The organism is Luteibacter sp. SVR4-7G, assembly GCF_056755555.1.
The window spans coordinates 1-53,916 of the sequence record NZ_JBPGXO010000031.1 but is presented as its reverse complement, the minus strand read 5'-3'; the positions used below and the strand labels follow the sequence as shown (position 1 = coordinate 53,916).

Annotated in this window: 53 protein-coding genes; 25 read left to right on the top strand and 28 right to left on the bottom strand. The window is 67.1% G+C overall.

Annotated features, from left to right (window positions below):
- Window positions 1-84: 84 nt before the first annotated feature.
- Window positions 85-438: a hypothetical protein gene (locus ACR9ZH_RS12830; protein ID WP_481291141.1), complete on the top strand. Its 354-nt coding sequence runs from the start codon at window positions 85-87 to the stop codon at window positions 436-438.
- On the opposite strand, the gene ACR9ZH_RS12825 is transcribed toward ACR9ZH_RS12830, so the two are convergent.
- From ACR9ZH_RS12825 to ACR9ZH_RS12815, 3 genes are read right to left on the bottom strand one after another with little or no spacing between them, the layout of a single operon-like run.
- Entirely contained in the window at window positions 428-880 is a 453-nt protein-coding gene (locus ACR9ZH_RS12825; RefSeq protein WP_481291140.1) for a lytic transglycosylase domain-containing protein, read from the bottom strand. The two genes, ACR9ZH_RS12830 and ACR9ZH_RS12825, sit on opposite strands and share 11 nt — an antisense overlap.
- Window positions 881-889: 9 nt before the next feature.
- Window positions 890-1,651: an ABC transporter permease gene (locus ACR9ZH_RS12820; protein ID WP_481291139.1), complete on the bottom strand. Its 762-nt coding sequence runs from the start codon at window positions 1,649-1,651 to the stop codon at window positions 890-892.
- A complete protein-coding gene (locus ACR9ZH_RS12815; RefSeq protein ID WP_481291138.1) occupies window positions 1,648-2,604 on the bottom strand; it encodes an ABC transporter ATP-binding protein in 957 nt (318 codons plus the stop codon). Before ACR9ZH_RS12815 ends, ACR9ZH_RS12820 begins: the two co-directional genes overlap by 4 nt.
- 77 nt (window positions 2,605-2,681) lie before the next feature.
- Between ACR9ZH_RS12815 and ACR9ZH_RS12810 the strand changes: the two genes are divergently transcribed.
- The 7 genes from ACR9ZH_RS12810 to ACR9ZH_RS12780 all read left to right on the top strand — a co-directional run bounded on the left by ACR9ZH_RS12810 (window position 2,682) and on the right by ACR9ZH_RS12780 (window position 7,654).
- Entirely contained in the window at window positions 2,682-3,263 is a 582-nt protein-coding gene (locus tag ACR9ZH_RS12810; RefSeq protein ID WP_481291137.1) for a DNA-3-methyladenine glycosylase I, read from the top strand.
- A gap of 99 nt (window positions 3,264-3,362) precedes the next feature.
- On the top strand, window positions 3,363-3,650 hold the full coding sequence (locus ACR9ZH_RS12805) for a DUF2188 domain-containing protein (RefSeq protein ID WP_481291136.1): 288 nt from the start codon (window positions 3,363-3,365) through the stop codon (window positions 3,648-3,650).
- A gap of 66 nt (window positions 3,651-3,716) precedes the next feature.
- Window positions 3,717-5,813: an ATP-dependent DNA helicase DinG gene (dinG, locus tag ACR9ZH_RS12800; protein ID WP_481291135.1), complete on the top strand. Its 2,097-nt coding sequence runs from the start codon at window positions 3,717-3,719 to the stop codon at window positions 5,811-5,813.
- On the top strand, window positions 5,810-6,352 hold the full coding sequence (locus tag ACR9ZH_RS12795; RefSeq protein ID WP_481291134.1) for a HutD/Ves family protein: 543 nt from the start codon (window positions 5,810-5,812) through the stop codon (window positions 6,350-6,352). Before dinG ends, ACR9ZH_RS12795 begins: the two co-directional genes overlap by 4 nt.
- A gap of 67 nt (window positions 6,353-6,419) precedes the next feature.
- Window positions 6,420-6,914, top strand: coding sequence for a lipocalin family protein (locus ACR9ZH_RS12790; RefSeq protein ID WP_481291133.1), 495 nt, complete (start codon window positions 6,420-6,422; stop codon window positions 6,912-6,914).
- A 39-nt stretch (window positions 6,915-6,953) separates the two neighbouring features.
- A complete protein-coding gene (locus ACR9ZH_RS12785) occupies window positions 6,954-7,349 on the top strand; it encodes a YchJ family protein (RefSeq protein ID WP_481291132.1) in 396 nt (131 codons plus the stop codon).
- Window positions 7,346-7,654: a hypothetical protein gene (locus ACR9ZH_RS12780; RefSeq protein ID WP_481291131.1), complete on the top strand. Its 309-nt coding sequence runs from the start codon at window positions 7,346-7,348 to the stop codon at window positions 7,652-7,654. The genes ACR9ZH_RS12785 and ACR9ZH_RS12780 overlap by 4 nt, the downstream gene beginning before the upstream one ends.
- Window positions 7,655-7,878: 224 nt before the next feature.
- Here ACR9ZH_RS12780 and ACR9ZH_RS12775 read toward each other — a convergent pair whose 3' ends face one another.
- The 4 genes from ACR9ZH_RS12775 to gltB form a co-directional block, all read right to left on the bottom strand.
- Entirely contained in the window at window positions 7,879-8,673 is a 795-nt protein-coding gene (locus tag ACR9ZH_RS12775) for an SDR family NAD(P)-dependent oxidoreductase (protein ID WP_481291130.1), read from the bottom strand.
- A gap of 147 nt (window positions 8,674-8,820) precedes the next feature.
- Entirely contained in the window at window positions 8,821-9,579 is a 759-nt protein-coding gene (locus tag ACR9ZH_RS12770) for an NRDE family protein (RefSeq protein WP_481291129.1), read from the bottom strand.
- Between the two features lie 115 nt (window positions 9,580-9,694).
- A complete protein-coding gene (locus ACR9ZH_RS12765) occupies window positions 9,695-11,134 on the bottom strand; it encodes an FAD-dependent oxidoreductase (protein ID WP_481291128.1) in 1,440 nt (479 codons plus the stop codon).
- Window positions 11,131-15,582, bottom strand: coding sequence for a glutamate synthase large subunit (gene gltB / locus ACR9ZH_RS12760; RefSeq protein WP_481291127.1), 4,452 nt, complete (start codon window positions 15,580-15,582; stop codon window positions 11,131-11,133). The genes ACR9ZH_RS12765 and gltB overlap by 4 nt, the downstream gene beginning before the upstream one ends.
- 283 nt (window positions 15,583-15,865) lie before the next feature.
- On the opposite strand from gltB, the gene ACR9ZH_RS12755 reads away from it, so the two are divergent.
- A complete protein-coding gene (locus ACR9ZH_RS12755) occupies window positions 15,866-17,038 on the top strand; it encodes a murein hydrolase activator EnvC family protein (RefSeq protein WP_481291126.1) in 1,173 nt (390 codons plus the stop codon).
- An 11-nt stretch (window positions 17,039-17,049) separates the two neighbouring features.
- Entirely contained in the window at window positions 17,050-18,390 is a 1,341-nt protein-coding gene (locus ACR9ZH_RS12750) for a S41 family peptidase (protein WP_481291125.1), read from the top strand.
- Between the two features lie 105 nt (window positions 18,391-18,495).
- On the opposite strand, the gene ACR9ZH_RS12745 is transcribed toward ACR9ZH_RS12750, so the two are convergent.
- From ACR9ZH_RS12745 to ACR9ZH_RS12725, 5 genes are read right to left on the bottom strand one after another with little or no spacing between them, the layout of a single operon-like run.
- Window positions 18,496-19,125, bottom strand: a complete 630-nt coding sequence (locus ACR9ZH_RS12745; RefSeq protein ID WP_481291124.1) for a hypothetical protein — start codon at window positions 19,123-19,125, stop codon at window positions 18,496-18,498.
- Window positions 19,126-19,129: 4 nt separating this feature from the next.
- Entirely contained in the window at window positions 19,130-19,888 is a 759-nt protein-coding gene (gene tatC / locus ACR9ZH_RS12740) for a twin-arginine translocase subunit TatC (RefSeq protein WP_481291123.1), read from the bottom strand.
- The gene (gene tatB, locus ACR9ZH_RS12735) at window positions 19,875-20,264 is read right to left on the bottom strand and encodes a Sec-independent protein translocase protein TatB (protein WP_481291122.1); all 390 of its coding nucleotides are present in this window, start codon (window positions 20,262-20,264) and stop codon (window positions 19,875-19,877) included. Before tatB ends, tatC begins: the two co-directional genes overlap by 14 nt.
- Window positions 20,265-20,277: 13 nt before the next feature.
- Window positions 20,278-20,523 carry a twin-arginine translocase TatA/TatE family subunit gene (gene tatA, locus ACR9ZH_RS12730; protein WP_481291121.1) on the bottom strand — a complete coding sequence of 82 codons (246 nt, stop codon included), beginning with the start codon at window positions 20,521-20,523 and terminating at the stop codon, window positions 20,278-20,280.
- Between the two features lie 42 nt (window positions 20,524-20,565).
- Complete coding sequence (locus tag ACR9ZH_RS12725; protein WP_481291120.1) at window positions 20,566-21,252, bottom strand: lipid-binding SYLF domain-containing protein; 687 nt, start codon at window positions 21,250-21,252, stop codon at window positions 20,566-20,568.
- Between the two features lie 107 nt (window positions 21,253-21,359).
- Between ACR9ZH_RS12725 and hemH the strand changes: the two genes are divergently transcribed.
- Window positions 21,360-22,424 (top strand): ferrochelatase, encoded by a 1,065-nt coding sequence (gene hemH / locus ACR9ZH_RS12720; RefSeq protein ID WP_481291119.1) that lies wholly within the window; start codon window positions 21,360-21,362, stop codon window positions 22,422-22,424.
- Complete coding sequence (locus tag ACR9ZH_RS12715) at window positions 22,417-23,253, top strand: alpha/beta fold hydrolase (RefSeq protein WP_481291118.1); 837 nt, start codon at window positions 22,417-22,419, stop codon at window positions 23,251-23,253. Before hemH ends, ACR9ZH_RS12715 begins: the two co-directional genes overlap by 8 nt.
- Window positions 23,254-23,363: 110 nt before the next feature.
- Here ACR9ZH_RS12715 and cyoE read toward each other — a convergent pair whose 3' ends face one another.
- The 4 genes from cyoE to ACR9ZH_RS12695 are packed head-to-tail and all read right to left on the bottom strand — an operon-like array spanning window position 23,364 to window position 26,705.
- On the bottom strand, window positions 23,364-24,281 hold the full coding sequence (gene cyoE / locus ACR9ZH_RS12710; protein WP_481291117.1) for a heme o synthase: 918 nt from the start codon (window positions 24,279-24,281) through the stop codon (window positions 23,364-23,366).
- Window positions 24,278-25,429 (bottom strand): COX15/CtaA family protein, encoded by a 1,152-nt coding sequence (locus ACR9ZH_RS12705; protein ID WP_481291116.1) that lies wholly within the window; start codon window positions 25,427-25,429, stop codon window positions 24,278-24,280. Before ACR9ZH_RS12705 ends, cyoE begins: the two co-directional genes overlap by 4 nt.
- Window positions 25,429-25,995: a hypothetical protein gene (locus tag ACR9ZH_RS12700; protein WP_481291115.1), complete on the bottom strand. Its 567-nt coding sequence runs from the start codon at window positions 25,993-25,995 to the stop codon at window positions 25,429-25,431. The genes ACR9ZH_RS12705 and ACR9ZH_RS12700 overlap by 1 nt, the downstream gene beginning before the upstream one ends.
- Window positions 25,995-26,705 carry an SURF1 family protein gene (locus ACR9ZH_RS12695; RefSeq protein WP_481291114.1) on the bottom strand — a complete coding sequence of 237 codons (711 nt, stop codon included), beginning with the start codon at window positions 26,703-26,705 and terminating at the stop codon, window positions 25,995-25,997. The genes ACR9ZH_RS12700 and ACR9ZH_RS12695 overlap by 1 nt, the downstream gene beginning before the upstream one ends.
- Before the next feature lie 41 nt (window positions 26,706-26,746).
- On the opposite strand from ACR9ZH_RS12695, the gene ACR9ZH_RS12690 reads away from it, so the two are divergent.
- Entirely contained in the window at window positions 26,747-26,983 is a 237-nt protein-coding gene (locus ACR9ZH_RS12690; RefSeq protein WP_072322441.1) for a twin transmembrane helix small protein, read from the top strand.
- Window positions 26,984-27,125: 142 nt separating this feature from the next.
- Here ACR9ZH_RS12690 and ACR9ZH_RS12685 read toward each other — a convergent pair whose 3' ends face one another.
- From ACR9ZH_RS12685 to ACR9ZH_RS12655, 7 genes are all read right to left on the bottom strand, one after another.
- Entirely contained in the window at window positions 27,126-27,398 is a 273-nt protein-coding gene (locus ACR9ZH_RS12685) for a DUF2845 domain-containing protein (protein WP_481291113.1), read from the bottom strand.
- Between the two features lie 131 nt (window positions 27,399-27,529).
- Entirely contained in the window at window positions 27,530-30,133 is a 2,604-nt protein-coding gene (locus ACR9ZH_RS12680) for a glycoside hydrolase family 31 protein (protein WP_481291112.1), read from the bottom strand.
- 135 nt (window positions 30,134-30,268) lie between these two features.
- Window positions 30,269-31,159, bottom strand: a complete 891-nt coding sequence (locus tag ACR9ZH_RS12675; RefSeq protein ID WP_481291111.1) for a cytochrome c oxidase subunit 3 — start codon at window positions 31,157-31,159, stop codon at window positions 30,269-30,271.
- A 32-nt stretch (window positions 31,160-31,191) separates the two neighbouring features.
- The gene (locus ACR9ZH_RS12670; protein WP_481291110.1) at window positions 31,192-31,317 is read right to left on the bottom strand and encodes a hypothetical protein; all 126 of its coding nucleotides are present in this window, start codon (window positions 31,315-31,317) and stop codon (window positions 31,192-31,194) included.
- A gap of 3 nt (window positions 31,318-31,320) precedes the next feature.
- A complete protein-coding gene (gene ctaD, locus ACR9ZH_RS12665) occupies window positions 31,321-32,934 on the bottom strand; it encodes a cytochrome c oxidase subunit I (protein WP_427457061.1) in 1,614 nt (537 codons plus the stop codon).
- A 30-nt stretch (window positions 32,935-32,964) separates the two neighbouring features.
- Window positions 32,965-33,864 carry a cytochrome c oxidase subunit II gene (gene coxB / locus ACR9ZH_RS12660; RefSeq protein WP_481291109.1) on the bottom strand — a complete coding sequence of 300 codons (900 nt, stop codon included), beginning with the start codon at window positions 33,862-33,864 and terminating at the stop codon, window positions 32,965-32,967.
- Window positions 33,865-33,884: 20 nt separating this feature from the next.
- The gene (locus ACR9ZH_RS12655) at window positions 33,885-34,367 is read right to left on the bottom strand and encodes a DUF2244 domain-containing protein (RefSeq protein WP_481291108.1); all 483 of its coding nucleotides are present in this window, start codon (window positions 34,365-34,367) and stop codon (window positions 33,885-33,887) included.
- Window positions 34,368-34,553: 186 nt separating this feature from the next.
- Between ACR9ZH_RS12655 and putA the strand changes: the two genes are divergently transcribed.
- The 3 genes from putA to ACR9ZH_RS12640 all read left to right on the top strand — a co-directional run bounded on the left by putA (window position 34,554) and on the right by ACR9ZH_RS12640 (window position 39,218).
- Window positions 34,554-37,706: a bifunctional proline dehydrogenase/L-glutamate gamma-semialdehyde dehydrogenase PutA gene (gene putA / locus ACR9ZH_RS12650; protein ID WP_481291107.1), complete on the top strand. Its 3,153-nt coding sequence runs from the start codon at window positions 34,554-34,556 to the stop codon at window positions 37,704-37,706.
- A gap of 270 nt (window positions 37,707-37,976) precedes the next feature.
- Window positions 37,977-38,555 carry a hypothetical protein gene (locus ACR9ZH_RS12645; protein ID WP_481291106.1) on the top strand — a complete coding sequence of 193 codons (579 nt, stop codon included), beginning with the start codon at window positions 37,977-37,979 and terminating at the stop codon, window positions 38,553-38,555.
- A gap of 144 nt (window positions 38,556-38,699) precedes the next feature.
- A complete protein-coding gene (locus tag ACR9ZH_RS12640) occupies window positions 38,700-39,218 on the top strand; it encodes a hypothetical protein (RefSeq protein WP_481291105.1) in 519 nt (172 codons plus the stop codon).
- 121 nt (window positions 39,219-39,339) lie between these two features.
- Here the strand turns inward: ACR9ZH_RS12640 and dcp are convergent, their stop codons facing one another.
- The 3 genes from dcp to bioD form a co-directional block, all read right to left on the bottom strand.
- Window positions 39,340-41,523, bottom strand: coding sequence for a peptidyl-dipeptidase Dcp (gene dcp, locus ACR9ZH_RS12635; RefSeq protein ID WP_481291104.1), 2,184 nt, complete (start codon window positions 41,521-41,523; stop codon window positions 39,340-39,342).
- 220 nt (window positions 41,524-41,743) lie between these two features.
- Complete coding sequence (locus ACR9ZH_RS12630) at window positions 41,744-42,079, bottom strand: hypothetical protein (RefSeq protein ID WP_481291103.1); 336 nt, start codon at window positions 42,077-42,079, stop codon at window positions 41,744-41,746.
- Window positions 42,080-42,115: 36 nt separating this feature from the next.
- The gene (gene bioD / locus ACR9ZH_RS12625) at window positions 42,116-42,787 is read right to left on the bottom strand and encodes a dethiobiotin synthase (protein WP_481291102.1); all 672 of its coding nucleotides are present in this window, start codon (window positions 42,785-42,787) and stop codon (window positions 42,116-42,118) included.
- Between the two features lie 76 nt (window positions 42,788-42,863).
- Between bioD and ACR9ZH_RS12620 the strand changes: the two genes are divergently transcribed.
- A complete protein-coding gene (locus ACR9ZH_RS12620) occupies window positions 42,864-43,352 on the top strand; it encodes a GAF domain-containing protein (RefSeq protein WP_481291101.1) in 489 nt (162 codons plus the stop codon).
- A gap of 123 nt (window positions 43,353-43,475) precedes the next feature.
- Here ACR9ZH_RS12620 and yihA read toward each other — a convergent pair whose 3' ends face one another.
- Window positions 43,476-44,120: a ribosome biogenesis GTP-binding protein YihA/YsxC gene (gene yihA / locus ACR9ZH_RS12615; RefSeq protein WP_481291100.1), complete on the bottom strand. Its 645-nt coding sequence runs from the start codon at window positions 44,118-44,120 to the stop codon at window positions 43,476-43,478.
- Between the two features lie 221 nt (window positions 44,121-44,341).
- On the opposite strand from yihA, the gene ACR9ZH_RS12610 reads away from it, so the two are divergent.
- From ACR9ZH_RS12610 to ACR9ZH_RS12590, 5 genes are all read left to right on the top strand, one after another.
- Window positions 44,342-45,106 (top strand): c-type cytochrome, encoded by a 765-nt coding sequence (locus ACR9ZH_RS12610; RefSeq protein WP_481291142.1) that lies wholly within the window; start codon window positions 44,342-44,344, stop codon window positions 45,104-45,106.
- Between the two features lie 72 nt (window positions 45,107-45,178).
- Window positions 45,179-46,072, top strand: coding sequence for a thiol:disulfide interchange protein DsbA/DsbL (locus ACR9ZH_RS12605; protein ID WP_481291099.1), 894 nt, complete (start codon window positions 45,179-45,181; stop codon window positions 46,070-46,072).
- A 29-nt stretch (window positions 46,073-46,101) separates the two neighbouring features.
- Window positions 46,102-46,746 (top strand): thiol:disulfide interchange protein DsbA/DsbL, encoded by a 645-nt coding sequence (locus tag ACR9ZH_RS12600; protein ID WP_481291098.1) that lies wholly within the window; start codon window positions 46,102-46,104, stop codon window positions 46,744-46,746.
- Between the two features lie 86 nt (window positions 46,747-46,832).
- Complete coding sequence (locus ACR9ZH_RS12595) at window positions 46,833-47,663, top strand: endonuclease/exonuclease/phosphatase family protein (protein WP_481291097.1); 831 nt, start codon at window positions 46,833-46,835, stop codon at window positions 47,661-47,663.
- Window positions 47,660-48,037: a hypothetical protein gene (locus tag ACR9ZH_RS12590; protein WP_481291096.1), complete on the top strand. Its 378-nt coding sequence runs from the start codon at window positions 47,660-47,662 to the stop codon at window positions 48,035-48,037. The genes ACR9ZH_RS12595 and ACR9ZH_RS12590 overlap by 4 nt, the downstream gene beginning before the upstream one ends.
- Before the next feature lie 109 nt (window positions 48,038-48,146).
- Here ACR9ZH_RS12590 and ACR9ZH_RS12585 read toward each other — a convergent pair whose 3' ends face one another.
- Window positions 48,147-49,787 carry a glycoside hydrolase family 17 protein gene (locus tag ACR9ZH_RS12585; protein WP_481291095.1) on the bottom strand — a complete coding sequence of 547 codons (1,641 nt, stop codon included), beginning with the start codon at window positions 49,785-49,787 and terminating at the stop codon, window positions 48,147-48,149.
- Window positions 49,788-49,934: 147 nt separating this feature from the next.
- Between ACR9ZH_RS12585 and ACR9ZH_RS12580 the strand changes: the two genes are divergently transcribed.
- From ACR9ZH_RS12580 to ACR9ZH_RS12570, 3 genes are all read left to right on the top strand, one after another.
- On the top strand, window positions 49,935-52,010 hold the full coding sequence (locus ACR9ZH_RS12580; RefSeq protein ID WP_481291094.1) for a transglycosylase SLT domain-containing protein: 2,076 nt from the start codon (window positions 49,935-49,937) through the stop codon (window positions 52,008-52,010).
- 40 nt (window positions 52,011-52,050) lie between these two features.
- Complete coding sequence (locus ACR9ZH_RS12575; protein ID WP_481291093.1) at window positions 52,051-52,989, top strand: complex I NDUFA9 subunit family protein; 939 nt, start codon at window positions 52,051-52,053, stop codon at window positions 52,987-52,989.
- Window positions 52,990-52,997: 8 nt separating this feature from the next.
- A partial coding sequence (locus ACR9ZH_RS12570) for a multifunctional CCA addition/repair protein (RefSeq protein WP_481291092.1) occupies window positions 52,998-53,916 on the top strand: 919 nt, incomplete at its 3' end.

The window sequence follows — 53,916 nt, the reverse complement described above, 5'->3', positions numbered from 1 at the left end:
TCTAGTCCCGAACGGTCACATTCTTGACGCAAAAACTTGCGACCCAGCCATCCTCCGGTTTAGGCGGCTGCGTATACTGTGCCCATGACGGAGATCTCCCGCACCCACCGGTTATACGAACAACTGCGCTCGCGGATCGCCGCGGATCGCCCCGGCACGGGCTTGCCGTCCCGCAGCGTGGCGACACCTCCTGGCGGGACGGACGGGTCAGGGCCGCTGGCACCCATGACGATGGTGCGGCGCATGCACGATGCCGGCGTTACAGACGAAAAAATTCTCGTCGGCCGCCTCATCGAAGGCCTGATGCTTGAGGAGTTTGGAAACCCTGCCCAGGGGGCGAACTTCCAGTTTGTCCTGAGCCAGGTGGTGCAGACGCTGGAACAGGATCCGGAAGCCTGGGCGCTCTGCCAGGCTTGCATCGCCGAGGCTACCGGCTGAACACGCCCCACCGGGCCAACACGGCCCGGATCGCATTGGCATAGGCCGCACCCAGTTCCGGGGTCTCGGAGTGGTAAGCCGCCACGGCGCGCCAGGTGTCGCCGTACTTGTCGACCTTCTTGCGAAGGTAATAGGCGCCCACGTACGCATTCGTGCAGCCGTCGCGGAGATGGCCTGGGGCGATGCCGTATCCGGCGAGCTCCGCGAAGTGCAGCGAGTTGATGCCCATCACGCCGACGTCGATGCTTCCATTGGAGTTCCGGTTGAGCGTACCCGGATGCATGCGCGATTCGTGGTAGGCGATCGCCCGCAGCACAAGCGGATCCACATGCTGGTAACGCGCGGCATCGTCGATGCAGTCGGCCTTAGCGACGGCAACACCCCACATCGACCCGACGATGCAGGCCGATGCAATGAGAGCGCGTAGCCAGCCACGGCGCATGAATACCCCTCAGGCCTTCAGCTTCCACCCGGTCCGGAAAATCCACCACACGATGCCAAGGCACAGCAGCAGGAAGCCCACCGTGGCGCCCGCGCTGATCGCCACGTCCACGTCGGCCTTGCCGTAGAAACTCCAGCGGAAGCCGTTCACCAGGTACACCACCGGATTGAACAGCGTGATCTTCTGCCATACCGGCGGGAGCATCGAGATGGAATAGAAGCTTCCGCCCAGGAACGTGAGCGGCGTGATTACCATCAACGGCACCACCTGCAGCTTCTGGAAGTCGTCGGCCCACAGGCCGATGATGAAACCGAAGAGGCTGAAGGTCACCGCCGTGAGCAGGAGGAAGGCGATCATCCAGAACGGATGCAGGATCTCGTAGGACACGAACAGGCGCGCGGTCAGCAGGATCAGCAGGCCCAGGATCACCGACTTCGTCGCCGCCGCGCCCACGTAGCCGAGCACCACTTCCACGTAGGACACAGGTGCCGACAACAGCTCGTAGATCGTGCCGGCCCACTTCGGCATATAGATGCCGAACGAGGCATTGGAGATGCTCTCGTTGAGCAAGGACAGCATGATGAGGCCGGGAATGATGAAGGCCCCGTAGCTCACGCCGCCCACGTCGCCCATGCGTGAGCCGATGGCGGCACCGAACACCACGAAGTACAGCGAGGTCGACAGCACCGGCGAGGCGATGCTTTGCATCAGCGTGCGGAAGGTGCGCGCCATTTCGAAACGGTAGATGGCGCGGATCGCGTAGAAGTTCATGCGCGGCTCCTTACCAGGCTGACGAAGATGTCCTCGAGCGAGCTTTCGCTCGAATGCAGGTCCTTGAAATCGATGCCCAGTGCGCTGAGCTTGCGCAACAGTTCGGCAATGCCGGTGTGCTCGCCCTGCGTATCGAAGGTATAGGTAAGGCAGCCGCCGTCGGCCGAGAGTTCCAGCGGCCATTCGGCGAGGCCTTCCGGCAGGGCCTGCAAGGGGGTCTGGAGTTGCAGCGACAGCTGCTTCTTGCCGAGCTTGCGCATCAGCGTGTGCTTCTCTTCCACGAGCACCAGTTCGCCGCGATTGATCACGCCGATACGGTCGGCCATCTGCTCGGCCTCCTCGATGTAATGCGTGGTGAGGATGATGGTGACGCCCGATTCGCGCAGGCGATGGACCATCTGCCACATGTCGTGGCGAAGCTCCACGTCGACGCCGGCGGTCGGTTCGTCGAGGAAGAGCACGCGCGGCTCGTGCGCCAGGGCCTTCGCGATCAGCACACGCCGCTTCATGCCGCCGGACAGCGTCATGATCTTCGAATCCTTCTTCTCCCATAGCGAGAGTTCGCGCAGGATCTTCTCCAGGTACGCCGGATCGGGCGACTTGCCGAACAGCCCGCGGCTGAACTTCACCGTGGCCCAGACGCTCTCGAAGGCATCTGTGGAGAGTTCCTGCGGTACCAGCCCGATGAGGCCGCGCGCCGCGCGGTAATCGCGTACGATGTCGTGCCCGTCCACGGTCACCGTGCCTTCGCTGCCGTTGACGATGCCGCAGACGATGCTGATCAGCGTGGTCTTGCCCGCGCCGTTCGGGCCGAGCAGGGCGAAGATTTCGCCGCGGCGGATCTCCAGGTCGACACGCTTGAGCGCCTGGAAGCCGGTCTTGTAGGTCTTGGACAGTCCATGCACCGCGACGATCGCGTCGGGTATGGAAGTGGTTGCGTCGAGTGGCGGCATGGGGACCCGCTTGTTCGGTGGGTAAGCGGGCGATGGTAGACCCGAACGCGCATGGGTGCGAGGCTTGGCAGATGAGCATGTCCGAGACACCGGCGCTGGTCCGTTGCCCCTGGGGCGAATCCGATGACCTCATGCGCGACTACCACGACCGCGAGTGGGGCGTACCCGAGCGCGACGGCCGCAGGCTTTGGGAAAAGCTGGTGCTGGACGGGTTCCAGGCAGGGCTTTCCTGGCGGACGATCCTCGCTCGCAGGGAGGGATTCCGGCGGGCCTTCGAAGGGTTCGAACCCGAGGTGGTCGCGACGTACGGGACGAACGATGTCGCCCGCCTGCTGGCCGACCCGGGCATCATCCGTTCGCGCAGCAAGATCGAGGCGACGATCCGCAACGCCCGCGCTTATCTGTCGATGCGCGAGGCGGGGGAAGATTTCGCCGCCTTCGCCTGGGCCTTCGTGGGCGGCGAACCGCTTCTTTGGCAGGGCCCGGTGCCGCCGAACAGCCCCCTGTCCGAGCAGGTGTCCAAGGCCTTGCGCAAGCGGGGCTTCACCTTCGTCGGCCCGACCATCGTGTTCGCCTGGATGGAGGCCACGGGACTCATCAACAGCCATGCGCCGGATTGCTCCCGGCGCACCGAGGTAGGCCGTAAACCGTTGTCTTGAAAGGCTTAACGGCTTTTTTAGCCCGCTGGGCGTAGCGTAGATCCAGAGGCCGCATCAGCGGCCTCGTCCGTCTGGTGCACCTGCCTTCGCGAGGGTTCCATGGCATCCAGTTCCGCCCAACTGTTCATTCCGTACAGCGAATCGACTGAGGGACCGTGGATCGTTCGCCGTGCCGCATCGCTGCTTCTCGGACCGTACCCGTCGCAGGCGTCCGCCCTTGCCGCCGCCGAGGCCATCGCCCCCGGCCTCTCCGCCGAGCTCGGCCGCCCCGTGGAAATCCACGTGCAGCAGGCCGACGGCACCTGGATGGAGCACAACTACGTGGTAGCCGGCCTCGTGGCCGGCGCGGGCACGCCTCCCGCCGGGATGAATCGCCGCCACGCCTGAGGTTCGTGGGATGAGACGTCGATAAGGTAACCTTGCAAGGTTGCCCCGCGCGTTCTCGCCCCACCGATGCTCACCGACGACACCAAAGCCGCGATCCGCGCCGCCTATGCGCGGCTGAAGGACGGCCTTCCGGGGTTCCGTGGGCGTGCCTCGCAGCTGAAGATGATCGCCGAAGTGGCCAAGGCGCTCGCCGAGCCGGCGGGAGCGGCCGTGATCGAGGCGCCGACCGGCACGGGTAAGTCCATGGCTTACCTCATTGCCGGCCTGGAAGTCGCCCGGGCGCAGAAGAAGAAGCTGGTCATCGCCACGGCCACCGTGGCGCTTCAGGAACAGCTGGTCCAACGTGACATCCCGCAGTACCTGACGCTCTGCGGCGTCGAGGCCAAGGTGGCGCTCGCCAAGGGCCGCGCCCGCTACCTCTGCCCGCGCAACCTGCGCATGGCAGGGGCCGAGCCGTCCGCGCAGGGTGGCTTCGAGTTCGACGCCGATCTCGCGCTGTGGTCGCGCCCACCGGCCGAGCGCGACACCAAGGCCATTGAAAAGCTCGGGAAGATGTTCGAGTCGCGCGAGTGGAACGGCGATATCGACATGAGCCCCGAACCCCTGTCCGACCTCGTGCGCGGGATGATCACCACCAGCGCAGGCGGTTGCACCGGGCGCAAATGCGGCGCGTTCGCCGTGTGTCCGTTCTTCGTCGCCCGCCGCGCCATCGGCGAAGCCGACATCGTCGTCGCGAACCAGGACCTGGTGCTCGCCGACCTTACGATGCCGCGCGACGAGGACACCTTCGGCGGGGTGATCCTGCCCAAGCCGGAAGAGACGCTGTACATCTTCGACGAGGCGCACCATGTGCCCGGCAAGGCCATCGACCGCGGTGCCGCCGACGTGCACCTCGCCACGGCCGTGCGGCGCATCGGCCGCTTGCAGAACCAGATCCACGGCGCCTATTCCCTCACGGACAAGGAAAGCATCGGCAACCTCACGCTGGAAGCCGGCGACGAGAAGATGCTCGAGCTTTCCAACGCGCTGGAGGCCATCGAACGCGAGATCCGCCTCTCGTGGACGCCTTCGTCGAGCGAGACGGAACCCGTGTTCCGCGCTTCGCTGGGGCAGCTTCCGGAAAACTGGAAGATGCATGCGGAGCACCTGCACCTCCTCACGAAGGACATCCAGCGCTGGCTGCGCACCGTGCGCCGCACCGTGGTGGAGATGGAGGCCGGCGGCCCGACGCAGGAAGCGTTGTCGCGCGAACTCGGCGTGGCGCTTGAGCGCCTCGATCGCCAGGTGCGCACGTGGTACGCCTGGTCCGCCGACGATCGCGAAAACGGCCCGCCGCTCGCGCGCTGGGTGAGCATGACCCCGGAGCAGCAACTGGTGTGCCATGCGTCGGCGGTCTCCGCCGGCGGGCTGCTGCGCAGCGTGCTCTGGGACAACGCTTCCGCGGTGGTGATGACCTCGGCGACGCTGAGTGCGGGCGGCAATTTTCGTGGTTTCGCCGATTCGGTGGGACTGCCGAACGAAGCTGTGACGATCAGCCTGCCCTCGCCTTTCGACCTGGAAAGGCAAGCCACGCTCACCGTGCCGGCCTTGAACTCGCTGCCTGACGATCGCGAAGGTCATGCGCGCGAAGTGTCCGACTGGCTGGCGAAGCACCTCGACTGGAACGCGGGCAACCTCGTGCTGTTCACCTCGCGCGCGAAGCTCGATCGCGTGCTGCAGATCCTGCCCATTGAATTCGTGCGCAAGGTGCGTGCGCAGGGCTCCCTGTCCAAGGCGCAGTTGATCGCGGAGCATTGCGAAGACATCGAAGCCGGCAAGGGCAGCACGCTGTTCGGACTTGCCTCGTTCGGGGAGGGGCTCGATCTTCCCGGCAAGCTCTGCGAAACCGTGGTGGTCACGCAGCTGCCTTTCGCGGTGCCGACCGATCCTGTCGGTGCGACCTATGCGGAATGGCTCGAATCGCGTGGACGCAATCCCTTCATCGAGGTGAGCGTGCCGGACGCCACGCGGCTGCTCACGCAGTACTGCGGACGCCTCATCCGTACGGAAACCGACACCGGGCGGATCGTCCTGCTCGATCGCCGCGTGGTCACCAAGCGCTACGGCACGGGCATGCTTCGCGCGCTGCCTCCCTTTGCCCGCGATATCGAGCGCGTCGCATGAGCGTCGTCCGTTTCAGCGAACTGAAGCCCGTGCCCTGGAAGAACGGGCTCGGGATCACGCGCGAGATCGCCGTCGAACCGCCGGGTGCCTCCATGGATGAGTTCCTCTGGCGCGTGAGCATCGCCGACGTGGATACCGCTTCGCCGTTCTCGCGCTTTCCGGGGATCGACCGGACGATCGTGCTGCTGCAAGGCGATGGCTTCACGATGACGCTGGATGGCGAGCGCGAGCATGCGCTGACCGTGCCTTTCGAGCCGTTCGCGTTCCCCGGCGAAGCGCATGTCGATGTCGCGCTGTCTGGCGGAGCGACGCGGGACTTCAATCTCATGCTGCGTCGAGGGAAAGTGCGCGGCGGAGTGGACGTCATGCGTGGACCGTGCCGCGTCGACGTGAGCGACGTGGCTCTGCTTCATCTTGCCGGTGGCGAAGGCAGTGTCGACGGACAGCCGTGCATCGCCGGCGATACGGCGCTAGGGCCAAGCGCCATCCAGCTCAGCGCGGGCGCGACCGCACTGCTCGTCCGCGTCTCGGCGGCCTGACTTCGGGGTTCAAACGAGGTTCACTCCGGATGCGCATCGTAGGGGGTCGTCCCCACGGAATACGGCCATGCCTCCCATTGCCACCGCGCCCGTTACCGCCGTCGCCCACCTCGATCTGGAGCGCTACGCCGGCACCTGGCACGAGATCGCCCGGCTGCCGATGTATTTCCAGAGGAAGTGCACGGGGCCGGTCACGGCCACGTACGCCCCCCGCGCAGACGGTACCGTGGCGGTACACAACGAATGCGTCACCGCCGATGGCGGAACCATCGGCAGCGACGGCGTGGCCCGCCGGCCCGAGCCGTTTTCGCAAGGCAAACTGCAAGTGCGCTTTGCGCCGAGGTGGCTGTCGTGGTTGCCCTTGGTATGGGCGGATTACTGGGTCATCGCGCTTGACGATGATTATCGGTGGGCAATGGTTGGGCAGCCGGGGCGGAAGTATCTTTGGATTCTGTCGCGTACGCCACGCATGGATGCGTCCACATTCTTCTCGCTCAAGGAGCGAGCTGTCGCCATGGGCTACGATCTGTCTTCACTGATCGTCTCTGGTGAAGTGGATTGAGCATCTGGACGATACAACTCCATACCCCACAGGATGGCCATGACTCCATTGCCCGCCCAGCCTTGCCCTTGTGACGGCGAGACGCCATACACCGCCTGTTGCGGCCAATGGCATGGTGGTTTGCCTGCGCCGACTGCCGAAGCGCTGATGCGCTCGCGCTACAGCGCCTACGTGCTCGGTCTCGAGGATTACCTGCTCGAAACATGGCATCGCGACACCAGGCCGCCTGCACTTGGCTTGTCGACGCAATCGCCGAAGCCGACCTGGCTCGGCCTTTCGGTGAAGCGGCACGAGAGTCCGACACCGGACACGGCAATCGTCGAATTCGTTGCGCGGCTGCGCATGGGCGGCGGAAGCGCCGAGCGCATGCATGAAGTCAGCCGTTTCGTGCGCGAGGACGGCCGCTGGTATTACGTCGACGGCGAGCTGTCGTGAGCCGCTTCGAAGGAACCATCTGCGAGGCGATCCGCTCGATGCGGTTGCTCGTCGTCGAGTACGACGGCGCGCAGCGGCTGGTGCAGCCCTATGTGTTTGGCGACGACCATGCGGGGCATCGTCTGTTGAGTGCCTACCAGGTGGCCGGCGGAAGCGCTTCGGGTGCGCCGGCGGGGTGGAAGTTCTTCCGGATGGAGAATGTGACGTCGGTCAGCCTGAGCGATCGCGGCTTTCATTCGCCGCGGCCGGAGTTCCAGCGGAACGACGGGGCGTTCGCGAAGATCGTCTGCCAGGTGGGTGATTGATCTGGTACAGGTGTTGTCGACGATTGACCTGTTAGGGGCATTGTAGGAGCGCGCCTTGCGCGCGACATGTTTTGAGGCCGTGACTCCGGAGTTGGCGCGCCAGGCCGAAAACCGAGTCGAGAGGCTGTCGCGCGCAGGGCGCGCTCCTACAGTTGCCATTCGCCATTCGCCGTTCGGCGTTCGGCGTTTGGCGTTTGGCGTTGGCGTTGGCGTTGGCGTTGGCGTCAGAGGATCAGGCGGGCGACGCCGCCGTCCACGCGGAACGCGGAGCCGGTGGTGCCGGAGGCTTCTTCCGAGGCGAGGAAGACCGAGACGTTCGCCACTTCGTCCACGCTGAGCAGGCGCTTGATGAGGGACGTGGGGCGGTGCGTCTGGATGAATTCGGCTTCGACTTGTTCCTGCGTCTTGCCATCGTTCTTCGCGATCTTGCCGAAGAACTCGCTGACACCTTCGGACAAGGTCGGGCCCGGAAGCACCGCGTTCACCGTGACGCCGGTACCCGCCAGCACTTCGGCCAGGCCGCGCGATACGGCGAGCTGGGCCGTCTTGGTCACGCCGTAGTGCACCATCTCCGGCGGCGTCTGGATGCTCGATTCGCTGGAGATGAACTGCACGCGGCCCCAGCCACGCTCGGCCATGCCCTTGGCGTAGTGGCGCGAGAGCCGCACGCCCGAGATCACGTTCACGTCGAAGAAGCGGCTCCATTCGGCATCGTCGATCTCGAAGAAGTCGCGCGGTTCGAAGATGCCGAGGTTGTTCACCAGGATGTCGGTCTGGGGCACGGCCTTGATCAGCGCCGCGCCGCCTTCGGCGGTGCCGAGATCCGCAGCGACGCCCGTGACCTTCGCGTCCGGCACGGCCTTCTTCACGGCGGCGATGGCTTCGTCGACGCGAGCCTGGGTGCGGCCGGTGATGACGACGGAAGCGCCTGCCCTGGCAAGGCCGGTGGCGATGGCCAGGCCGATGCCGGCGGTGGAACCGGTGACGATGGCGCTACGCTTGCTGAGATCGATCTGCATGGAAACTCCGGGAGTAAGGGAAAGATGCTTTCCTGTTCTTCGGGGCATGAAGAGGCGGATTCAATTGCAGCTGGAGCAAAACGGTTTGACCGGGGGCGCGGTAATCGACGTCCCCGCAGGCCAGCAGGTTCACTAGCAGCGACAGTCCTACAGGTCCAGGCGGGTCTGGCCGTCCGGGACGCCGTTGGGGCCGAAGCGGCGCTCCACGATCGTGGTGCGGTCCTCATGATCGATCAGGATGATCGTACTGGCCCGGGTGCCGTAGTTTTCGCCCACGATGAACGCACTCGAGAGGAAGCGCTCCCGCTCGATGCCGATGCCCGTGTCCGGCAGCACGTCGTCGGGCCAGCGGCCCTGGTCGGACAGCATGGCGAACAGGGCATCCGTATCGTCGTCGCCGCCTGCGGCGAGCCAGTCTTGCAGCCTGCGCACGAGCGCGCGCGTCTTTGGCCAGGGCGCGTTGAAGTCCGCATTGCTCAGGCCATGGACACCCGGTTCCACGGGCTGGGCCCGGGCGTGCGGATGATTGCCGAGGTAATACGCGTCCTCGCGATCGAAGGTGAGCAGGTTGAAGGGACGGTATTGTCCGGCGCTGGCCATCAGTTCGATGGCGTGCGTGCGCGCCGACAGGGTCGAACCGAGGTAATCGGCTACCAGCAGGCCGCGTGACAGGCCGCTATGGTCCGCGGTGAGGTCGCGCACGTTGGTGATGACGCTGGCACGGCCGCGCGCGCCCACGCCGGCCCATGTACCGCCTGCTTCGAGGTCGCGGCCTGCGGCGATCTGCGGCGCTTCATCCCAGGGCGCCAGCGGCGCGGTGGGGCGGGCATGGAATTCGTCGCGATTGCCGACGAGGGCGAGGCGCCAGCGGGGGTGCGCTTGCCAGGCAAAGGCGATCAGGCACATGGGGTGGTGGCCCGGGGGAGCATGGGGCCATTGTGGGTGCGGTCGGGGTGGAAGCCAAGTCGCTGGGCCCCTGCCTGCGCAGGGGCGACGATAGGTTGGGAGGCACCGGCGGGGGTCAGGCGGCTACCGTGGCTCTCGCTTCCTTCGTCGCAAGCAACCTTGCGATCGATGCGGCGGCTTCGCGGCCGTCGTACACGGCTCGCACTACGAGGTCGGCGCCGCGAACGTTGTCGCCGCCGGCGAAGATGCGCGGATGGCTGGTCTGCAGGGGCAGGCGTCCTTCACCGCCGGCCAGGATGCGGCCGTAGCGGTCGCGCTCGATGCCGAAGGCATCGCACCAGTCGGGTGGGCTCGGCTGGAAGCCGAAAGCCTGGATCACCACGTCGGCGCGAAGGTCGGTTTCGCTGCCCGTCACGTTCTGCGGATACGGGCGGCCATCGCCACCGTCGACGAGTTGCGTATCGACCACGCGCACGGCGTTCACGCGACCATGTTCGTCACCGATGAGGGCGACCGGCTGACGCTGGAAGAGGAAGCGGACGCCCTCCTCCCGGCTGTAGCCGACTTCGCGGCGCGAACCCGGCATGCTCGGTTCGTCGCGGCGGTAGACGCAGGTCACGGACGCCGCGCCGAGCCGGATCGCCGTGCGGTTGCAGTCCATGCCCGTATCGCCACCGCCGAGCACCACGACGTGCTTGCCGGCGAGGTCGTATTCGGGTGACGGCGGTTCTTCGCGCAACAACCTCTCGGTGTTGGCGATCAGGAAGGGCAGCGCATCGTGCACGCCCTGCAGATCGCGGCCTACGAGGCGGCCGTCCACATAGGTGTAGGCACCGGTACCGACGAAGACGGCGTCGTAGTCGGCGAGCAGGTCGTCGAAACCGATATCGCGGCCGATCTCCACGCCGAGATGGAAACGCACGCCCATGCCTTCGAGCACCATGCGGCGCGTGCGTACCACGTTCTTGTCGAGCTTGAAGGGCGGAATGCCAAAGGTGAGCAGCCCACCGATCTCGTGCTGGCGATCGAACACGTCGGCTGCGATACCCGCGCGGCGCAGGCGGTCCGCGCAGGCAAGCCCGGCCGGTCCGGCACCGACGATGGCGACGCGGGCGCCGGTCTCGCGCACGCGGGAAAGATCCGGTCGCCAGCCCTGGCGGATGGCCTCGTCGGTGACCCAGCGCTCCACGCTGCCGATCGTCACCGCGCCGAAGTCGCCCTGCTCCAGCGTGCACGCGCCTTCGCAGAGACGGTCCTGAGGACAGACGCGCCCGCAGATCTCCGGCAGGGGATTGGTTTCGTGCATCAGCGTGGCGGCTTCGAACAGGCGGCCTTCCTGCACCAGCTTCAGCCAGTTGGGAATGTAGTTGTGCACCGGGCAGGCATGTTCGCAGTACGGATTGCCGCAATCGATGCAGCGTCCGGACTGGGACGACGCCTCGCTCGACGCGAAGTCGCCGGAGATCTCGCCATAGCCCAGCACGCGCACGGCCACCGGCACGGTGCGCGGCGTCTGGCGGGGAATCTCGAGGAACTGGAAGTCCTTCGCGCTCATGCGGCGCTCCGCAGCTCTTCGGCCAGCGCGTCGAGGCTGGCGGCCTTGGGCTTCACCAGCCAGAAGCGCTGCAACAGGCCGCGGAAGTCGCCGAGGACGCGCGCACCCCATGCGCTGCCCGTGAGTTCGGCATGGCGGGCGATGAGGCGGCGGAGATGCTGCATGTAATGTTCCATACCTTCGTGCGAGATACGCACGATGTCGACGAGTTCGTGGTTGTAGCAGTCGACGAAGCTGCGCTCGACGTCGAGCACGTAGGCAAACCCGCCCGTCATGCCCGCGCCGAAATTGAGCCCCGTGCGACCGAGCACGGCGACGACGCCGCCGGTCATGTATTCGCAGCAATGGTCGCCGGCGCCTTCCACGACCGCGAGCGCGCCGGAATTGCGCACGGCGAAGCGTTCGCCGGCCTGTCCTGCCGCGAACAGCTCGCCGCCGGTGGCACCGTACAGGCAGGTGTTGCCGATGATGGACGCGTCCTGGCTCGCGAAGCGCGAGTCGGCCGGTGGTCGGATGACCAGGCGGCCGCCGGCCATGCCCTTGCCCACGCCATCGTTGGCTTCGCCGGTGAGGTCGATGTGCACGCCCGCAGCGTTCCACGCGCCAAGGCTCTGGCCGGCCGCGCCGGTGAGGTGCAGGTCGATCGGCGACCCGTCCATGCCCGCGTCGCCCCAGCGACGTGCCACCTCGCCGGAGAGGCGCGCGCCGATGGCGCGATCGGTATTGACGATGGGATAGCGGAAGGTGCCTCCCGTCCCTTCTGCCACGGCGGCGCGCGTATCGGCAGCGATGCGGTTCGCGAGCGATGCGGGATCCCGCATCGGATTGCGTCCGAGCGTGCAGGCGAAATCGACCTCGGCGCCGAGGCCGTCCGTGCCGATCAGCGGCGAAAGATCCAGGCGCTCCTGCACCGGCGTCACGCCATCGCGCTGCTCGAGCCTGTCGCTCTGCCCGATCAGTTCCGCGAGCGAGCGCACGCCGAGCCGCGCGAGATGCTGGCGCACGTCTTCCGCGATGAAGCGGAAGTAGTTCATCACCATCTCGGGAAGGCCGAGGAAGTGCTTCTGGCGCAGGACCGGGTGCTGCGTGGCGACGCCGGTGGCGCAGTTGTTGAGATGACAGATGCGCAGGTACTTGCAGCCCAGCGCGACCATCGGTCCGGTACCGAAGCCAAAGCTTTCCGCACCGAGCATCGCCGCCTTGACGACGTCCAGACCGGTCTTCAATCCGCCGTCGGTCTGCAGGCGTACCCTTCCGCGCAGGTCGTTGAGACGCAGCGTCTGCTGTGTCTCGGCAAGACCCAGTTCCCACGGCGTGCCCGCATACTTGATGGACGTAAGCGGACTCGCTCCGGTGCCGCCGTCGTGGCCCGATACCGTGATGAGGTCGGCGCCTGCCTTCACCACGCCCGCGGCGACGGTGCCGACGCCCGCGTGGGACACGAGTTTCACCGAGATCAGCGCCTCCGGATTCACTTCCTTGAGGTCGTGGATGAGCTGGGCGAGGTCTTCGATGGAGTAGATGTCGTGGTGAGGCGGCGGCGAGATGAGGCCGATGCCCGGCTTCGCGTAGCGCAGGCGTGCGATCGTGGCGTCCACCTTGTGCCCGGGCAGCTGGCCGCCCTCGCCCGGCTTGGCGCCCTGGGCGATCTTGATCTGCAGAACTTCCGCATTGACCAGGTAGGCCGGCGTGACGCCGAAACGGCCCGAGGCGACCTGCTTGATCTTCGAGGCACGGTCGGTGCCGTAGCGAGAAGGATCCTCGCCACCCTCACCCGAATTGCTGCGCGCGCCGAGCCGGTTCATTGCGATGGCGAGTGCCTCGTGCGCTTCCGGCGAGAGCGCGCCCAGCGACATGCCCGCGGAATCGAAACGCTTGAGGATGTCCTCGACGGGCTCGACTTCCTCCAGGGGGATCGGTGTCGCCGCGCGCGGAACCAGCAGGTCGCGCAGCGCCGACGGCGGACGCGTGTCCACGTAGCGCGCGTACTTTTCGTAGTCCCGCCACTCGCCCGTGCGCACCGCCACCTGCAGGCTGGCGATGACGTCCGGGTTGTACATGTGGAACTCGCCACCGTGCACGTACTTGTACAGGCCGCCGGCACGCAATGCCTGCGCCTCGTCCCAGGCTTCCGCGGCGAGCAGGCGCTGCTCCTGTTCCAGGTCGGCGAAGCCGGAGCCGCCGATGCGCGACGGAGTTCCTGGGAAACACAGCGACACCACGTCGGGCGCGAGGCCCACGATCTCGAAGAGCTGCGCGCCGCGATACCCGGCGACGGTGGAGATGCCCATCTTCGACAGGATCTTCAGCAGGCCCTTGCGGATGCCGCGGCGATAGTTGCGGCCGATCTCGCGCGGTGCGCCCTCGCCCTTGCGGATATGGCCGCTGCGGCCCATGTCGAACAGGCTCTGGTAGGCGAGCCAGGGATAGATCGCCGTGGCACCGAAACCGAGCAGGCATGCGAAGTGGTGCGGATCGCGCGGCGTCGCCGTCTCCACCATGATGTTGCACTGGCAGCGCAGGCCGGTATCGACCAGGCGCGCATGCACGGCACCCGTGGCGAGCAGCGAATGGATCGGCAGCAGGTCGCGGCGCGGATAGCGGTCGCTGAGGAAGACGATCTGCACGCCGCGGCGCACGGCCGCTTCCACCTCGTCGCAAATGCGCCGCAGTGCCTGCTCCAGCGACTCGTCGGCGCCATACATCAGGTCGAAGCGGGGTGTGTCGGCATAGGCCGGATTCGCGAGGATCTGCCGCAGCTTCCGCTGCGACAGGATCGGCGAGTTCAGCAGGATCTGCTTCGCGTTCTCGGGGCCCAGGTCGAAGATGTTCCGTTCCTGCCCGATCTGCGTGACCAGCGACATCACCAGCCGCTCGCGCAGCGGATCGATCGGCGGATTCGTCACCTGGGCGAAGCCCTGACGGAAGCGGTCGAACAGCGGACGGATCTGCCGCGACAGCACGGCCATCGGTGTGTCGTCGCCCATCGACCCGGTGGCTTCGGCCTCCGTCTCGGCAAGCACTTTCAGCACGGATTCGCATTCTTCGCGCGAGAGGCCGTAGAGCTTCTGGTAGCGGTGCAGTTCGTCCGCGGGCAGCGGTTCGGCCGCGAGCGTGGGATCGATCAGGTCGGATTCGAGGTAGGTGACGCCGTTGCGCAGCCAGTCGCGGAACGGCGCGCGGGTACGGTTGATCGCATCGATGTCGGCATCGCGCAGGAAGCGGTGTTCGCGGAAGTCGACCGCGATCATCTCGCCCGGTGCGAGCCGCCCCTTCGCGACGATGCGCGACGAAGGCACGTCCCACAGGCCGGTCTCGGAAGCGACGATGAGGTGGTTGTCGTCGGACAGCGACCAGCGGGCCGGGCGCAGTCCGTTCCTGTCCAGCGTGCAGGCCGCGTACCGGCCATCGCACATCACCAGGCCGGCGGGACCGTCCCAGGGCTCGCTGTGCAGCGCGTAGTACTCGTAGAACGCCGCGAGGTCTTCGTCGATGTCCTCGCGCGCCGCATAGGCGGGCGGCACCAGCACGCGCATGGCCGTGAGCAGGTCCATGCCTCCCATGAGCAGCACCTCGAGCGCGTTGTCGAGGCTCTCGGAATCCGAGCCGCTCTGCCGCACCAGCGGGCCGATGTCGGAGAGGTCGACACGATCCGAACGCAGCACCGAGGTGCGCGCCTGCATCCAGCGACGATTCGCGCGGATGGTGTTGATCTCGCCGTTGTGGGCGAGGAAACGGAAGGGCTGGGCCAGGCGCCACTGCGGCGAGGTATTCGTGGAGAAGCGCTGGTGGAAGACGACCGCATCGGCGACGAGGGCCGGATGGTTCAGGTCAGGATACACGTCACGCAGGCGGCCGGGCGCGGCCATCGCCTTGTAGCCGATCACTTCGCCGGAGAGCGACACGACGTAGAAATGCGGGTCGTTGGCGAGGGCGAGTTCGGCGCGGCGGCGTGCATGGAACAGCGCTGCCTCGAACGCGGCCGCCGGGAGGTCGCCCGGCGAATCGACGAACACCTGGCGCACGCGCGGCATGGAGGACGAGGCGAGCGGACCGCAAGCGGAAGCGTCGACCTGCACGTCGCGCCATCCGGCCACCGGGAGGTTCTCGCGCAGGAGCTCAGCCTCCAGCACGCGTGCCGCGGCATCGTCGCCGTCGGGATCGAGGAAGACGAGGCCGCTGGCGAAGTGCGTGGCGAGGGCGATGCCTGCCTCGCCCGCCAACGCGCGCAACCATTCCACCGGGCGGCGCACGAGCACGCCGCAGCCGTCGCCGCTGATGCCGTCGGCGTTCACGCCGCCGCGGTGCGAAAGTTTCGCCAACGCGGCGAACGCCGTGTCGACCAGAGCCGCACTGGCGTGGCCGTCTATCTGCGCGACGAGACCGAAACCGCAGCTGTCGTGTTCAAACGCCTCGTCGTAGAGGCGCGGAATGCCTTGCTTCACCATCCGCCTCCTCGGAATAGCCTGCAGCCCCACTTTAGGCACAATGTCGCGCTGCGTCAAAACATATGGACGTCTAAACGAAATGCGAACGGAATTCTTAGGAGGCCTAGGAAAAGACCAGTGACGCGAAAGGGGGCTGGACCGGGCTTTTGAACCATACCAACCCGTTTTGCCATACCGCGGCAAGCTTGCCCGCTGCCGCGGATCGCCAGCATAGCCGGCTCCCACACAAGACTGGCCGGCCCAAAGCGGCTTCCGCCATCGCCGGATGGGTAATAATCCGGGTATGCGCCCAGTCCCCCGTCTTTCCCTCGCCCTTGCCCTCGCCATCCTGAGCTTCGCCACCCTCCCGCCGGCCCTGGCCGCGCAGGACGAAAAGGCCCAGGCGGAACAGAAGGAGGCCCGGCAGAAGCTGGAAGGGGTGCGCAAGGACATCGAGGCCCTCACCCGCGAGCAGCGCGAGACGGCAAATGCCCGCGACAGCGCCAACGCAGCCCTGGCGAAGCAGGCGGAACAGGTCTCCGCCGCGGCGAAGGCCGTGCGCGAGACCGAGGTCGAGCTGGAACAGCGCCGCCATGACCTGGAGCAGCTCAACGCCCAGCGTGCGGAGATGCAGGCCGGCCTGGACAAGCAGAAGGGCGCCCTCGGCGACCTCCTCCGCGCCACCTACACCCTCGGCCGGGGCTCGGATCTCCAGTTGCTGCTGGGCGACGAAGACGTCAACCGGATTTCCCGCGCCCTCGCCTACTCCCGCTACTTCCAGGAGAACCGGGTGGAGCGGATCCGCGGCTTGCTTGCGGATCTTTCCCGGCTGCAGGAGGTCGAAGCCGCCATCACCGCCGAACAGCAGAAGCTCGAGGCGACCCGCACCGAGCGCGAGAAGCGCGCCGCCGAACTCGAAAGGCAGCGCGGGGCACAGCAGAAGCTGGCCGCCGAGACCGACGCCAAATATAAGGACCAGGCCCAGCGCATGGCGGCCCTGAAACAGAACGAGCAGGACATGAACGCCCTGGTCGCCCGCCTGCAGAAGGTGATCGACGAGGCGGCCAAGGCGGCGGAGCCGGCACCCCCCTCAAAGGGATCGCCGTCCGCGGCGCCGCTGTCGAACCTGCGCGGCAACCTCCCGTGGCCCGCCAACGGCCCGGTGCATGCCTACGGCAACGGCGTCATCATCGTGGCGCCGCGCGGCAGCGAGGTGCGGGCGGTGGCGCGCGGACGCGTGGTGTTCGCAAGCTTCCTGCGCGGCTACGGCATGATGATCATCGTGAACCACGGCAACGGCTTCATGAGCATGTACGGCAACAACGAAACGCTCTTGCACGGCGTGGGCGACATGGTGGAAGCCGGCGAAGCCGTCGGCACCGCCGCGGCCCCTGCCGGCGACAACGGCGCCTATTTCGAGCTGCGCCAGGGCGGCAAGCCCATCGACGCGCGTGGCTGGCTCGCCAAACGGCACTAAGGACTCAAGGTATGCCCCAGCACCCCCTTCGCCTCGCCCTCCTGCTCTCCCTCGGTGCCTTGGCAATTCCCCAGGCCCAGGCCCAGCAGAAGCCGTTGAAGCAGCCGGACGCCCCCGCCGCATCCTCGACCACCGCTGCCGCCGTCGCGAAGGGCGCCGACGAGGTGAGCCTCGACGACATCCGCAATTTCACGCGGGTGTACCACATCGTGCAGCAGGCCTACGTCGAAAAGCTCGACAACAAGACCATCATGAATGCCGCCATCAGCGGCATGCTGCAGAACCTCGACCCGCACAGCGAGTATCTCGACAAGGAAGGCCTCGACGAGCTCGACGAGGACACCACCGGCCAGTACGGCGGCCTCGGCATCGAGGTGATGCAGGTGGACGGCATGCTGAAGATCGTCTCGCCCATCGACGACACGCCCGCCTCGCGCGCGGGCATCAAGGCCGGCGACACCATCCTCAAGGTCGACGGCATGGTGGTGGACAGCCAGAACATCGACGAAGCCTTCAAGAAGCTGCGCGGCGATCCGGGCAGCAAGATCACGCTAACGGTCCTCCACGAGAAATCCGACAAGCCGATCGACATGCCGCTGGTGCGCGAACGCATCAACGTCACCAGCGTGAAGCTGCGCCAGCTCGAGCCGGGCTACGTCTACATCCGCGTCAGCCAGTTCCAGGAAGACACGGCCACGGACCTGGACAAGAAGCTGGCCGACTACATCAAGAAGAACGGCGCCCCGCGGGGCGCGGTGCTGGATTTGCGCTCCAACCCCGGCGGCCTGCTCACCACGGCCGTGGGCGTGGCGGACACCTTCCTCGACGGCGGTACCATCGTCACGACGAAGGGCCGCCTACCCGATGCGAACCTGCATTTCGACGCCCATCCGGGCGACATGCTGGCCGGGGCGCCGATCGTCATCCTCGCCGACAACGGCACCGCCTCGGCCGCGGAGATCGTCTCCGGCGCGCTGAAGGACGACCACCGCGCGCTCATCATGGGCCGGCGCACCTTCGGCAAGGGCGTGGTGCAGACCGTGCTGCCGCTGGACCAGGACCACGCGGTGAAGATCACCACCGCGCGCTATTACACGCCCAACGGCACATCGATCCAGGCCGAGGGCATCAAGCCGGACATCGCCCTCGCCGATCTTGCGGTGAACAAGGCCGATACGCCGCCGCAGCTCATCGGCTCGGAAGCGGACCTGCCGAACCACCTCGTCAACGAGAAGGCCGACACCGAGGACAAGGGTTCGGCGGACGACGATGGCAAGCTCGCTATCGAGGATTACGCGTTGTCGCAGGCGCTGAACGTATTGAAGGGCATGGCGCTGAACCACTCCCGCTAGGCGAAAGCCAACCTACCGTCGTTCCTGCGGAAGCAGGAACCCAGGGACTCCACGCACGATCGTGCCGAAAGGCGCTGGATGCCTGCTTTCGCAGGCATGACGGGACTACCAGAACTTCCACCAGGGGCGGGTGGCTTTCGCCACCGCCTTGCGCACCTTGCGCGGAAGGTCGGGATCGGCAGGCGCAGCCGCGGTGGCTTCGACCAGGGTCCACCCTTCGTAAGCGGCCGCACCGAAGGCCGATGCCGGCAGGTCGGCATGGAACGTGGTGACGCTCTGCGCCAGTTCGATCGGAAGGGAGTAGTAGTGGTCCACGTCGTCGCCCTCGGCATCCGCCGCATCCTGCATGGATTCGATGCGTGCGTGGATCGCATCGAAGGCCGCCGGGAGGCTGCCGCTGGTGGACAGGTCGCGGGTGTCGTCCTGCTGTCCGTCATGCTCCGCGCGCCAGTTGCGCAGGCCATTCACGTAGCAGGTGGCCGAGCTCACCATCGTGCCGTCGTCATATTCGCAGGTCACCACCACGCACCCGCGCGAGAGGCGGCGCATGGCGTCGTCGGCGATCAGGGGCGCCGCGAAACGCGTGACCACCGCGAACCAGCCGTTGGGCAGGGCCAGGGAAAACCCGCGCCTGGGATGGCTCGCCGTCTGCCCGTTCGGCACGAGCTCGAGCGCGGCGAGCACTTCGTCGCCACGCCTGCCTTTCACTGCGAGCCAGGCGATCGAGCTGCTCATGCGCCTACTCCGCCGCGGGTGGCTTCAACAGGAAGCGCACCGCCAGAAGGCCCAGTTCGTAAAGCAGGCACATCGGCACCGCGAGCATGATCATGGAAAGCAGGTCGGGCGGCGTGATGAAGGCGGCGATCGCGAAGGCGCCGACGATGGCGTAACCGCGCCCCTTGCTGAGCTTCTCGGCATCGACGATCCCCACCGCGGCGAGGATCACGACCGCCACCGGCACCTCGAAGCAGAGGCCGAAGGCGAAGAACATCAGCATCACGAAATCGAGGTAATGCGTGATGTCGGTCATCATCGCCACGCCCTCGGGGGTCACGGCGTTGAGGAACTTGAAGGCCGCCGGCAGAACGATGAAATAGGCGAAGGCGCAGCCCGAATAGAACAACAGCAGCGACGCCACCAGCAGCGGCCGGGCCAGGCGCTTCTCGTGCCGGTAGAGCCCGGGGCTGACGAAGGCCCACAGCTGGTAGAGGATCATCGGCATGCTGATGAACAGCGCCACGAAGAAGGCCAGCTTCAGCGGGGTGACGAAGGGGCTCGCGACCTCGGTGGCGATCAGGTGCGCGCCCTGCGGCATGCGCTCGACCAGGGGCTTTGCCAGCTCGGCGTACAGGTGGTTCGCCACCGGCACCAGGGCCAGCAGGACGAGCAGCAACACGACGATGGCGCGCAGCAGTCGCGAGCGCAGTTCGATCAGGTGGGAGAACAGGCCCTCTTCGACCACGTCGTCGGACGACGGATCGGGCTCAGGTGCGGTCATGCGAATCGTTCTTCAGCGGGAGCATCTCGAGCGAAGGGTCCGGCTCACGGCCCTCGGCGCGAGCGACCTGGGTTTCGGTGAAGGTGTCGCGCACCTGCTCGCCGGTCTCGCGGATGCCCGCGCCCGCGGCGCGGATGTCCTCGCGCACGCTGTCGCGGGTGGCGCGGGCGTTCTCCGCGGTCTCGCGGAGGGTACGCTTGATTTCCTCGGCCTGGATTTCCCGCTCCACCTCGGCGCGCACGCTATCCCAGCCGCTGCGCATCCGGCGCAGCAGCGCGCCGGCGGTGCGGGCGGCGTGCGGCAGGCGCTCCGGTCCGAGGACGATGAGCGCCACCACCGCGAGGAGCAGCAGCTTGGTGAGGCTGATGTCGATCATGCTGCCGCCGGAATCACGGAGCCCGGTCGCGCGGCTCGCTCGATTCGGCGTGGACCGGCGGGACCTGGGTCGAGGGCGGCGGATCGGCACGCAGCTTTTCCTCGCGCTCGCGCTGCTGGCGTGCCTCTTCGTCGCCGTCCAGGCCCTTCTTGAAGTCCCGCATGGCGCCGCCAAGGTCCGAGCCGATGTTGCGCAGCTTCTTCGTGCCGAAGATCAGCACGACGACAAGCAGCAGGAGGACGATATGGGTAATGCTCATGGAAACCTCGGGGGCCGCCTCGGGCAGCCGTTGGGACGGGGGTCAGCGACTAGTGTACTCCTCCAGTTTATCCCTGAATTCCACGACCTCGCTTGGAACATTCGTCACGCCGCCCTCGAAGATGCGCCGGGCCGTGATACCGCGGCCGTAGACCTCCTCGTTAGCGTCGTCGTCGATGCTGAAATGGGCGCCATCCAGCGCGATGCCGGCGTAGAGACCCTTGGCGCGGGCGTAGGTGTAGATCTCGGCATTCATCCGGCCGTCGGTGGCGGCGGTGGCCGAGCGGCCGACCGGGCCGGCGGCGGCGCCCGCGTTGGCGCCCATGGTCCATTTGCCGTCGATGATCTCGTTCACCCCGCGATCCGTCATGAAGACCAGGATCACGTCGGCGGACTGGACGCCCGCCTGGAAGCCGAAGCCGGCACCGGCGAGGGAAATGAAGTTCGGGTTCGACCAGACGCCGTCGTGCTTGATGGCAATGAGACCCTCGCCCTTCGTCCCCGAGAACACGAAACCGCCCTTGACCATCTTCGGGATGACCGCGATGGCGTGGGCATTGCGCAGCATGTCGGTGGGCAGGGATTTGTCCGGGGCGTCGTCGATCATGTCCCTCAGCACCCGGATGGCCTCCCGGGCCTGCTTCTGGGGCGGATCCGCCGCCTGCGCCGCCATCGATGGCAGCAGGGTGAGGAATCCCAGGGCAAGCAGGCTGTACAGGCGTGGGGACATCGGTGGCTCCTTCTGGCGCGGATAGGCAGCGGCTGCGGCAACGCATGCGAGCCCCGCTACGCCGCCGTATGGCAGACTGCAGCGATCCCCGCGAGCGCCGTACGCCGATGCCAGGTAACCAAGACTATACCGGCCCCGCCGGTCAAACCCACGCCAATGCGCCGACGGCGGGCGTGCTGCTGGTTAATCTCGGTACACCTGAGGCACCCACAGCCGCCGCCGTGCGGCCTTACCTCGCGCAGTTCCTCGGCGATCCCCGCGTCATCGATTATCCCCGGCTGCTCTGGAAGCTCATCCTGCACGGCGTGATCCTGCGGGTGCGGCCCAAGCGCTCCGCGCACGCCTACGCCCGCATCTGGACGCCCGAAGGCTCCCCGCTGCGGGTCTACAGCGAAGCCCTGGCCGCCGCGCTCCAGGACGAGCTCGCCAAGCGTCTCGCGGAGCCCGTGCGGGTCGCGCTGGCGATGCGCTATGGGCAGCCGGACATCGCCGGGCGCATCGCCGCCCTCCAGCGCGAAGGCGTGCGCCGACTGCTGGTCCTGCCGCTGTACCCGCAGTATTCGGCCACCTCCACCGGCAGCGTCTTCGACGCCGTCGCGGACACCATCAAGACGCTGCGCTGGCCGCCGGAACTGCGCCAGGTCAACGACTACCACGCCGAACCGGCCTATATCGCCGCACTGGTGGATAGCGTGCGCGCGCACTGGGCCGCCAACGGACGCGGCGAGAGGCTGCTGATGAGTTTCCATGGCATTCCCGAACGCTACGTGCGCGAGGGCGATCCCTATTTCGAGCAGGCGCAGGCGACCGCGCGACTGCTGCGCGAGGCACTGGGCCTCGCGGAGACCGAGGCGCCGCTCAGCTTCCAGTCGCGGGTGGGCCGCGAGCGCTGGCTGCAGCCCTACACGGACGAGACGGTGAAGGCTTTCGGCGCGCAGGGGATCAAGCGGATCGACGTCCTCAGTCCGGGATTCGCGGTGGATTGCCTCGAGACGCTCGAGGAGATCGCCATGCAGAACGCGGAGTTCTTCCGCGACGCGGGCGGCGAGACGCTGAGCTACATCCCCTGCCTCAATGCCACGCGGCCGCACGTGGACGCGCTGGCCGCGCTGGTGAGCCGGCATGGCCAGGGCTGGCCCGAATTCTCGCCCGGAAGCAACGGCCATGCGTGAGCTGGACATCGCGATCCCGGGCCTCGCGCTGTCCGGCCTGGCCTGGGGCGAGCCCGACGCGCCGCCGCTGCTGATGCTGCACGGCTGGCTCGACAATGCGGCGAGCTTCGCGCTGCTCGCGCCCCGACTCGCCGACCGCTTCCACGTTATCGCGCTCGACCTGCCCGGCCATGGGCATTCGGGACACCTTCCGGAAAGCACGGTCTATCAGCACGTCGATTACGCGCGGGCGGTACTCGCCGCCGCCGACGCGCTCGCCCTGCCGCGCTTCCACCTGCTCGGCCATTCACTCGGCGCCGGCGTCGCGACCCTGGTGGCGATCGCGGCACCCGAACGCGTGCGCGGGCTGGCCCTCATCGAAGGGCTAGGACCGCTGGGCGACGATGGCTCGCGCACCCTGGACCGCTTCCGCGAAGCCATGGCATCGAAGGCGGGAGGCAGCCGCCCTCTGCGCGTGTTTCCCAACATCGACGACGCGGCCAGTGCCCGTGCACTGGTCGGCGGCCTCGACGCCGCGCTGGCCCGTCCGATCGTGGAACGCGGGCTGCGCGCGGTCGACGGCGGCTACAGCTGGCGCAGCGATCCCCGCCTGTCGCGTCCCACGGCCATCCGCCTCGCGGAGACCCAGGTGATGGCGCTGCTGCTCGGACTCGCCGCGCCGACCTCGCTGCTGCTGGCCCGCCCGCATCCGCCTTATCTCGAGCCGGAAGCCTTGCAGGTGCGCATCGACTGCGTGGCCGACATCCGCGTCACTCACATGGACGGCGGACACCACCTGCACCTGGAGCGCCCCGCCGACGTAGCCAACTGGCTGCACGCAGCCCTGTAGGAGCGCGCCTCGCGCGCGACATCTTTTGAGGCCGTGACCTGGAGCTGGCGCGCCACCTTTGGGACAGGCGCGAAAAGATGTCGCGCGCAAAGCGCGCTCCTACAACGGGTTCAGGCCACGGGCTCGAAACGGAAGCCCGTCTGGATCACCGGATCGACCAGCCAGTGGTCGGCGAGGAGGAAGGCGAACAGCACCATCAGGTACACGATGGAATAGTTGAACGTCTTCATCGCGAACAGCTCGTCCGGCGGGTTGAGCAGGCGGATCGCGTACCAGAGGAAGCCCGCGCCGAGCACCACCGCGCCGAACAGGTAGATGAGGCCGCTCATGCCGGTGAAGAACGGCAGCAGTGTCACCACGAACAGCAGGATCGTGTAGAACAGGATGTGCCAGCGCGTATAGGTCACGCCATGGGTCACCGGCAGCATCGGCACCTGCGCGCGGGAGTAGTCGTCCACCCGGAAGATCGCCAGCGCCCAGAAGTGCGGCGGTGTCCACACGAAGATGATCAGCAGCAATTGCAGCGCGTAGGGGTGCAGCGAGCCGGTCACCGCGGTCCAGCCGAGCATCGGCGGCGCCGCGCCGGCGATGCCGCCGATCACGATGTTCTGCGGCGTCGCACGCTTCAGGTACGCGGTATAGATCACCGCATAGCCGATCAGCGAGAAAAAGGTGAGCACCGCGGTGAGCATGTTCACCAGGAACACCAGCACCAGCATCGACAGGATGCCGAGGGTCATCGCGAACACGAACACCTGCATCGGCGTGAGTTGCCCGGTGGCGAGCGGACGGTGCGACGTGCGCGCCATCAGCTTGTCGATGCGCTGGTCGATCAGGTGGTTGAACGCGGCCGCCGAGGCCGAGGCGAGCCAGATGCCCAGCGTGCCGAAGACCACGGCGTGCCAGCCCGGCAGCATGCGCTGCCCGTTCGCGTCCACGGCGAGGAACATGCCGATGACGGCGCAGAAGACCAGCAGCGCGACGACGCGCGGCTTGGTCAGTTCGAGGTATTGACCGAGGACGCTCACGGTGACTCCGACGCGGGCAGGCGCTGCGTGCTCGCCAAGGTCGCGAGCAAGGTGAAAAGCAAGAGTGCGGCGACGCCATTGTGCGCCGTCGCCACCGGCAGCGGCAGGCCCAGGTGCACGTTGCCGATGCCGAGCAGCAGCTGCGCCACGAGGATTACGGCCACGGCGATGCCGAGCTTGCGGAGGCCGGCGCGGGCCAGGCGATGCGCCAGCCAGCCCAGGTAGCAGAAGGTCACCAGCGCCCCGATGCGGTGGGCGATCTGGATGGCGCTGCGCGCGGCCATGTCGAGTACGCCGCCCTCATAGTTCACGCCCACGCCGCGCCAGAGCACGAAGGCCTCGCGGAAATCGGTCTGCGGCCACCACTCGCCCAGGCACTTGGGGAAATCGGTGCCGCATGCCAGCGCGGCGTAGTTCGAGCTGGTCCAGCCACCCAGGGCGATCTGGCAGACCAGCACGCCGATGCCGATCGCCACCGGCGCGCGCAGCGCAGCAAAGCGGTCGTCCGGCGTGCCCACCCGCCACCAGCGCAGCGCGGCCCATGCCAGCAAGGCGAACGTGGCGAGGCCGCCAAGCAGGTGGCCCATCACCACGACAGGCTTCAGCAGCAGCGTCACCGTCCACATGCCCAGCATGGCCTGGAAGATGATGACGGCGAGCACGGCCACGCCGACCTTCCAGGCACCGGGCCGTTCGAGCTTCGCGGCGGCGATCAGCGGCAAGGCGATCGCCAGCGCCGAGAGGCACGAGGAAACGACGTGTTCGCCGCGCATGTACATCACGACGCCCACGGCGGCGAACACCGCGGCCAGCAGCACGGCGGCGACCGCGAAGCGGCGGCGCCACGCGGCCACCAGCGCGATCGCCAGCACCATCACGCCCAGGCTGCCGGCGAGGAAGCGGTGCACCTGTTCACGCCATGCCTTGTGTGTTTCATACGGGCGATCCGGGAATGCCTCGTTCGCCTGCGCAATATCCTGCGCATGGCCCGGCCAGGTGACCTTGCCATAGCAGGTAGGCCAGTCCGGGCACGACAGTCCGGCGTTGGAGAGCCGCACGAAGGCGCCGAACATCACCACGCAGAAGGCGAACAGCGCGGCGAGCAGGGCCAGGGTACGGAGAAACTTCACGGCACGCGGCGAAAACATCAGCGGATCACCTTCTGCAGGTCCTTGCGCAAGCCGTTCGGGTCGAAGCCGGCCGGATACCAGGCCAGCGCCGTGGCGTTGGATTCGACGAGCACCGCGGCGACGCTGTCAGCGTCGGCGGGACGGAAGGACGCGAACGCACCGGCGGGATCGGTGCCCACGCTGTAATCGCGCATCACCGTGCCGGCTTCCGCGCTCGCCGGCGGCGTGCCGATGTAGAGCAGGCGCAGGCGGTCCGCGTTGCGGTTCAGCACGATGCGCGCATTGCGCATGAGCGCGAGGGTGTGCAGGCAGCGCGCGGCACAATCCGGGCCCGGCAGGGCGACGAGGGTCAGCCGTGGCTCGCTGTCGCGCCACGCCCAGGCCTTGCCGTCCACCTCGACGCGCACGTCCGTCAGGCTTCGCTGCGGCACGATCGGCCGGCCGTTGCCCTTGCCCTCCGGCTGCCAGCCGGACAGCGTCAGCAAGCCGGCGGCGAGGATCGGCGCGAGGAACACGAGCATGATCAGCACGAGCTTGAGGCGGCCGCTGCGCGGCGTGGGGGTCTTGGCGTTCGGATCGGTCATCAGCGTCGCTTGCGGTGCAGTAGGACGAAGATCACCAGCGCCGCCAGGGCGAAGGTGAACCATTGGAAGGCGTAGGCGCGGTGGCGGGCCGGTGGCATGAAGCCCGGCGTCCAGTCGCGCGTGTAGATGCTCGCCGGGTCGGCGTCCAGCAACAGCACGCGAGGATACAGCGAGCGGCCGAGGTCGGCGCCGATGTCCTTGAGGTCGACGTAGACCATCGCCTTCTCGGGGCCTTGCTGGCCCGGCAGGCTGTTCCCGCCCATGCGGATGCCGACGCCGGGCGGCGGCACGTAAAGCCCGCGCACGTGGGTTTCACCCTCCGGCAACGGGGGCAGGCGCGGGTCCACGCCACCGTCCTTGGGCAGGAAACCGAGGTCCACGAGCAGGTAGGGATCGCGCCCGCGCGGGGCGAACGGCGCATAGACGTGCACGCCCAGCTTGCCCGCATGGGTCTGGTCGTCGAGGAGGTAGTAGTGGCCGGGAACGAAGGTCCCCCGCAAGTCCAGCCGCGGATACCTGTCTTCCGGCGGCGCCTCGGCCACCCTGCCGAAGTCCTCGACGCCGGCGGTCGCAGATGCGGCGAAGCGTCGCAGGAGCTCGTCCTTCTCCGCCGCCCGGTCCAGCTGCCACACGCCCAGGCGGATGAAAACGAGGATGCCGGCCAGCGTCAGTGCGACAGCGAACCACGTCGGACGGCGCAGAAAGGTCATGCAAGACCCCGCGTGGCCGCCGCTATACTCGGGTTGTCGCAATGGGGCGGAACGGTCACGTGGAAACCATTTATAAGTACGCGCTGGTGATCCTGCTGCTGGTGGTGTTGTTCAACCTTGGCCAGGCACTGTTCTTCATGATGACCGACAAGGGCCAGAGCAAGCGCACGGTCTGGGCCCTCACCCGCCGCATCGGCCTGTCCCTGCTGCTCATCGCCATGGTGGCGCTGGGCATCTTCATGGGCTGGCTGCACCCCCACGGTGTCGGGCAATTCTAACGCGGGTCCGCGGAGAGCCAAGGCGCGGTGCGGCAATTGGTGCCGGAGAGCAAGGCGCTGGGCTCCTGCCTTCGCAGGAGCGACGGAGGATGGTGCGTTTTCGCTGTACCGTTCGGCGTTTCGCTCGGCGGGTCGATGTCGCTCAGTTGTCGATCTGGGTGATCTTGGCGACCTTGCCGCCGATCACCTCGATCAACACCGATTTCCCGCGCCGGTAGTACTCCAGGCGGTAGCCTTCCAGCCCGCCGCGGCGGGTTTCGATGGGCGTTTCGCGGTCCGGTTTGCCGGCAACCGCGCGCAGGCGGCCTTCGCTGTCGCCTGTCGATACCACCTGGGAGCCGAAGCGATACGTATCGGCAGCCGCGACACTCGCCGCAGATAACGCAAGAATGAGGACAGCAGCGGCGCGCTTCATGAAATCTCCTTGTCCTGAATGTGTGGAACGCGTGGGCCGGGCGTGGCGACCCTTATTGCAAACGACCTCGCAGCCTGTCAATCGGCGCAACACGCCGAAGAAGAACCCGCCTTTCGGCGGGCTCGTCCGGATCAGCGATCGGTGCCCAGACGCGCCTTGAACGTCGCGCGCATGTCGGCGGGGACGCCGCCCTGCTCCAATGACTTGTCCAGGGCCGCATAGCGCTTGCGGAACGCCGCTACCTCCTCCGCGAAGTGCTCGGGATGGTAGTCGATCAGCAGGTCCGCCTGGGCGGCGAGGGAGACGTCGTCGGGCACGCCGTTCACGTCCTGCCAGTGCGCCTTCAACCACGCCACCGCCTCACGCACGTCGCGCATCTGGCCGACAAGGCCGTTCACGTCGGGTGCGTTCGCGGGCCAGGTCACCTCCACGACCTGCGCCTGGTCGTAGCCGTGCGCGGGCAGGGTCACGTGCAGGGTGAGGTCCTTGCCGGTGAGGCGCCAGGTTCCTGGTTTCGCGTCATCGGAACGCGTCAGCGCCACGCCGTCCACGGTGACGCTCGCCGGCATGGCCGAGGCCACCACGTCCACCGACCACAGGCGCGACGTGGGCATGCCCGGATAGCTGCCGGTGCGCGGCGCGATGCGAACGCGCAGCGCATGTTTCGACCATTCGGACGAAAGCGCGGTGCGCGCGAATGCGTTGCCGCGGTACGCTTCGTCGTCGCCCGCATCCTCGTACAGTTCCGCCTGGCCGCCCCCCCCGCCCGGGTAGACGCGCAACGTACGCGCGCCGCTGTCATGGGAGACGCTCACGGCCGGATCGGTGTTGGTCGGAACGATGGCGCCCGCGCGAGCGAAGACCGGCACTTCGTCCAGCCGATAATGTCCTTCGAGCGTGCGGCCGCCCTTCACGACGGCACCGCCGGCGGTAGCGAACCAGTTGCCCGCCGGCAGCCAGGTGGCATGCGTGGCGAAGCCGTTCGCGTCGGCCGCCGCCGTCACCGGCGACACCAGCAGATCGTCGCCGAACATGTATTCGCCGCTGGCCTTGTACGCCTCGTCATTGTCCGGCCATGCGTAGTACATCGGACGCACGAGCGAGACGCCGGTGTCGTACGCCTTGCGGCCCATGGTGTACGTGTACGGCAGGAAGGTATAGCGCGTGAGCACCGTGGCGCGCAGCGCATCGAACTCCGCCGGCGCGAACCGCCACGGTTCCTTCGTCAGGTTCGGATTCTTGGTGGTGTGCGTGCGCATGATGGGGCTCCACGCGCCGAACTGCATCCAGCGGATGTACAGCTCCGGATCGATGCGGCGCGTCGCCGGATCGCTTTCGTCGCGGAAGGTATGGCCGCCGAGGTCGTGGCTCCAGTAGCCGTACAGCACGTTCGACGCGGTGGCGGTGAAGCGCGGCTGGAAGGCCAGGGAGCCCCAGGAGATGATCGAATCGCCCGAGAAGCCCACCTGGTAACGGTGGTTACCGAGGCCGCCCCAGCGGTGGTAGATCAATGCGCGCTTGCCGCTCTGCTCCTGCATGTGCGTATAGAACACATGGTTGAGCCACCAGGTGTTGGACAGGCCTGGCATGGCCTTCGATTCCTTGAACTGCTGCCAGTCGAGCCACCAGAAGGTCACCCCAAGAGCGTTCAGCGGATCGAGCACGGTCTTGAAGTACGCCGCCATGTACACGGGATCGGCGGCTTCGAACGGCAGCGGCCTGGCCGGATCCGCATGCAGTGCGGCCATGAAGTCCTTGTACGCGTCTTCATGCGGCAGGATGCCGGAGGCCGGATGCAGGTTCAGCGTGGTCTTCAGCCCCTGCTCGCCGAGCCAGCGCAGCAGACGGCCGGGCTCGGGGAACAGGCTGCGGTTCCACGTATAGCCCGTCCAGCCCATGCTCTGGCCGTTCACGTCCTTCTTCGGATGGACCCAGGAGAGGCCGTCGGTGCGGTGCCAGTCCATGTCGATCACGAGCACGTCGAGCGGAATGCCGTAGCGCTGGAAATGACCCACGAGATCGCGCAGTTCGTCGTCGCTGTAGTTCCAGTAGCGCGACCACCAGTAGCCGAAGGCATAGCGCGGCGGCAGCGGCTCGCGGCCCGCGACCTGCGCGAAATCGCCCAGCGCCGCGGTGTAGTCGTGGCCGTAACCGAAGAACGTGAGGTCGGTGCAATCCTGGCAGGCGCGACGGTGTACCCAGGGCAGTTTTTCGTTACCCAGCACGAAGCTGCCGGTGTCGTCGACGAGGTGCCAGCCATCGCGCGAGATCAGACCCTGGCCCAGGTCCAGCAGCGAGTTGTCCGAGGCATGGCGATCGCCATCCACCTGGTCGAGCGTGCGCGCCGTGCCACCGAGATTCGTGGACTCCTTGAGCCCAGGATGCCAGTCGATGGCGGGCTTCGTCTTCTTGGACGCGATGCTGAGATTCTCCGCCGTGAACGCGCCCGAGCCTTCCTTGTAGCGGAGCGTCAGCAGGTCGGTACGGATCACCAGCCAACCATTCTCGTGGCTTACCGTGGACTTCGCGTCCGGTGCGCTGCCACGCGTAGCGAAAACCAGCGACGGCGCGTCTTCGAACCGGGCGTTCGGCGAGTACTCCATGCGGATGACCCGCGGCGTAAGCACCGTGAAGCGGGCGTTGCCACTGGTGACGGGCGCATCCGTGGCATGCAAGGGCGCGATGGCGGCGCACGCGAGCAAGGCAAGCGCCCCGGCCAGGTGGAACATCTTCATGCGGCATCTCCCCTGCAACGGACGTCCGACCGTAGCATGAGATCGATTTAAATGGGTCAAGCCGTGCGCTTTCCGCTCGCCTACTGTCACTTCGACGGCTGAAAAAAAACCCGCCTCGCGGCGGGTTCTTTCGGATCAGAGCACGTAGACGAAGAGGAACAGCGCCAGCCAGACGACGTCGACGAAGTGCCAGTACCAGGCCACGGCTTCGAAGCCGAAGTGGTCGTCCTTCGAGAAGTGGCCCTTCGCGCAGCGGACCCAGATGATCGCCAGCATGATCGTGCCCAGGGTCACGTGCATGCCGTGGAAGCCCGTGAGCATGAAGAACGTGGCGCCGTACACGCCGCTGCCCAGGGTGAGGTTGAAGTGCTCGTACGCTTCCGCGTACTCGTGCGCCTGGAACCACAGGAACAGGCAGCCCAGCAACACCGTGGCGCCGAGGCCGATCAGCAGCGTCCTGCGATGACCCGCCTTCAGCGCGTGGTGGGCGATCGTGATCGTCACGCCCGAGGAAAGCAGGATCAGCGTGTTGAGCAGCGGGAGGCCCCAGGCCGCGATGGTCTGGAACTGACCGCCGATCGCCTCGGGACCGCCGCCACCGGCCGCGCCCCAGGCCGCGTTGTAGTTTTCCCAGATGAACTGGTGGGTGAGCACGCCGTGGCCCTCGCCGCCCAGCCAGGGCACCGAGAACACGCGCGAGTAGAACAGCGCGCCGAAGAAGGCACCGAAGAACATCACTTCGGAGAAGATGAACCACATCATGCCCATGCGGAACGAGCGGTCCACCTGGCCGTTGTAGTTGCCGGCCAGCGACTCGTTGATCACCGAGCGGAACCAGCCGAAGAACATGGCCAGGATCAGGGCGATTCCGACCCAGAAGAGCGGCTTGCCGATACCGCCCTCGCCCGGCTGCGCGTTCAGCCAGTGCGCGGCACCGAACACGGTGACGAACATGGAGATCGCGGCCACGATGGGCCAGTAGCTCTTGCTCGGTACGAAGTAGACGTCTTGTTGCTGGTGACCCATGGTGGTTTCCCGTGGATATCTGTTTTAGCCGGTCAGACCTTCAGCATCTGCACGATCGAGAGCACGAACACGGCCACCGCGAATCCGCCCGCGTAGAGGGCGGTGCGGCGGGCGCGCTTGCGGCGCGCCTCGAGTCCGGCGTCGGTCACGTGCTGCATCGGTCAGTGTTCCGTGTTGCCGTGGGCGAGCTCGTCGTCATGGATGACCGGCGGCACGTCGAAGGTATGGAACGGCGCCGGCGACGGCACGGTCCACTCCAGGCCCTTGGCGCCTTCCCACGAGCGGTCCGCGGCCTTCTTCTTCGAGAAGTACACGCAGTGCACGATCACGCCCAGGAAGATCAGCTGCGAGGCGCCGAACCAGAAGCCGCCGATGGAGCTGACCATGTTGAAGTTCGCGAAGGCCACGTTGTAGTCGGGGATGCGGCGCGGCATGCCGGCGAGGCCGAGGAAGTGCTGCGGGAAGAACAGCACGTTGACCGAGATGACGCTGGACCAGAAGTGGATCTTGCCCCAGGTCTCGCTGTACATGTTGCCCGACCACTTCGGCAGCCAGTAGTACGCGGCGGCCATGATCGAGAACGCGGCGCCGGTCACCAGCACGTAGTGGAAGTGCGCCACGACGAAGTACGTGTCGTGGTACTGGAAGTCGGCCGGGGCGAGGGCGAGCATGAGGCCCGAGAAGCCGCCGATGGTGAACAGGATCACGAAGGCGATCGAGAACAGCATCGGGGTCTCGAAGGTCATCGAGCCGCCCCACATCGTCGACACCCAGTTGAACACCTTCACGCCCGTGGGCACCGCGATCAGCATCGTGGCGTACATGAAGAAGATCTCGGCGCCCATCGGCAGGCCCACGGCGAACATGTGGTGGGCCCAGACGATGAACGAGAGGAAGGCGATCGAAGCGATGGCGAACACCATCGCGCGGTAGCCGAAGATCGGCTTGCGGGCGAAGGTGGGGATGATCTCCGAGATGATCCCGAACGCCGGCAGGATCATGATGTAGACCTCGGGATGCCCGAAGAACCAGAAGATGTGCTGGAACAGCACCGGGTCGCCGCCGCCTGCGGCATTGAAGAAGTTGGTGCCGAAGTACTTGTCGGTCAGCAGCATGGTGACCGCACCGGCCAGCACCGGCATCACCGCGATCAGCAGGAACGCCGTGATCAGCCAGCTCCACACGAACACCGGCATCTTCAGCAGGTCCATGCCCGGCGCGCGCATGTTGAGGATGGTGGCGATGATGTTGATCGCGCCCATGATCGAGCTGATGCCCATCAGGTGGATCGCGAAGATCACGTAGGCCACCGATTCGCCCTGCAGCGAGAGCGGCGGGTACATCGTCCAGCCGCCGGCGGGGCCGCCACCCGGCATGAACAGGGTCGACAGCAGCATGAAGAAGGCGAACGGGAGGATCCAGAACGACAGATTGTTCATGCGCGGGAGCGCCATGTCCGGCGCGCCGACCATGAGCGGGATCATCCAGTTCGCGAGCCCGACGAAGGAGGGCATGATCGCGCCGAAGATCATCACGAGCGCGTGCATCGTCGTCATTTCATTGAAGAAATACGGTTGCACGAGCTGCATGCCCGGCTTGAACAACTCCGCGCGGATGACCATCGCGAAGGCGCCGCCGATGAAGAACATCGTCAGCGAGAAGATCAGGTACAGCGTGCCGATGTCCTTGTGGTTCGTGGACATCACCCAGCGCTGGAAGAACCCCTTCGGGGCCCCGTGGTGATCGTGGTGGTCGTGGGTGGCTGCGTGCGCCATAGCCTTACCTCTACCTGCTAAAACGTGCGGTTAACCCTGGGGGGCCTGGGCGGGAGCGGCCTGCGCGGTCTGCGCGGCCTTCTGCAACGTGGCCTCGTCTTCCTGCGTGGCCAGCCACTGTTCGAATTCGGCCTTCGGCACGGCCTTCACCACGATCGGCATGAAGCCGTGGTCCTGGCCGCAGAGTTCGGCGCACTGGCCGCGGTAGACACCGGGCTCCTTGATCTTGGTCCAGGCCGAGTTGGCGATACCCGGGATCGCGTCCATCTTCCAGCCCAGCGCCGGCACCCACCAGGAGTGGATGACGTCGCCGCCGATGATGACGAAGCGGATCTTGGTATCGGTCGGCACGACCAGCGGCTTGTCCACGTCCAGCAGGTACGTGGCATACCCGTCGACCTGGATCTTCGCCGGGTCGAGGTTGGACTTCAGCTGGCGGGTGCGGTTGGAGGTTTCCTCCAGCTTCGACATGAAGCCGACCTTGTCGACGCCCTTGCCCTTGTAGTCGACGTAGTCGTAGCGCCACTTCCACTGGTAGCCGGTGACCTTGATGGTCATTTCCGAATTCGTGGTGTCGGCGAAGGTGGTGAGGCCGCCGGTGGCAAGGTGCGCCAGGAAGATGAGGATGATGACGGGGATGACCGTCCAGACCACTTCCAGCTTCGTGCTGTGAGACCACTTCTCGGCCACCGCGCCGCGCGACTTACGGAAGCGGAACATGGCGACGAACATGGCGCCGAAGACGACGATGCCGATGACCACGCAGACCCACAGGGCCACCATGTGCATGGCGTAGGGCGACCATTCGGCCGCCCCCTTGGTCATGTTCAGCTGGTTCGGTTCCGGGTTGGCCCATGCCGCCCCTCCGAACAGCGCGAAGGCGCCCGCCGCCCATGCCGATACAGATCGTCCGATGCCGCCAGATGTCATGTCTTGCACCTTTGTTGAACCTACCTGCGCGTCTGGCCAGAGACTTCGGACAGCAGCACCATGAGTTTCCTTGACACCTCGGTCCTTTCCTCTTCCCCAAGGAAGGCCCCGATTTCGAGCTCGTTGCCGTGCGACGTGAGCAACAGACGCTGTCGTCCGTCCCCCGGTGCCAGTCCGATCCGTACCCAGTACGTCTGGAAGCGGACCTTCCGGTGTCCCGGCACGGCACGAACCTCCAGCGTATCCGGACCGATCGCGATACGTTCACCCCTGTCGCCGGCCCGCCAGGCCGCGCCAAGCGCGAACCCCATGACGAAGGCCTCGATCAATGCGAAGAAGGGAGCGAACACATTCCCCTGCCATGCACCGAGTGACGCCGTCGCCAGGGCCATCGCCGCAAGTCCGATGATCAAACGACGCAGACCGCGCTTGTCCAGCGCACGGTTGGGCCGTAGCCACAACACGCGCGGCTGACCCGCGACGGTCGGTCGAAGCACGATCATGGGAGCCTACGCGTGCCTGGAACATTGGGATGATAGGGCGGTATGGATGCCGGGGACAAGTTGTCGCATACGCAACGCGCTTCCCGCAGGGCGGGGCGCGCCATTCCCGCGGGGGCGGTTCGCAATAACACACGAAGGCCCCCGCTCCCCTACAATGGGCGGTCTCCCTCGTCCCCACACGCCCAAGTGAACCCGACCATCCTCCGTCCCGAACTTCCGACCGGCGCAGAACCGGCGCGCGCGCGAATCACCGCCGCCTGGCTGCGCGACGAAACCGAGGCCGTCAACGACCTGCTGGCCCAGGCCACCCTGCCCCCGACCGAGCGGGAACACGTCATCGACGTCGCCGCCGGCCTGGTCACCCGCGTCCGCGCACGGGCCAAGGACCAGAGCGCGGTCGAATCCTTCATGCGCCAGTACGACCTCTCCTCCGAGGAGGGCGTGCTGCTGATGTGCGTGGCCGAGGCGCTGCTGCGCATTCCCGACAAAGCCACGGCGGACAAGCTCATCCGCGACAAGCTGGGCGATGCGGACTGGAAGAAACACCTGGGCCAGAGCGAGTCGCTCTTCGTCAATGCCTCTACCTGGGGCCTGATGCTCACCGGCCACCTGGTGAACCTGGCGGAGGAAACCCGCCACGACTTCACCTCCGCCCTGCGCCGCCTGGTCGGCCGCGCGGGCGAGCCTGTGGTGCGTCTGGCCGTGCGCCAGGCCATGCGGATCATGGGCCACCAGTTCGTCATGGGCCGGACCATCAAGGAAGCCCTGGACCGCTCCAACGAGAAGGAACACGCGGTCTACCGCTACTCCTACGACATGCTCGGCGAGTCGGCGCTCACCCAGGCCACCGCGGAGCGCTATCAGCAGGATTACCGCGACGCCATCAAGGCCCTGGGCGCACGCGGTCCGTTCCCGAACAACCTGGAAGCGCCGTCGATCTCGGTGAAGCTCTCCGCGCTGCATCCGCGCTACGAGGTGGGCAACCGCGCCCGCGCCCGCGCGGAACTCGGCGCGAAGCTGCTCGAGCTCTCCCAGCTCGCGTTCAAGAACGGCATCGCGCTCTCGGTGGACGCCGAGGAAGCCGACCGGCTTGAGTTGTCGCTCGACATCATCGGCGACGTCTTCGAGCACCCTTCGCTGGAAGGCTGGAACGGCCTCGGCATCGTCATCCAGGCGTACCAGAAGCGCGCGCCCTTCGTCATCGACTGGGTCACCGAGAAAGCCCGCGCCACCGGCCGCCGCTGGTTCGTGCGCCTGGTGAAGGGCGCCTATTGGGACGCCGAGGTGAAGCGCGCTCAGGAAGGCGGCCTGCCCGGCTACCCGGTGTACACGCGCAAGCCGAACACCGACGTGTCCTACCTGGCCTGCGCGCGCCGCCTGTTCGCCGCGGGCCCGGACGCCGTCTATCCGCAGTTCGCCACGCACAACGCGCACACCATCGCCGCGATCCACCACATCGCGCAGGGCCGCCCGTACGAGAACCAGCGCCTGCACGGCATGGGTGCCGACCTCTACGCGGAGGTGATCGGCAAGGACAAGCTCAACGTGCCGTGCCGCGTGTATGCCCCGGTGGGCAGCCACGAGGACCTTCTGCCGTACCTGGTACGCCGCCTGCTCGAGAACGGCGCGAACACCAGCTTCGTGAACCGCGTGGTCGACGAGAGCGTGCCGGTGCGCGACCTCGTCGCCGATCCGTGCGAGATCGTGCGCTCCTTCGCCTCGATCCCCCATCCCCGCATTCCCCTGCCGGTCAATCTCTACGGTGAACTTCGGAAGAACTCCATGGGCATGAACTTCGCTAACGACAACGAGCTCAACGAACTCGCCGACGCCGTCAACCGCCACAGCGGTCCGTGGAACGCCGTTCCGCTGGTCGCCGGCGGCGCCACCGGCGGTACGAAGACCGAGGTCACCGATCCCTCCGATCGCCGCCGCATCGTCGGCACGGTGGAAAACGCCGACGCCGGCATGGTCGACAAGGCGCTCGCCGCTGCCGTGAAAGCGCAGCCAGGCTGGGACCGCCTCCCGGCGGCCAGCCGCGCGGCCATCCTCGAACACGCCGCCGAGCAGCTCGAGCACAACCGTGCCGAATTCATCGCGCTGTGCGTGCGCGAGGCCGGCAAGAGCCTGCCCGACGCGATCGCCGAGATCCGAGAGGCGGCCGACTTCCTGCGCTACTACGCCACGATGGCCCGCCGCCTGTTCGGCCAGCCCGAGCAGCTGCCGGGCCCCACCGGCGAGAGCAACCAGCTGTTCCTGAACGGCCGCGGCGTGTTCGTCTGCATCAGCCCGTGGAACTTCCCGCTGGCGATCTTCCTGGGCCAGGTGGCCGCCGCCCTCGCCGCGGGCAACTCGGTGATCGCGAAGCCCGCGGAGCAGACCTCGCTGATCGGCTACGAGGCCGTGAAGCTGCTGCACGCCGCTGGCGTGCCGACCGACGTGCTGCAGTACCTGCCGGGCGACGGTGCCACGGTCGGCGCCGCGCTCACCCGCGACCCGCGCGTCTCGGGCGTCGCCTTCACCGGCTCCACCGAAACCGCATGGGCGATCAACCGCGCGCTCGCCGCGCGCAACGCGCCGATCGCCGCGCTGGTGGCCGAGACCGGCGGCCAGAACGCCATGATCGCCGACTCCTCCGCCCTGCCCGAGCAGATCGTGAAGGACGTGATCGCCTCTGCCTTCCAGTCCGCCGGCCAGCGCTGCTCCGCGGCGCGCGTGCTGTTCGTGCAGGAAGACATCGCCGACAAGGTCATCGGCATGCTCGCCGGGGCCATGGCCGAGCTGAAGGTGGGCGACCCCGGCCTGCTTTCCACCGACGTGGGCCCGGTGATCGACGCGGACGCGCTCAAGATCCTGGTGGAACATGCCGAGCGCATGGACCGCGAGGCGAAGAAGATCGCCGAGGTGCCGCTGCCGGAAACGACCGCCAACGGCACGTTCTTCGCGCCGCGCGCGTACGAGATCCCGTCGCTGGAAACACTCACCCGCGAGATCTTCGGCCCGGTGCTGCACGTGATCCGCTGGAAGGGCTCGGAGCTGGAAAAGGTGATCGACCAGATCAACGGCACCGGCTTCGGCCTCACACTGGGCGTGCACAGCCGCATCGACGACACCATCGAGTTCATCCAGAGCCGCGCGCGCGTCGGCAACTGCTACGTCAACCGCAACCAGATCGGCGCCGTGGTGGGCGTGCAGCCGTTCGGCGGCGAGGGGCTCTCGGGCACCGGCCCGAAGGCGGGCGGCCCGCACTACCTTCTCCGCTTCGCCGGCGAGCGCACGCTCACGATCAACACCACGGCCGCCGGCGGAAACGCCTCGCTGCTGACGATCGGCGAGTAAGCGTCCGGTGTGAGTCTGCTGTGTGTGGGCCGCTTCAGCGGCGATGGTGCTCGCGGCTAGCGTGCCCGCTGCCGCGGGATCGCCGGCGGAGCCGGTTCCCACAACGACATTTACATGAGCTATCGGCGACGCATGTCCAACGGATAGGGGGCGCTGTCGTGGAGACAATGCAATCGGCTAGTGCATGGAGCGGAAGACCTGCGGCATAGAATCGAAGGCCGCCACGGTGGAATCGACGCCGTGGCGGATCTGTCGATTCAGGAGAATGGAATGCTGCTTAGAACCGCTGCCATCGTATCGATGGCATGCCTTGCCTGCTCCGCAGCCATGGCGCAGAGCGCGGGCGAGAACTTCGATCACTTGCCCGCCCAGGAAATCTCACCCGCCAATCCCCTGGCACTCGAACACTTCCGCGTGGAGTTCCCGTTCGGGGGCAGGGCCGTCATCCGCCCGGCCGAAGACCAGGACGAACTCTCCTCCGGCATGGTCCTGGGAGCGCCGGCCGACTGGAACCTGGCGAGCCTGATGCTGCATTTCGAGCAGCCATGGAAGCGCCTGACCTTCACGCTGGTACTGCCGCCCACCAGCGAACGCGATATCCGCTCGCTGATCACGCTCTATGGCAACGACGCGGAAAGCCCGTCCTCGAATGCCACGTTGTTCTGGCACCGGATGGACCGGCAGCGTATCCGCGTGGAACTCGTTCGCAGCTCGGCCGAGCCTCCCTTCCAGAGGGTGCTGTTGCACCTGTTCCGCGGCGCGTACGTCGACAACATCGAGATGGATCCGTCGCGCGCCCCTGCCGAGATGACCGAACTCCCGGCGCCCGCACTGGCAAGGAACCCATAGCCGCTACCGGCAACCGTCGTGCATTTCCGGCACACGGTGGCCATGCCCTCTTCCCTTTCAAGCAGGGGGCTCTTACATATCGCTTGCGGATGGATCCGCCTTGCCCATGCTCATGGCGCGAGTCAACCAAGGAAGGGGATCGATATGGCATCGGAATCGCTCAACGGCCGGAAAATTCTTTCCGAGCTTCCGGAAGGCAAGGGCGCCGCGGCGACGGCGCCGCACAGCGAACACTTCGACCACGCGAAATGCCGCACGCTTGCCGCACACGAAACGCACGATCTCGGCGAGATCCTGGTCCTCACGGGAGACGAGCCTCTGCTCATCGTGGACGATGACGACGGCCCCGCACTCACCTCGGTAGACAAAGGCAAGGTGCGCCGCACTGCTTGCCAGTTGCTGTTCCGCCACGCTTACCAGCGCGTGTCGTTCCACATCGAGGTGGACAGCAGGACGACGGATGCGCACATCGGCCTGCTCAGGCATACCACCCTGGCGGAAGTGCAGGCTTTCACGCTGCACCGCCCCAAGCCGCTGCGTACGCAGGAAGGTAGCCGCCTGCGCCATACCATCGACTATCGTGCGCCGCCGCTGGAAGAAGTGCAGGGCATCGTGTGGCGCGGGGGCAACCTCAGGCTCAGCCACATCGAGCTGGCACCCTGACTGTAGGAGCGCGCCATGCGCGTTTATGCCCGCGTCGGGTACGACATCTTTTCGCGGCATTCTGGATGCTGGCGCGCAAGCCCCCAGGATTGGCGAAAAGATGTCGCGCGCGGGCGCGCTCCTACCGGAGGCCGCGGTCCTTCAGCATCGGCTCGATGCTGGGATCCTTGCCGCGGAAGTCGCGATAGAGCTTGCCCAGCTCGACGGTATTGCCACGCGAGAGGATCTTGTCGCGGAAGATCTGGCCGTTCTCGCGGGTCAGGCCGCCGTGCTCCTTGAACCACTCGAAGGCATCGGAATCGAGCATCTGCGTCCACAGGTAGGCGTAGTAGCCCGCAGCGTAGCCGTTGCCCCAGATGTGCTGGAAGTAGCTGGAGCGGTAACGCGGCGGCACCTGCGGCAAGGTGAAGCCCGCCTGCTTGAGCGCGTCGACCTCGAATTTATCCACGTCCTGCTTCGGGCCACCGGCAGGCAGCATGTGCCAGCGCATGTCGAGGAGCGCGGCCGAGATCAACTCGCTCATGGCATAGCCCTGGTTGAAGCTCTTCGCCTTCTTGATCTTGGCGACCAGTTCGTCCGGCATCGGCGCGCCGGTCTGGTAATGTTTCGCGTAGTTCGCGAACACCTTCGGATCCGTGGCCCACTGCTCGTTGAACTGCGACGGGAATTCCACGAAGTCGCGCGCGGTGTTGGCGCCCGAGAGCGAAGGGTACTGCGAGTTCGCGAACATGCCGTGCAGCGCGTGGCCGAACTCATGGAACATGGTGGTGACGTCGTCGAACGACAGCAGCGCCGGCTGGCCCGCGGCGGGCTTGGTGAAGTTGGTGACGTTGAACACCACGGGTTTCGTGCCGAACAGCTTCGACTGGTCGACGAGGTTGCTCATCCACGCGCCACCGCCCTTGTTGTCGCGCTTGAAGTAATCGCAATAGAACAGCGCCATCGAGGTGCCGTCCTTGTCGAACACCTCGAACACGCGCATGTCGGGCTGCCACGTGGGGATGTCCTTGCGTTCCTTGAAGGTGATGCCGTAGAGCTGGTTCGCCGCGTAGAACACGCCGTTCTGCAGCACGTTGTCGAGCTCGAAGTACGGCTTGATCTGCGATTCGTCGAGATCGTACTTGGCCTTGCGGACCTTCTCGGCGTAGTGGTCCCAGTCCCAGGCCTGTACCTGGAAGCCGCCGTTCTCCGCGTCGATCGCCTTCTGGATGTCGGCCGACTCGGTCTTCGCACGAGCCACTGCCGCAGGCGCAAGACGCTCCATGAACTTCTCGGCGGCATCCGGCGTCTTGGCCATCTGGTCGTCCAGCTTCCAGGCGGCGTAGTTGGGGAACCCGAGCAGCTTCGCGCGCTCGGCGCGCAGCTGGGCGATGCGGGCGACGATCTCACGAGTGTCATTCGCGTCGCCGTGCTCGGCGCGTTCCCACGAGGCCTTGAACAGCTTCTCGCGCGTCGCGCGGTCATTCAGGGCCTGAAGCGCCGGCTGCTGGGTGGTGTTCTGCAGGGTGACGACGTACTTCCCGTCAAGCTTGCGGTCCTTCGCGGCCAGCGCGGCGGCCTGGATGTCGCCCTCGGACATGCCGTCGAGCGCCTTCGGATCGTCGACCGTCAGCGCGCCGGCCTTGGTCGCGGCAAGCAGCTGGTTGGTGAATTTCGTGCTGAGCGTGGATTCTTCCTTGTTCAGCTCCTTCAGCTTGTCCTTGTCGGCCTGGGAGAGCTTTGCGCCTTCGTGGACGAAGTCCTTGTAGGTGACTTCGAGCAGGCGCGCGGATTCGGGATCGAGGTTCAGCGAAGCGCGCTTTTCGTACAGCGACTCGACGCGCTTGAAGAGCTTGTCGTTGAGATAAATCGCATCGCTATGTGCGGCGAGCTTCGGCGATTCCTCTTCCTCGACCTTCTGCAGGGTGTCGTTCGTATTGGCGCCGGTGAGCGCGCTGAACACCGATTCCGCACGCTTCAGCAGCACGCCGGACTTCTCCATCGCGACGATGGTGTTCTCGAAGGTGGGCTCTTCGGGCGCGTTGGCGATCGCCTCGATCTCGGCGATCTGCTGCTTCATGCCCTCTTCCAGCGCCGGCTGGAAATCGGCGTCGACGACCTTGTCGAAAGGCGGTGCCTGGAACGGCAGGCTGCTCTGGGTGAGTAGGGGATTCACGTGGGATGCCTGTGCCGTGGCGGCGGTAGCCGGCGTGGCGGGTGCGCTGCCGGAGGCGGCTGGGGCCGCCTTGTCGGCGTCGTTCGACGACGAGCAGGCGGCGGTGAGTGCGATCGAGACGGCGATCGCGAGCATGCGGAGCTTCGGCACGGACTATCCCCTGGGCGGTGAAAGGCCCCGACTCTAGCGGTGCCGGCCCTCCGGGAACAACCGCCACAGGTCGGGCATACACCTTTTAGCCGCTCTATCGCCCTGTGTGGGAGCCGCTTCAGCGGCGATGGGTGCTCGCGGCAAGCTTGCCCGCTGCCGCGGGATCGCCGGCATAGCCGGCTCCCACAAAAGAAGGACAGTTGTTCCCGCAGAGGTGGCGTCACTTAGTGTCGCGCAACTGCCAGCTCGATCCGATCAGGAGGTTCAGCCGGTGCTTCACGATCCGCATGGGCAGCGAGGTGGTCAGCTGCACGTCCGTGCGGTTATTCGAAAGCTCGCCCCTGGCCGTGGCACTCGCATCCGTGACGCCCAGCGAAGGGTCCACCTCGTCGGGTTCGGGCTGCTTGGCGCGCCAGCGTTCGAACAGGTCGTCGCCGCGCATGGCATCGGCGATGGCCGAGGCGAGACTGACGGGGTCCAGGCCTTCGAACGAGAGTTCGGGGTCCGGGCCCCTCGCCTTGCCCAGGTCCTTCACGGATAGGTAGTAAGTGGTCATGGCGCTCTTGGTAAAGCGGAAGGTGTGAACGTACCGTCAGCCAAGCAAGGCGATATCGAGCAGAACGGCCGCGGAGGCCGGCGCGACACGATGCGGCAGCACGCCGAGACACGGTGCCGGGAGACATTCCCGCAAGGTGGCGATGTTTTCCTCGAGCAGCGGCATGGTGGGTTCCAGGATGTTCGCGATCCACCCCGCGAAGCGACAGCCGTCGGCCTCGATGGCCCGTGCAGTGAGCCGCGCATGGCTGATGCAGCCGAGCCGGATGCCGACCACCATCACCACGTCGAGGTTCCAGCGTCTCGGAATGTCCTCCATGGACATGCCGTTGCCGAGCGGCACCAGCCAGCCGCCTACGCCCTCCACCACCACGCGGCCGTAGCCCGCGGCCAGCGTCTCGAACGCGGCGTCCAGCGGCGGCCAGCTGATGGCCTGGCCCGACCGGGCCGCGGCCAGGTGTGGCGCAACCGCCTCCTCCAGCGCGATCGGGTTGACCAGGTCGTACTCCGGCGGTGGCTCGCTGGCCGCCTGGAGGTCGAGCGCATCCTGGTTGCGCATGCCGCCGCGACCGCGCGCAGAGCCGCTGGCGATCGGCTTCATGCCTGCCACCCGCTCGCCCGCCTGGCGGAACGCGTGGACCAGCGCCTGCGCGCCGTGGGTCTTGCCGATGCCGGTATCGGTACCGGCCACGAAGAGGTGTTTCGCCATGGGACGCGCGGCCTTGCATGAACGGGGACGTGGCACCATACACGGCTTCTGTCCACGAATCGCACCGGAACCCGCCATGTTCGAAGCCAAGGCCATCGCCACCGACGACAAGGCCACCCTCTACGCGGAACTGGCCCAGCAGGCCGAGGGCCTCATGCATGGTGAGACGAACGTCATCGCCAATGCCGCCAACTTCGCCGCGCTCGTGTACGACGCCGTGCCGGACCTCAACTGGGCCGGGTTCTACCTGTTCGACGGCACGGAACTCGTCGTCGGTCCGTTCCAGGGCAAGCCGGCCTGCATCCGCATCGCGATCGGCCGCGGCGTCTGCGGCACGGCCGCGCAGAAGCGCGAAACCCAGGTGGTCCGCGACGTGCACGAATTCGACGGGCACATCGCCTGCGATTCGGCTTCGAATTCCGAGATCGTCGTGCCCCTGGTGAAGGCCGACGGCAGCCTGTTCGGCGTGTGGGACGTGGACAGCCCGTCGGTGGCGCGCTTCGACGACGAGGACCGCAAGGGCATGGAAGCGCTGTGCCGCGTGTTCATGGCCACCATAGGCTGAGAAGCATGTAGGAGCGTGCCTGCGCGCGACATCTTTTGAGGCCGTGAGCAGCAGGGCCCATGACTCATTGTGAAAGCAGCGCCTGTGGCGCCTCGCGAAAAGATGTCGCGCGCAGGCGCGCTCCTACAGTTCGTGGGGCCGTGGCGTCGCCAGCAGTTCCATGACCCGCGCTCGCGCTTCCTCCACGCCGGTTTTCGCGGTGGACGAGAAAACCTGCGCCGTACCGGGCACGCCGTTCGTTCGAAAGTCCTTGCGAAGCGCTTCGAGCGCCTTCGCGGCTTCGCCGCGCGAGACCTTGTCCGCCTTGGTCATCAGCACGTGGCACGGCAATTCCGTGGCCGCGCAGAACTCCAGCATCGTGCGGTCGAAATCCTTCAGTTCGTGGCGGATATCCACGATCAGGACGATGCCGCGCAGGCTGCGGCGCATCTTGAGGTAAGCGTCGATCTCGCCGCGCCAGTGCTGGCGCATCGCCTCGGGCACCTTCGCGTAACCGTAGCCAGGCAGGTCCACGAGGCGGGCGTCGACCGGCGCCGCGCCCTCTGCTTTCAGCGGCGGCAGGTCGAACACGACCATCAGCTGCGTGCGACCCGGTGTCTTGGAGGTACGCGCGAGCCCGTTGTGACCCGTGAGCGCGTTCAGCGCGCTGGACTTGCCCGCGTTGGACCGCCCGGCGAAGGCCACTTCCGCGCCCTGATCGTACGGAAGCTGGGTGATTTCATGCGCGGCCAGGACGAAGCGCGCGCCGTTGAGCGGATTGGAAGACATGGAGTCGGGGCCCGGCGGGCACGAGGAAAGCGAAGGTCCGGCAGTGTATGCGATCAGGTCCCGGGGTGCGCGCTGATGCGGTTTGACCGGGCTCTCCCGCGACCGCCATAATCTTTTGGCTGAGGCGCGGCAGGGAGCGCGCCCACGGTCCGGAAGGTTCCCCCTTGGAGAGACTTATGAAGTTTCGGCACGCCGCCGCTGCCATCACCGCGCTGCTCGTCATGAACGCAGCCGCGGCCCAGACCGCTGCCCCCGCCAAGCCGGCTTCCGCGCCGGCACCGGCCGCCACGGCCGCCGCCAAACCCGGCGCGAATCCCGCGGCCGATCCGGCGACCCCCGGCATGCCGAAGGCCGAGACGCCGGCGGCACCTGCCGGTGCCGAGGCCACCGCCGCGCTCAAGCCCGGCGACGCCACCGCCGGCCAGGGCAAGGCCGCCGTCTGCGGCGCCTGCCATGGCATGGACGGCAACTCCACCGACCCGCAGTACCCGCGCCTGGCCGGCCAGAGCGAGCAGTACATCGCCGCGCAGCTGGCGGACTTCAAGTCCGGCAAGCGCATGAACCCGATCATGATGGGCTTTGCGCAGCCGCTGTCCGAGCAGGACATGCACGACATCGGCGCGTACTTCGCCACGAAGACCTCCCTGCCGGGCGTGGCCGACCAGGCCCTGGTCGAGCAGGGTCAGACGCTTTACCGCCAGGGCGACAGCGACCGCGGCATTCCGGCCTGCATGGCCTGCCACGGTCCCGACGGCCGCGGCAATCCGGGCGCGCACTATCCGCAGCTCACCAGCCAGCACGCCAAGTACGTCGAGGCACGCCTGAAGTACTGGCATGACAATGGCCCGCAGGGCGACGATCCGCACGCGAAGATCATGGCCGGCATCGCGCAGAAGCTCGACGAGAAGGACATCGCCGCAGTGGCCAGTTACCTCGAGGGCCTGCATACGAACCAGCCGGCTTCCGCCGCGCCCGCGACGCCGTGACGCGTTAAAGTTGGAAGATCGAACGGGCCTTCGGGCCCGTTCCTGTTTAAGCAGGCAAGAAAAGGATCCCCCATGCGTATGCGCCTTCCCCTCCTCTGTGCCGCCCTGATCGGCCTCGCCGCCTGCGGCGGCGGCAACAACGACACCGCCAGCGCTCCGGCGGCGACGTCGGCCGCGGCTCCGGCTGCTTCGGCTCCAGCCACGCCGACGACGGCTGCGCCCGCGCCTGCCGCCGCGACGAGCGCCGCCGCGACCGCGCCGGCCACCGATGCCGCCACGACGGCCGCTGCGCCAGCCCCGGCCGCGGAAGCCGACGATAAGCGCCCGGCGCCTAAGCCCTTCGTCGACGAGGGCAAGTGGGTCGAAGGCAAGCACTACTTCCGCATCGATCCGGCCCAGCCGACCAGCACGCCGGGCAAGATCGAGGTCACCGAGGTCTTCTCGTACGGTTGCCCGGCCTGCTTCCAGTTCCACGGCATCGTCGACGAGCTGGCCAAAAACCTGCCCAGGGGCACGGTGATGACGTATACCCCGGCCTCGTTCCGCCCGGACGAGAACTGGCCGCTCCTGCAGCGCGCCTACCTCACCGCGCAGGCGTTCGGCGTGGACACGCAGAGCCATGACGCCATGTTCGACGCGGTGTTCAAGAGCGGCGAGCTCGGCATCATGGACCAGAAGGCAGGCAAGCCGAAGGCGCCTGCGGCATGGCCGACGATCGACGACGTGGCCAAGTTCTACGCGAAGTTCGGCGTGAAGCCGGAGGAATTCGTCGCCACCGCCAACTCCTTCACCATCAATACCAAGATGAAGCGCGCCGATGAACTGATCCGCGCCTACGAGGTCGATAGCACGCCCACGATCGTCGTGAACGGCAAGTACCGCCTCACCCCGATCACCGCCGGCGGGTATCCGCAGGCCGTCGAGCTCACCCAGTGGCTCGTCACCAAGGAAGCCGCGGGCAAGTGACCGCGAATCGACCCCAGCCGGAGACCTCCATGTTAAAGCGCCTTTCGCTCCTCTTCGCCGGCCTCATGCTGGCCGCCGGATGCAGTGCCCGTCCCGCCGAGGGCACCGCGCCGAGCTTCACCGACGGCACCGAGTACGCCTCCATCGCCACTCCGCAGCGCCTCAGCCCTGCCGGCAAGGTGGAGGTGGTCGAGGTGTTCTCGTTTGGCTGCATCCACTGCGCGCATTACGAGCCCAAGGTCGAGGCGCTGCAGAAGGAGCTTCCCAAGAACGTGCAGTTCCACCGCATGCCGGCCGCGTTCAACGACGCGTGGCTGCCGTTCGCGCAAGCCTATTACGCGGCGAAGAAGCTTGGCGCGCCGGACAAGTCCACGGGCGAGCTTTTCGACGCCAAGTGGAACCAGCACCTGCCACTCAACGCCCTCGAAGAACTGGCCGACTGGTACAAGCAGCACTACAACATCGACAGCGCCAGGTTCATCGCGACGGCGCGGGGCCCCGAAGTGAAGAAGCAGATCGAAGCGGACACGAAGCTGATCCAGGCGTGGGGCATCGAAGGTACGCCCACCGTCGTGGTCGATGGCAAGTACCGCAGCAAGGACATCAAAGACTTCGACCAGCTCAACGACGTAACCAAGTACCTGGTGGACCGGGAACTCAAGGGCGGCAAGTAAACCGCCCCTCCTCCGATGCCCCCCGTTCACATGGCCGGGGGCATCCTCTGGCCCCCATGGGCCAGCCGAGAATCGATGCAGCATCCATGACCCGCGCCACGCCGATCGTTTCACCCGCTCCGGAGCGCACGCTGCGCCTGTTGAGCTGCAATATCCTCGCCGGCGCGAGCGTCCAGCGGTACAGCGATTACCTCACCCGTAGCGTCAATGCCGTGCTGCCCGGCCGCTCCAAGCTGGACAACCTCGATTCCCTGGCCCAGATGCTCCACGAGTTCGACGTGGTCGGCCTGCAGGAAGCGGATGCGGGCAGCCTCCGTTCCGGCTTCCTCAACCAGACCCGTTACATCGCCGAGGCGGCGGGCATGCCGTACTGGAGCCACCAGCCGAACCGGCCGATGGCGCGGGTGGCGCATTCCGCCAACGGGCTGCTGAGCCGCATCGAACCCAGCGAAGTCATCGATTACCCGTTGCCCGGCCGGATCAAGGGCCGCGGCGCGCTGTTCGTCCGCTTCGGCGAGGGGACCGGCGCGCTGGTGATCGTGATCGCGCATCTTTCCCTTGGCGCGGCCGCGCGCATGGGCCAGCTCGCCTTCATCGCCGAACTGCTTGCGCCGTATCCGCATGCCGTGCTGATGGGCGACCTCAACACCGAGCCGGCCAGCCCTGAGATGCGCCACCTCTTCGACCGCACGTCCCTGCAACCGCCGGCGGTGGCGACGCCAACTTTCCCGAGCTGGAAGCCGCGACGCGCGCTCGATCACATCATCACCTCCGCCGACATCAAGCTCGACCGGACGTGGACTTTGCCGCGCGCCTTCTCCGATCATCTGCCCTTGGCAGCGGAGATCCGCCTGCCCATGTCCCTCGCACAGGCCGCCGGCGCGGCAACCATGGAACAGGTATCTCACCCGAAATGAAAGCGAACTTCCGCACCGCCCTGCCCTGGGTCGTCATCGCCGTCGTGGCGCTGGCCGCCGCCGTTACACGTTACGCGGTCATCGAACCGCCACACATGGCGCATGCCTGCGAGGCGCAGGCCGGACCGTGGTGGTGCGGCCTGCGCAATGCCGTCGTGCAGGGATTCCTCAGCTACGGCTACGGCTATGCGGCTGTACTCGCGGCGCTGCTCGCGGTGTTCTGGCGGCATGCGTTCGCCGCTGCGCTCGCCGTATGCCTCGGCGTCGTCGCCTTGCAGCTGTATTGCTACGAAGGCGGTGCGCTGGCCCTGCTGGTCGGCACGCTGCGGCTGGTGCGCGTGCAGTCCGAGCGGGCGGGAACTGCCATCGCCTGATTGTGTGTAGGAGCGCGCCTTGCGCGCGACACCTTTTCGCGTCAATCCCCAAGCTGGCGCGCCAGCTCCATGTCACGGCCTCAAAAGATGTCGCGCGCAGGGCGCGCTCCTACAGGGCAGCAATGGTGGCGCGGCGCCATGCAAGCAGCACGGGCAGGGCCAGGGCGAGATTGAACAGCAGCCAGCCCCATGCGACTGCGTTGGCGCCGAACTCCTGCACCACCACCGCGAGGCCCAGGACCAGCAGCCAGACCGACAGCAGGCGTTCTTCCACGAGCGGCATGAGCGGGGCTTCGCGCGTGCGCAGCAGCGCAAGCAGGAAGAAGCCGATGCACGGCATCGCGAAGAGGCCTACGGGGAAATCGCGGTAACGGCCGTTGAAGACCATCAGGATGCCGTACAGCGCGAGGACGAACATCCAGAGGAAACGCTGCGGCGTGAAGGCGTCGGTCCATGCGATGCCCCACAGGCGCCGCTGGGCCGGCGGCGGCGCCACCTCGGCGGGATTCACCGGCGCGGCAAGGCGCGCGGCGACCGCGCGGGCGAGCGAGAACGCCGTCATCGCAGCGGCGATGCCGGCCGCGATGCCCACCGCCCACTCGAGCGGATTGCGGCAGGCGAAGTACAGCAGCCGTGCGTGCGCCGCGAGCGCGGTACCGGTGGCGAAGCCCGACAGTGCCAGCGAGGCCCAGCCGGCGACGCCACGCCAGCGACGGCGGAAGGCGCCACCTGCGAGGAAGACGATGACACCGAGGCCGCCTGCCGCGATCGCCCACCACCAGCGCGGCTCCTCGACCACCGGACCGCTCATCGCGAACTTCGGCCGGCCCTGCACGTCGAAGATGCCCCAGAAGCCGCCCACCGTGCCTTCGAGGTCGCGTTTCCAGGGCTGGTCGAACGCCTCGATCACGTTGTACGGCATGTCCACGGTGGCGGCATAGCTGAGGAACTCGCGCAGGTAGCGCGCTTCGTTCATCAAGCTGGCGCTGGCGTCGCGTCGCGTGCGCCCTTCGCTGGGCCACCCCGTCTCGCCGATCATCACCTGCTTGCCGGGGAACTCCGCCTTCATCCGCTGATAGACGTCTGCGACATGCCGTATCGCCTTCTCGGGCGCCACGGGTTCGTCTTCCCAGTAAGGAAGGATATGGATCGTGACGTAGTCGGTGACCTTGGCCAGGGCGGGATGCCGCTGCCAGAACTCCCATACGTCGGCATAGGTGACCGGCACGTCGGTGGCCGCATTGACCCGCTCGATGTAGCCGGCCAAGGCTTTTTCGGTCAGCTCCTGGCGAAGGAGCACCTCGTTGCCGACGACGATGCCGCGCAGGCTTCCCGCATCGCGCTTCGCCGCCGCGAGGGCGAGTTGCACCTCGCGCTCGTTGGCTGCCAGGTCGCGGCCCAGCCATACGCCCATCAACACCTTCATGCCGTAGCGGCCGGCGATGTCGGGCACCGCACCCAGCCCCTGGCTCATCGAGTACGTGCGCACGCAGTCGAAGCGGGTGGACAGGACCTTGAGGTCGGCGTCGATCCGCTCGGGCGAAATGAATGCGTGCGGGTCAAAGGGCGTTTCGCCGTCGAAGCGGAAGGGTGCGTACGACACGCAGGCGATCTTCGCGGTGGGCGAATCCGGCAGATCCACCGGCCGTCCCAGCAGCCACCAGTACGCTGCGCCGAACGCGGCGGCGATGACGAGGACGATCCATGCGAGCGGGCGCGCGAACCGCGCGGACGAGGTGTGGGGCGTCATGCCGTTCCAGTAGGGAGCAGAAAGTCAGCGCGGCAAGCTTAGCGGGCCGCGCCCGCGAGGGCGAATGCCTTCGTGTCGGTCGTTCATCCGGCCTGCGCCCGGTATTCCCTACAATTGCCCTGGTATGTACTCGTGAAAGGAAGACCGATGACGGCTCGACGCGCCCTGGCCACTCTCGCCCTCGCCGTCTGCGGCCTCGTTGCCGCCACCGCGGCCATGGCCGCGGGGACGGATGCCGAGCGCGCCCGCTTCCGCCAGGCCTATGCCGCGGCACAGCAGCAGGGCGGCGACGCATGGAGGGCGCAGGCGTCCGGGCTGGAAAACTATGTGCTGTTTCCTTACCTGGAAGCGGCGGCCCTGGAACACGATCTGCGCACGCTCGACCGCGCACGCGTGGACGTCTACCTCGCGCGTTATCCGGGGCTGATTCCCGCTGCCGACCTCCGCCGCGACTTCCTCGGCGAACTCGCCCGGCGCAAGGACTGGACCACGTTCAGCGCCATGTACCAGCCGGGCCTGGGCGACAATCTGAGTTGTTTCGCATTGCAGGCGAAGCTGGCGCGCGGGGAGCCGCTGGTGTTCGAGCGCGACCTTGCCGACTTGTGGAAGAAGGCCAGCCTGCCCAACGCCTGCGATCCCGTCATCGCCGCCGCGCACGACCAGGGTCTGCTGACGACGGACCGGCTGTGGTCGCGCATCGATGCTGCCGCCGACGCCGGCAAGGGCGGCACCGTCGCCTCCCTGGCGCCCTGGCTGCCACCCGCCGACGCCATCGCCGCGCAGCGCATCGGGCAGGCCCTCAACGATCCCGCTGCCGCCCTCGGTGCGGCCTCCACCTGGCCGGACACGCCGCGCCACCGGCAGGCGCTGACCCTGGCGCTGCAGCGCATGGCGCGGAAACAGTCCACGGCGGCCGATGCCGCATGGCAGTCGCTCGGCGCGCGCTTCACCCTCAGCGAGCAGCAGCGCGGCGCCGTCGAGAATGCGTTGGCGCTGTTCCATGCCACCGACTTCGACGAGTCGGCACTCGCCCGCCTGGCGGCCCTTCCCGCGGGCGCGCAGACGGATGCGACGCGCGAGTGGCGCGTGCGCGTGGCGCTTGCCCGGCAGGACTGGAGCGCGGCGCTGGCCGCGCTGGATGCGCTCGGCGAATCGCAAAAGGACGACGGCGAGTGGCGTTATTTCCGCGCGTTCGTGCTCGCGAAACTGGGGCGACAAGCCGAGGCGCAGGCCCTGTACCGCTCCGTGGCCCAGGAGGCCACCTATTTCGGCTTCCTCGCCGCCGACCGCGTCAACGCGGCGTACGCCATCTGCCCCTCGAGCATGGCCACCGATGAAACCCGCGAGGCCGCGCTGCTGTCGGATCCCGGCCTCGACCGCGCCTTCGAGCTGTATGCGGTAGGCCTGCAGAAGTTCGCGCGGCGCGAATGGGCAGCGGCACTCGCCAATCGCGACGCGGAGACGAAGCAGCTTGCCGCCGACCTGGCCTTCCGCAAGGGCTGGTATGACCGCGCCGTGTTCGGGTTGTCTTCCGGCGATGCGCTCCGGCTTTACGAGCAGCGCTTTCCCCTGGCGCGCCAGGACGGCGTGGTGGAGCAGTCCAGCCAGGCCGGCATCGAGGCGCCGTGGGCGTACGCGATCATCCGCGCAGAGAGCGCCTGGATGAGCGATGCGCGCTCCGGCGCCGACGCACGCGGCCTGATGCAATTGCTCCCGGGCACCGCGGCACTCGTGGCGAAGCGCAATGGCCTGTCCTGGGCCGGCGGCGAGAGCCTCTACGAACCCACCACGAATATCGTGCTGGGCACGCGTTACCTCGCCCAGATGGCCGCCCGTTACAACGGCGCGCCCTGGCTTGCCAGCGCCGCCTACAACGCGGGGCCGAACAAGGTCGACCAGTGGGTGGAAGCGCGCGGCACCCTCGAGCCCGACCTCTTCGTCGCCAGCATCCCGTACAAGGAAACCCGCGAGTACGTCGCCCGCGTGATGGCCTTCGCCGTCATCTACGACTGGCGTCTCAACGGAAACGCCCTGTCCATCGCCAGCCGCATGACCCCTCTCGGCAGCACCTACTCGCTGCCGGCCAGCGGCGCCGTACGCAAGCCTGTGACCTGCCCCGCACCCGCGGCGGCGAAGCCGGCCCCGCCCACGACGCCCGCCGTCATGGAGCCGGCACCGGCCGAGGCGTCCTCGGCACCCGCCGCGCAGGAACCGAGGCAATGATCCGCTTGGCGCCGGCGCAGAAGCGGCCTAGGCTGGCCGCATGAAGTCCCTACGCATCGTCATTCTCGGCGGCACCGGTTTCCTCGGTGGCAGCCTCGTGCCCCGGCTCGCCGCCGACGGGCATCGCCTGCTCCTGCTTTCGCGCAACCGCGAGACGCACCGGCAAAGCACGGTCGGGCGCAATGTCACCGTGGTCAGTGCCGATGTCTACGATCCCCCGACCCTGCGCCGGCACATCGCCGGCGCGGATGCCGTCATCCACCTCGTCGGCATCCTCAACGAAAGCGGCCGGAACACCTTCCAGCGCGCGCACGTAGAGCTGGCGCGCCTCGTCGTGGAAGCCTGCCGCGACACCGGGGTGCATCGTCTGCACCTCATGAGTTCACTGAAGGCGGGGCAAGGCTCGTCCGCCTATCTCCGCTCCCGCGGGGAAGCGGAAGCGCTGGTGAAAACCTCCACGCTGGACTGGACGATCTACGAGCCGAGCACGATCTTCGGCCCGGGCGACGGTCTCGTGACGCGCTTCGACGGACTGCTGCGCATCGCCCCCGTCGTGCCGCTGCCACGGCCGCGGGCGAAGATGGCGCCGGTCTACGTCGGCGACGTGGCGGAAGCGATCGCCCGCGCCGTCGCCGATCCTTCTTCGGTATTGCGCACCTACGAACTGTACGGACCGGAGACCTGGACCCTGATCGACATCGTGCGGGCGATCCGCGACGCGGCTGGCCGGCGCCGCATGGTCCTGCCCATGCCCGACGCGCTCGGCCGCCTGCAGGCGCAGGTCGCGCAATTCGTGCCGGGCAAGCCGTTCACGCCGGACAATTTCCGCTCGCTGCTCACGGATTCCGTGGGCCAGGCCGACGGTCTCGCACAACTCGGCATCCATCCGCAGCGGCTGTCCGCCTGGTTGCCGCGCCTGCTCGGCCCCTCCGTGCGCCAGCGTCGGCTCGACGAAGCGCGCGCCCGCCGCCGGCCCTGAGCGCACGCATGGACATCTACCTCGTCGGCGGCGCGGTCCGCGACCAGTTGCTGGGCCGCCCGGTGATCGACCGCGACTGGGTCGTGGTAGGCGCCACGCCCGAAGACATGATCGCCGCGGGCTACCGGCCCGTGGGCAAGGACTTCCCGGTGTTCCTGCATGGGCAGACCAAGGAGGAATACGCGCTGGCCCGCACCGAGCGGAAGACCGGTCGCGGCTACCACGGCTTCGCCTTCCATGCCGATCCGTCGGTCACGGTGGAGCAGGACCTCGAACGGCGCGACCTCACGATCAATGCCATTGCACAGCGCGCCGACGGAACCCTCGTGGACCCTTTCGGCGGCGTGCGCGACATCGAAACGCGGACGCTGCGCCATGTGTCCGCCGCGTTCGCCGAGGATCCCGTGCGGCTGCTCCGTGTCGCCCGCTTCGCCGCACGGTATGCGCCAATGGGCTTCACGGTGGCCGACGAAACCATGGCGCTGATGCGGCGCATGGTGGACGAAGGCGAAGTCGATCACCTGGTGCCCGAGCGGGTGTGGGCGGAAACGCGCAAGGCGCTGTCGGAACCGATGCCGTCGGCCTTCCTCCGTGTGCTGCGCGACAGCGGCGCGCTCCGCGTGCTCTTTCCCGAAGTCGATGCGCTATACGGCGTGCCGCAGCGTCCGGAATTCCATCCCGAGGTCGACACCGGCATCCATGTGGAACTCGTGCTCGACGCCGCCGCGAAACTCGCGCCCGGCGACGCGCTGGTCGGCTGGTGCGCCCTCACCCACGACCTGGGCAAGGCGCTGACGCCCGCCGACGTGCTGCCGCGACACATCATGCACGAGCAGCGCGGCATCGAACCGGTGCAGGCGATCTCGGCGCGACTCAAGGTGCCTGCGGAATACGCCTTCATGGCGGAGATGGTGTGCAAGCATCACC

Coding starts and splice junctions, on each gene's coding strand:
- ACR9ZH_RS12830 (WP_481291141.1), top strand. CDS start 85: ATGACGGAGATCTCCCGCACCCACCGGTTATACGAACAACTGCGCTCG.
- ACR9ZH_RS12825 (WP_481291140.1), bottom strand. CDS start 880: ATGCGCCGTGGCTGGCTACGCGCTCTCATTGCATCGGCCTGCATCGTC.
- ACR9ZH_RS12820 (WP_481291139.1), bottom strand. CDS start 1,651: ATGAACTTCTACGCGATCCGCGCCATCTACCGTTTCGAAATGGCGCGC.
- ACR9ZH_RS12815 (WP_481291138.1), bottom strand. CDS start 2,604: ATGCCGCCACTCGACGCAACCACTTCCATACCCGACGCGATCGTCGCG.
- ACR9ZH_RS12810 (WP_481291137.1), top strand. CDS start 2,682: ATGTCCGAGACACCGGCGCTGGTCCGTTGCCCCTGGGGCGAATCCGAT.
- ACR9ZH_RS12805 (WP_481291136.1), top strand. CDS start 3,363: ATGGCATCCAGTTCCGCCCAACTGTTCATTCCGTACAGCGAATCGACT.
- dinG (WP_481291135.1), top strand. CDS start 3,717: ATGCTCACCGACGACACCAAAGCCGCGATCCGCGCCGCCTATGCGCGG.
- ACR9ZH_RS12795 (WP_481291134.1), top strand. CDS start 5,810: ATGAGCGTCGTCCGTTTCAGCGAACTGAAGCCCGTGCCCTGGAAGAAC.
- ACR9ZH_RS12790 (WP_481291133.1), top strand. CDS start 6,420: ATGCCTCCCATTGCCACCGCGCCCGTTACCGCCGTCGCCCACCTCGAT.
- ACR9ZH_RS12785 (WP_481291132.1), top strand. CDS start 6,954: ATGACTCCATTGCCCGCCCAGCCTTGCCCTTGTGACGGCGAGACGCCA.
- ACR9ZH_RS12775 (WP_481291130.1), bottom strand. CDS start 8,673: ATGCAGATCGATCTCAGCAAGCGTAGCGCCATCGTCACCGGTTCCACC.
- ACR9ZH_RS12770 (WP_481291129.1), bottom strand. CDS start 9,579: ATGTGCCTGATCGCCTTTGCCTGGCAAGCGCACCCCCGCTGGCGCCTC.
- ACR9ZH_RS12765 (WP_481291128.1), bottom strand. CDS start 11,134: ATGAGCGCGAAGGACTTCCAGTTCCTCGAGATTCCCCGCCAGACGCCG.
- gltB (WP_481291127.1), bottom strand. CDS start 15,582: ATGGTGAAGCAAGGCATTCCGCGCCTCTACGACGAGGCGTTTGAACAC.
- ACR9ZH_RS12755 (WP_481291126.1), top strand. CDS start 15,866: ATGCGCCCAGTCCCCCGTCTTTCCCTCGCCCTTGCCCTCGCCATCCTG.
- ACR9ZH_RS12750 (WP_481291125.1), top strand. CDS start 17,050: ATGCCCCAGCACCCCCTTCGCCTCGCCCTCCTGCTCTCCCTCGGTGCC.
- ACR9ZH_RS12745 (WP_481291124.1), bottom strand. CDS start 19,125: ATGAGCAGCTCGATCGCCTGGCTCGCAGTGAAAGGCAGGCGTGGCGAC.
- tatC (WP_481291123.1), bottom strand. CDS start 19,888: ATGACCGCACCTGAGCCCGATCCGTCGTCCGACGACGTGGTCGAAGAG.
- tatB (WP_481291122.1), bottom strand. CDS start 20,264: ATGATCGACATCAGCCTCACCAAGCTGCTGCTCCTCGCGGTGGTGGCG.
- tatA (WP_481291121.1), bottom strand. CDS start 20,523: ATGAGCATTACCCATATCGTCCTCCTGCTGCTTGTCGTCGTGCTGATC.
- ACR9ZH_RS12725 (WP_481291120.1), bottom strand. CDS start 21,252: ATGTCCCCACGCCTGTACAGCCTGCTTGCCCTGGGATTCCTCACCCTG.
- hemH (WP_481291119.1), top strand. CDS start 21,360: ATGCCAGGTAACCAAGACTATACCGGCCCCGCCGGTCAAACCCACGCC.
- ACR9ZH_RS12715 (WP_481291118.1), top strand. CDS start 22,417: ATGCGTGAGCTGGACATCGCGATCCCGGGCCTCGCGCTGTCCGGCCTG.
- ACR9ZH_RS12705 (WP_481291116.1), bottom strand. CDS start 25,429: ATGTTTTCGCCGCGTGCCGTGAAGTTTCTCCGTACCCTGGCCCTGCTC.
- ACR9ZH_RS12700 (WP_481291115.1), bottom strand. CDS start 25,995: ATGACCGATCCGAACGCCAAGACCCCCACGCCGCGCAGCGGCCGCCTC.
- ACR9ZH_RS12695 (WP_481291114.1), bottom strand. CDS start 26,705: ATGACCTTTCTGCGCCGTCCGACGTGGTTCGCTGTCGCACTGACGCTG.
- ACR9ZH_RS12690 (WP_072322441.1), top strand. CDS start 26,747: ATGGGGCGGAACGGTCACGTGGAAACCATTTATAAGTACGCGCTGGTG.
- ACR9ZH_RS12685 (WP_481291113.1), bottom strand. CDS start 27,398: ATGAAGCGCGCCGCTGCTGTCCTCATTCTTGCGTTATCTGCGGCGAGT.
- ACR9ZH_RS12680 (WP_481291112.1), bottom strand. CDS start 30,133: ATGAAGATGTTCCACCTGGCCGGGGCGCTTGCCTTGCTCGCGTGCGCC.
- ACR9ZH_RS12675 (WP_481291111.1), bottom strand. CDS start 31,159: ATGGGTCACCAGCAACAAGACGTCTACTTCGTACCGAGCAAGAGCTAC.
- ACR9ZH_RS12670 (WP_481291110.1), bottom strand. CDS start 31,317: ATGCAGCACGTGACCGACGCCGGACTCGAGGCGCGCCGCAAGCGCGCC.
- ctaD (WP_427457061.1), bottom strand. CDS start 32,934: ATGGCGCACGCAGCCACCCACGACCACCACGATCACCACGGGGCCCCG.
- coxB (WP_481291109.1), bottom strand. CDS start 33,864: ATGACATCTGGCGGCATCGGACGATCTGTATCGGCATGGGCGGCGGGC.
- ACR9ZH_RS12655 (WP_481291108.1), bottom strand. CDS start 34,367: ATGATCGTGCTTCGACCGACCGTCGCGGGTCAGCCGCGCGTGTTGTGG.
- ACR9ZH_RS12645 (WP_481291106.1), top strand. CDS start 37,977: ATGCTGCTTAGAACCGCTGCCATCGTATCGATGGCATGCCTTGCCTGC.
- ACR9ZH_RS12640 (WP_481291105.1), top strand. CDS start 38,700: ATGGCATCGGAATCGCTCAACGGCCGGAAAATTCTTTCCGAGCTTCCG.
- ACR9ZH_RS12630 (WP_481291103.1), bottom strand. CDS start 42,079: ATGACCACTTACTACCTATCCGTGAAGGACCTGGGCAAGGCGAGGGGC.
- bioD (WP_481291102.1), bottom strand. CDS start 42,787: ATGGCGAAACACCTCTTCGTGGCCGGTACCGATACCGGCATCGGCAAG.
- ACR9ZH_RS12620 (WP_481291101.1), top strand. CDS start 42,864: ATGTTCGAAGCCAAGGCCATCGCCACCGACGACAAGGCCACCCTCTAC.
- yihA (WP_481291100.1), bottom strand. CDS start 44,120: ATGTCTTCCAATCCGCTCAACGGCGCGCGCTTCGTCCTGGCCGCGCAT.
- ACR9ZH_RS12610 (WP_481291142.1), top strand. CDS start 44,342: ATGAACGCAGCCGCGGCCCAGACCGCTGCCCCCGCCAAGCCGGCTTCC.
- ACR9ZH_RS12605 (WP_481291099.1), top strand. CDS start 45,179: ATGCGTATGCGCCTTCCCCTCCTCTGTGCCGCCCTGATCGGCCTCGCC.
- ACR9ZH_RS12600 (WP_481291098.1), top strand. CDS start 46,102: ATGTTAAAGCGCCTTTCGCTCCTCTTCGCCGGCCTCATGCTGGCCGCC.
- ACR9ZH_RS12595 (WP_481291097.1), top strand. CDS start 46,833: ATGACCCGCGCCACGCCGATCGTTTCACCCGCTCCGGAGCGCACGCTG.
- ACR9ZH_RS12590 (WP_481291096.1), top strand. CDS start 47,660: ATGAAAGCGAACTTCCGCACCGCCCTGCCCTGGGTCGTCATCGCCGTC.
- ACR9ZH_RS12585 (WP_481291095.1), bottom strand. CDS start 49,787: ATGACGCCCCACACCTCGTCCGCGCGGTTCGCGCGCCCGCTCGCATGG.
- ACR9ZH_RS12580 (WP_481291094.1), top strand. CDS start 49,935: ATGACGGCTCGACGCGCCCTGGCCACTCTCGCCCTCGCCGTCTGCGGC.
- ACR9ZH_RS12575 (WP_481291093.1), top strand. CDS start 52,051: ATGAAGTCCCTACGCATCGTCATTCTCGGCGGCACCGGTTTCCTCGGT.